A 57,671-nucleotide genomic window follows, 5' to 3' on the forward strand; every position below is an offset into this window, starting at 1 on the left:
CGAAGGCCTGTCCAAGAAAGAGATCATCCGCTGCCTGAAACGCTACCTGGCCCGCGAGATCTACCAGATCATCACCGCTGAACACCCTTATGGATGCCAAGCCTCAGCGGCTTGACATCCATAAGAGCATCCCCCCGGAGAAGGCATGGAGCTGGTCGACGGTGTTGACGGAGATGTCGATCCCGGCGGCGGCCAGCGCGGCGTAGTCGGTGTACGGGCCGTGCAGCCAGCTCAGCACCGGCGCGGTGATCCCCGCCTCGCGCAGGGCGAGGGCCTCGGCGGCGGTGGCCACGCCGAGCCAGGTGGCGCCGCCGGCGAGCGCGGCCATGGCCGCCGGCACCGCGCCGTGGCCGAACCCGTCCGCCTTCACCACGGCCATCACCGCCGCGGTCGTGGCGCCGGCGATCAGCTCGACGTTGCCGGTGACCGCGGCGAGGTCGACGACCGCCTCCGCCAGCTCCCTTGTCACGCTGGGTAGCCAACAGGAGGGGGTGTGAGCGTACCGAGAGCGAATTCACTAACGCCCTGCTAACACGGCGTGTGCATACTTGCGTGCGGTCGAGGAGGTGGCGCAGGTGCGGGTCCTGGTGGTCGAGGACGAGGAACTGATGGCCGAAGCGGTCGCCGAGGGGCTGCGACAGGAGGCGTTCGCCGTGGACGTGGCGTACGACGGGGCGGCGGCGCTGGAGAAGCTCGCGGTCAACGCGTACGACGTGCTGATCCTCGACCGGGACCTGCCCCGGGTGCACGGCGACGAGGTGTGCCGGCAGGTCGTGGCGCAGGGCATGGACGTGCGGGTGCTGATGCTGACGGTGTCGGTGACGGTCGCCGAGCGGGTCGCCGGGCTGAGCCTGGGCGCCGACGACTACCTGCCCAAGCCGTTCGCGTTCGCCGAGCTGGTGGCCCGGGTGCGCGCGCTGGGGCGCCGGGCCCGGCCCGCCGCGCCGCCGGTGCTGGAGCGTGCCGGCATCCGGCTCGACCCGAACCACCGGGAGACCTACCGCGACGGCCGCTACGTGAGCCTGTCCCGGCGGGAGTTCGCGGTGCTGGAGGAGCTGCTGCGGGCCGAGGGCGCGGTGGTGAGCGCCGAGACGCTGCTGGAGAAGGTCTGGGACGAGCACATGGACCCGTTCAGCACGATCGTCCGGGTCACCATCAGCGGCCTGCGCCGCAAGCTGGGCGAGCCGCAGCCGATCGAGACGGTCACCGCCGTCGGCTACCGGATCCGCTGATGTGGCTCTGGAGCGGCAACCTGCGGGTCCGGCTGACCGTGGTGTTCAGCCTGCTGTTCGCGCTGGCGGGCGGGGGTGTGCTGATGGGCACGCTGATCCTGGTCGACAACGCCATGGACTACAGCCTGAACATCCTGCTGGCCGACCGGTACACCAGCCTCAAACCGTACGACTACGAGGGCGCGTCGCAGCTGGCGAGTTCCGCGTACGCCTCCAAGCAGGCGATCCTGGACTCGATGCACGCCAACCTGCTGTTCAAGGGCGGGCTGACGCTGCTGGCGATGTGGGTGGCGGTGACCGCGGCGGGCTGGTTCGTCTCGGGCCGGCTGCTGCGGCCGCTGAGCATGATCACGGCGACGGCGCACCGGATCGCGGGCCGCACCCTGCACCGGCGCATCGACCTGGACGCGCCGCCGGGTGAGGTGAAGAGCCTGGCCGACTCGTTCGACAGCATGCTGGACCGGCTCGACGAGGCGTTCGCGGGCCAGGGGCGGTTCATCGCGAACGCCGCCCACGAGCTGAAGACGCCGATCGCGCTGAACCGCACGCTGGTCGAGGTCGCGATGGGCCGCCCGGACAGCCCGCCGGAGGTCCGGCAGCTGGGGGAGAACCTGCTCGCGGTCAACCTGCGCCACGAGCGGCTCATCGACGCGCTGCTGACGCTGGCGCGGGCCGAGGACGCGGTGACCGAGCGACGCCCGGTGGACGTGGCCGAACTGGCCGCCGTCGCGGTCGCCTCGACCGAGTCCCTGGCCGCCCGGCACGAGGTGCAGGTCGTCCGGGAGCTGTCCGCGGCGCCCGTGGTCGCCGACCCGATCCTGCTGGAGCAGCTGATCCGCAACCTGGTCGACAATGCGGTGCGCTACAACGAGCCGGGCGGCTGGGTGCGGGTGCAGACCGTGGCCAAGCCCCGCCACGCCGAGGTCGTGGTGAGCAACACCGGTGCGGTGATCTCGGCGTACGAGGTGCCGGCGCTGTTCGAGCCGTTCCGGCGGCTGACCGACCGGGTCGGCTCGTCGCGCGGCAGCGGGCTGGGCCTGTCCATCGTGCGGGCGGTGGCGCAGGCGCACGGCGGCGACGCGCTGGCCGTGCCCCGGCCGGGCGGCGGGCTGGTCGTCCGGGTGATCCTGCCGCGCACGCTGTCAGCGCACGCCGGCCGCGGTCCAGCGGCTGCGGCTGTCCCGACGGGCACCACCGGCGCCGACCCTCTGTGACAGACTTTTAGCTGAAAGTAGTCACAACGCCACCCGGGGGTCATCACGGCCGCGAGTGAGGGTGCACGCGGGACGCGCGTCGGCTTGGACCGGGCCCAGGCGACGGTGATCGTCGTGGGCGTGGCGTGGCTGTCGCTCTACGCCACGCTGCTCAGCTACAGCCGGGACATGCCGGAGCTCGCCCGGTTCGTGGGCGAGGTGCTCTACCTCGTGCCGATCATCGCCTGCGTGTGCCTGGGCGTGCGCGCCGCCACCCGCACCAGCGGGCGGGTGCGGGTCGCGTGGCGCCTGCTGGTGGTGTCCAACGCGCTGTGGCTGCTGGGCGAGGTGATCTGGGCCGTCTACTCGTACACCTCACCCGCCGGGCCGCCGGTGCCGTCGGCGGCCGACGCGGCCTATCTCGCCTCGTACGCCGTCGCGCTGCCGGCCATCGTGGTCGGCCTGGGCCTGGGCGTCGTGGGCAGGGGGCAGGGCCTGCTCGACGCGCTGCTGGTGGCGGCCGGGGCGGGCGCGATCGGCTGGCAGATGATCATCGCGCCGCTGGTGCCGCACGACTGGACCGCCGCCGCGCTGGTGACCTTCCTGTATCCGGTGTTCTCGGTGAGCGTTGTCAGCATCCTGGTCGCCGTGATGCTGAGCGGCTCGCAGTACGTGCCCCGCTCGATGATCATCGTGGGTGCGGCGTTCGGCCTGGCCGCGATCACCGACGGGACCTACGCCTACCTCACCGCGGTCCGCGAGTACGAGAGCTGGAGCTGGGTCAACCTCGGCTGGCAGATCGAGGCGGTGCTGCTGTGCCTGGCGGCCGTCACCGCGGCCCGGCGCCGGGAGGGCGACGAGGCGGGCGTGCCCGACCCGGACCTCACCTTCCTGCCCGCCGTGGTGGCGGTGCTGGCCGTGGGCGGGCTCGCCCTGGCCGACCTGCTCCTGGTCGGCCGGCTCAGCGAGGTCACCCTCGCCGTGATCATGCTGTTGCTGCTGGGACTGCTGGTGCGCCAGGTCGTCGCCACCCGCGACCGGACCCGGCTGACCCAGCGGCTGCGCACCGCCGCCATCACCGACCCGCTGACCGGGCTGCACAACCGGCGGTTCTTCGAGGAGATGCTCGACCTCGAGGCCGACCGGGCGGTGCGCCGGTCCGCCCCGCTGAGCCTGGTGCTGATCGACCTCGACCACTTCAAGGAGATCAACGACACGTACGGCCACTCGACCGGCGACGCCGTGCTGACCGAGGTCGCCCAGCGGCTGCGCCGCTCGTTCCGGGCCGGCGACCTGCTGTGCCGCTACGGCGGCGAGGAGTTCCTCTGCCTGCTGCCCGGCACCGGCGGCCGCGACGCGCTGGACCTGGCCGAGCGGGTCCGCCAGGGGCTGTGCGGCACCCCGGTGAGCGTGCTCGGCAGCGAGGACCGCATTTCGCTGACCGCGTCGCTGGGCGTGGCCACGGCCGAGCCCGGCAGCGGCCGGGCCGACATCGACCGGCTCATCAACGACGCGGACCAGGCCGTCTACCGGGCCAAGGCGCTCGGCCGCGACCGCGTCGTGGGCTCCGGCCGCTACGCCGCCCCCGAGCTCGACAACGCGCTGCCCCTGCCGCCGCCGCTGGTCTGGCTGGCGGACCGGGTCGACCGCGCGGTGGGTGAGCGCGAGCACAGCGCGGCGGTGGCCCGCTGGGCGCTGCGGACCGCGGCCCGGCTGGGGCTCGACGACGCGGCGCAGCGCCGGACCGCCGCCGCGGCGCGGGTGCACGACATCGGCCGGATCGCCACGGTCGCCCGGCCCGGCGGCCCCGGTCCGCACGACGGTGACCGCGGCCACCCGGAGGAGGGCGCGCGGCTGCTCGCCGAGCTGGCCGACCTGCCAGAGCTGGCCCCGCTGGTCGCGGCGCACCACGAGTGGTACGACGGGTCGGGCTTCCCGCGGGGCAGCGCGGGCGGCGACATCCCGATCGAGGCGCGGATCATCGCGGTGTGCGACGCGTGGGCGCGGCTGCGCAACGCCGCGCTGGCCGTCGGCGAGCCCGCGGTGGCCGGTTCGCGCGAGGAGCTGCTGGCGGGGCGGGGCAGCCGGTTCGACCCGGCGGTCGTCGACGCGTTCCTGGAGCTCGTCGCGGAGGGCGTGGTCGACGAGCCCGCGCCGCTGCCGCTGGGGCGGCCGGTGGTCAGCGGCCGCCGGACACCTTGAGCGTGGCGCCGGTGGTGTACGACGCCTCGTCCGACAGCAGCCAGACGATCGCGCCGGCGACCTCCTCGGGCTGCCCGGAGCGGCCGAGCGGCGCCGTCGGGCCGAGCCGGTCGGCGCGGCCGGGCTCGCCGCTGCCGGCGTGGAATCCGGTGTGGATGACGCCGGGCGAGACCGTGTTCACCCGGATCCCGGCCGGGCCCAGCTCCTTGGACAGGCCGACGGTGAGCGTCTCCACCGCGGCCTTCGACGCGGCGTAGTGGACGTACTCCCCGGGGCTGCCCAGCGTCGCGGCGACCGAGGAGACGTTGACGATCGCGCCGCCGGGGCCGAGGCGCCGGGCCGCCTCCTGCGCGCACAGGAACGCGCCGACCACGTTGACGTCGACCACGCGGCGCAGGTCCGCTTCGGACAGCTCGGTGAACGGGCCGATCGGGCTGCTCACCGCCGCGTTGTTGACCAGGCCGGTGGGCGTGCCGAGCTCGGCCTGCGTCCGGTCGAACAGCTCGCGGACCTGGGCGCCGTCGGACACGTCGACGCGCACCGTGATGGCGCGGCGGCCCGCGGCCCGCACCTCGGCGGCGACGCGCTCGGCGGCCTCGGCGTCGGAGCCGTAGCCAATGGCCACGTCATGGCCCGCCGCGGCGAGCTTTCGGCTGGTGGCGGCGCCGATGCCACGGCCGCCGCCGGTCACGATCACGATCCCCATGCCGCCATTAGACCAACGGTCGCGGTCCGTGGCACTGTCACCGCCGACACACCCGATGCGCGAATCTCCGCCGTGCTGCGAAGATGTCCCTCATTTCCGCATGGTGTCGGCGCCCGGCTGTCGGACGGCTCTGATAGAACATGCGTATCAAACATGTGTTCGGCGAGGGTGTATGCGGTGGCCGTGCTGCCGCTGCTGGAGAGTGGGAGCGCGGTTATGGCGGGACTGTCGACTCAGGAGTTGACGCAAATCCAGGAGACGCTCGCGTCCGGCAAGCGGCCCAAGGTCATGTTCACCGAGGCGGCGGGCCAGATCGCGGGCCAGCTGGGCCAGGTCGTGCAGCTCGACGACCCGGCCAGCCACGACGAGTGGATCCTGGTCAAGTTCGGCAGCGACGTGCTGCCGTTCGCGCCGGGTGACCTGTCGATCCCGCCCAAGGGCCACTCCGTCCGCAAGCCGGCGCCCGAGCCGGTCCCGGAGCCGGTCGCGCCGCCCGAGCCCGAGTTCATGATCATCCGTGAGAAGCCCGTACGTCAGGAGCGATCCGTGTCCGAAAACCCCGAGGTGCCCGCAGAGGTGTCCGCCGTGGCGCCCGCCCCCCGCAAGCCCGCGGCCAAGGGCCCGAAGGTCAAGCCGCCGGCCGGGCTCACCGTGACGCTGGCCTACACCGAGGGCGAGTGGACCGTCGGGGCGGTGCAGGGCACCAAGGCGCTGGCCAAGCCTTATGTCATCAAGGCGCAGGAGGCGCTGAAGATGGTGTCGATGCTGGACGTGCCCGGGGTGCAGGAGGCGGTGGAGCAGATCCTGTCCGCCGAGCGCGCCGAGGCCGAGGCCCACGCCGAGAAGCTGCGCGCCGAGCTGGCCGAGCTGGAGGCCAAGCTCGCCGAGCTGGGCGCCGCGGGCGCCTGAGCCGTCGCCCGGCGGCGGCGCACCGGCTCGGTGCGCCGCCGTCGGCGGGTCAGCCGGCCGCGCCCCGCTCGGCCGCCGGGGACGGCAGCTGCGCGGCCTCGTCCGGGATGTGTTGCGTGCCGATCCGCCTGCGGAAGACCCAGTAGGTCCAGCCCTGGTAGAGCAGCACCAGCGGGGTGAAGACCAGCGCCACCCAGGTCATGATCTTCAGGGTGTACGGCGTCGACGACGCGTTCGCCACCGTCAGGCTGTTGGTCGTCGGGTCGACGGTCGACGGCAGCACGAACGGGTAGAGGTCGGCGAACAGCGACGCCACGGCCAGCGCGATCGCCGCGGCGGTGCCCGTGAACGCCCAGCCCTCGCGACGGCCCTGCGGGTCGGTGCGCGACGGCAGCCGGTTCGCGATGAGCGCGCCGACCAGGCACAGCGCGGCGAGCACGGCCAGGATCAGCGCGGCGGTGGTGGCCCGCCGGGCCAGGGTCAGCCCGAGGAACAGCGCCGCGGCGACCACCGCGGCGATGCCCAGGCGTTCGGCGAGCCGGTTGGCCCGGTGCCGGATGTCGCCGGCCGTCTTGAGCGCGATGAAGACCGCCCCGTGGGTGAGGAACAGCGCCAGCGTGGTCAGGCCGCCGAGCAGGGCGTACGGGTTGAGCAGGGTGAAGAACCCGCCGATGTGGTCGTGGTCGGCGTTCAGTGGCACGCCGCGCACGATGTTGGCGAACGCGACCCCCCACAGCACCGCCGGGACGGCCGAGCCGAACACGATGCACCAGTCCCAGCGCCGCTTCCAGGTCGGGTCGGGCCGCTTGCCCCGATACTCGAACGCCACCCCGCGCAGGATCAGCGCCAGCAGGATCAGCAGCAGCGGCAGGTAGAAGCCGGAGAACAGGCTGGCGTACCACTCCGGGAACGCGGCGAACATCGCGCCGCCCGCCGTGATCAGCCAGACCTCGTTGCCGTCCCACACCGGGCCGATGGTGTTGATCATCACGCGGCGTTCCCGCTCGCCACGGCCGAGCACGGGCAGCAGCATGCCGACGCCGAAGTCGAAGCCCTCCAGCACGAAGTAGCCGATGAACAGCAGCGCGATCAGCAGGAACCACAGGGTCGACAGCTCCATGGCGGCGTCTCCTAGTACGCGAAGGCCAGCGGGCGGTCCTCGTCGGACTCGGCGGGCGGCGGCGGGGACACGTCGGGCAGCCCGGCGCGGGCGTAGTGCAGCAGCAGCCCGACCTCGACGACGGCGAGCGCGCCGTAGAGCAGGGTGTACACGGTCAGCGAGGTGATCACGTCGCCGGAGGAGACCGCCGGTGAGGCGGCCACGGCGGTCTTCAGCCGGCTGAACACGATCCAGGGCTGGCGGCCCATCTCGGTGAAGATCCACCCGAACGAGTTCGCGGCCAGCGGCAGCAGCGGCAGGGCGATCATGCCCCACATCAGGAACCGGGTGCCGCGCCGCTCGGGCGCGGGCGAGCGGCCCTTGCGGATCGACCACAGCGCCCACAGGGCCAGCAGCGCCGCCAGCACCCCGGCACCGATCATCAGCCGGAACGTCCAGTAGGTGATCGGGATGTTGGGCGTGTAGACGCCGGGGCCGAACCGCTCGACGTACTGGGCCTGCAGGTCGTTGATGCCCTCGACGCGGCCGTCGAGGGAGCCGGTGGCCAGGAACGACAGCACGCCGGGCACGTCCAGGGACCAGACGGGGCGGCTGCCGTCGAGGGTGCCGATGGTGAACAGGGAGAACGGCGCGGGCTGCTCGGTGCCGTAGAGCGCCTCGGCGGCGGCCATCTTCATCGGCTGCACCTCGGTCATGATCTTGCCTTGGATGTCGCCGGTCACCAGCAGGGCGCCCATCGAGACCAGCGTCGTCCAGGAGCCCAGCCTGACCGCGGCCCGGAACGCGTCGGTGTCCTTGCCCGGCCGCCGCACCAGGTGCCACATGGCCACGGCGGCGACCAGGGCGCCCGCGGTGAGGAAGGCGCCCGCGATCGTGTGCGGGATCGTGATCAGGGCGACCTTGTTGGTCAGCACCGCCATGAAGTCGGTGAGCTCGGCCCGGCCCTTCTCAGGGTTGAACCGATAGCCGACCGGGTGCTGCATCCAGGAGTTCGCGACCAGGATGAACGCGGCGCTCAGCACGGTGCCGACGGCCACGATCCAGATGCAGGCCAGGTGGATCCGCTTGGGCAGCCGGTCCCAGCCGAAGATCCACAGGCCCAGGAAGGTCGACTCCAGGAAGAACGCGAGCAGCGCCTCCATGGCCAGCGGCGCGCCGAAGACGTCGCCGACGAAGCGCGAGTACACGCTCCAGTTCATGCCGAACTGGAACTCCTGCACGATGCCGGTGACCACGCCCATCGCGAAGTTGATCAGAAGCAGCTTGCCGTAGAACTTGGTCAGCTTCAGCCACTTCTCGTGGCCGGTGCGCATCCAGGCGGTCTGGAACCCGGCGACGAGGAACGACAGCCCGATCGTGATCGGCACGAACAGGAAGTGGTAGACGGTCGTGATGCCGAACTGCCAGCGGGCCAGTTCCGTCGCGTCCATGCCGAGGCCTCCCCACGCGCGCGCATCGATACCCCTTTTGGCGACCATACGCAGGTCAGGGGGTGGCGGTAGGGGACTTCGGGCACCTCGTGGCAGGATCTTCGACCGTGAGCCCCTCGCCGTCCTGGACCCCGCCGCCGCTGCTGCGGTTCGCGCAGTTGCTCGCCGAAGGGGTGTCCCGGCTGCTGACGCGGCTGGAGGTCACCGGTGACCTGCCCGCCGAGCTGCGCCGCGGGCCGGTGATCCTCGCGGCCAACCATCTCAGCCCGTTCGACCCCGTCGCGGTGGCGGCGGCGTTCCGGCGGCTCGGGGTGCACCCGCGGATCATGGCCAACGCGGGGCTGTTCCGCACCCCGGTGATCGGGCCGCTGATGCGCGCCCAGGGCCACATCCAGGTCGACCGGGGCGAGCCGACCGCCGGCAACGCCGTGACCGACAGCGTCGCCGCGCTGGCCGAGGGCTCCCCGCTGATGATCTACCCGGAGGGGCGCATCGGCCTCGACCCGGCGATGTGGCCCGAGCGCGGGCGCACCGGCGTCGGCCGGCTCGTGCTGGCCACCGGTGCCCCGGTCGTCCCGATCGCGATCTGGGGCAGCCACGAGGTGCTCCCGTACGCCGCGCCGACCGGCATGTGGCCGGTGATCTGGCGCAACCTGCGCCGCAAGCCGAAGGTCCGGGTGCACGTCGGGGCGCCCGTCGACCTGTCCGGCGTCGACCGGGACCGCACCGGCGCCGCGCAGCGCATCGCCGACCGCATCATCGACGCCATCGACGCCGCACTTTCCCCGCAACCCCAGCGAGCGTGTCGACGGCCAGGCGCAGGCTACGGCGGATCCAGGGCGGCAGGTCCGGGTCGGCGTCGGCTTCGGCGAAGGTGAGGTGCAGGACCTCGGCGACCTCGTCCGGCGCGGCCGGGTGCGGCTCGGCACCGGCGGGCAGCTCGGCCGCGAAGACCACGTTGACGACCGGGTCGCCGTCGTCGCTGGTGAACAGGGTGCTCTCCACGTACGCCAGGGGGACGCCGGTCAGGTCGACGCCGATCTCCTCGGCGACCTCGCGGCGGCCGGTCTGCTCCAGGACGTCGGCCGCGGCCGGGCCGCCGCCGTGGTCGACCTTGCCGCCGACGCCGGACAGCAGCCCGGCGGCGTGCGCCTCCCGCTCGCTGCGCCGGATCAGCACCCAGCGGCCGTCGCGGTGCAGGAAGACCTCGACGTTGACCACGAACGCGGGTCGCCCGCCCGGGGTGAGGCATTCGATCACGCAGGGGACTCTACGGACGTTCCGGGCCGCCTGCTGTCCCCGGCTGACGCCGCGTGGGCGGTCCGGGTGTCAGCCCTGGTCCGGAGTGCCTGCGCCGGCGAACCGCCCGCGGCGGCGGCGCAGGAGCAGGCCGAGCCAGGAGGTGAGCACCAGCGCCCCGGCCAGCGCCTGGAGCTGCACGGTGTAGCGCTCGGGGTAGACCACGCCGGTCAGGTAGGTGTCGATGAAGCCGCGGCTCAGGCCCTGCTCGCCCGCTCCGCGGCGCGCCCAGTCCTCTACGTACGTGAGCGGGCACTCCAGGCCGAAGACGATCGTGGCGAAACCCCAGCCGGCGGCGGCCAGGTGCGGCCAGATCAGCCACGGCCGCCACCAGGCGAGGAAGCCGCCGGTGACCACGTACGCGAGGAAGGCGAAGTGCACCGCCATGGTGACTTCGGCGAGCGCCTGGAAGGCCATGCTCCATTATCTGCCGCTAGGATCGCCGTGGCGGCAGGGAGGAACTCGGTGCAAGCCCGAGACGGTCCCGCCACTGTGACCGGGGAGCCCGTCCCCACCCCATCGGCCACCGCAAGGGAAGGCCGGGGCCGGGCGTCGATCCGGGAGTCAGGAGACTCCGGCCGCCCGGAACGCGGCACGCCGTGTTCCGCATCGACTCTGCTACCGGGGCGCGGACCCCGACAGGAGGAATGCGGTCATGACGGCTGCTCACGGCCTGCTGCTGTCCACAGCGGACACCGAACTGCTCGCCGCCCGCGCCTGCGGCGCGGCCTGGCGCATCGCCAACCCCGCGCGGCTCGCCGTGAGCGACCTCCCCGAGCTGCTGCGGGACGTGGACTTCGTGGTGGTACGCCTGCTCGGCGGCCGCCGCACCTGGCCGGACGGGCTCGACGCGCTGCTCGCCGCGGGGGTGCCGGTGGTCGCGCTCGGCGGCGAGGCGGTGCCCGACGCGGCGTTGCAGGCGGAGTCGACGGTGCCCGCCGGGGTGGCCGGCGAGGCGCTGGCCTACCTGGTCGAGGGCGGCGCGGACAACCTGCGCGAGCTGCACCGTTTCCTGTCGGACACGCTGCTGATGACCGGTGAGGGCTTCGCGCCGCCGGTTCGCATGCCGGAGTACGGCGTGCGCCCCGGCCCGGACCCGGATCCGGCACGGCCGACCGTCGGGATCGTCTACTACCGGGCGCACGAGCTGGCCGGCAACACCGCGTTCGTGGACACGCTGGCCGGGGCGGTGCGCGACGCGGGCGCGAACGCGCTGGCGGTGTACTGCGGCTCGCTGCGCGGCGTGCCGGACGGGCTGCGCGACACGCTGCGCGGCTGCGACGCGCTGATCGTGACGGTGCTGGCCGCGGGCGGCACCACGCCCGCCGACGCGTCCGGCGGCGGCGACGACGAGGCGTGGTCGGTGGCGGCGCTGGCCGAGCTGGACGTGCCGGTGCTGCAGGCGCTGTGCCTGACCTCGTCGCAGGCCGCGTGGCAGGACTCCGACGCGGCGCTGAGCCCGATGGACGCGGCGATGCAGGTGGCGATCCCGGAGTTCGACGGCCGGCTGATCACGGTGCCGTTCTCGTTCAAGGAGCCCGGCCCGGACGGCATCGGCGTCTACGCCGCCGACCCCGAGCGGGCCCGCCGCGTCGCCGGGATCGCCTGCCGGTACGCCCGGCTGCGGCGCGTCCCGAACGGACGGAAGAAGCTCGCGATCGTGCTGTCCAGCTACCCGACGCGGCACTCGCGGGTCGGCAACGCGGTCGGCCTGGACACCCCGGCCAGCGCCGTGGTGCTGCTGCGGGCGCTGCGCGAAGCGGGCTACGACCTGGGCGAGGGCTTCCCCGAGGACGGCGACGCGCTGATCCACACGCTGATCGCGGCGGGCGGGCACGACGTGGAGTGGCTGACCGAGGAGCAGCTCGCCGCCGCCCCGGCGCGGGTGCCGCTGCGCGAGCACGTCCGGTGGCTGGACGCGCTCGACCCGCAGCTGCGCGCGGGCATCGTCGGGGCATGGGGCGAGCCGCCGGGCGAGCTGTACGTCGACGGCGACGAGATCGTGCTGGCCGCGCTGCGATTCGGCAACGTGCTGCTGATGATCCAGCCGCCGCGCGGCTTCGGGGAGAACCCGGTCGCCATCTACCACGACCCGGACCTGGCGCCGAGCCATCATTACCTGGCCGCGTACCGGTGGCTCGACGAGAGCTTCGGCGCCGACGCGGTGGTGCACCTGGGCAAGCACGGCACGCTGGAGTGGCTGCCCGGCAAGGGGCTGGGCCTGTCGCGCGGGTGCGCGCCGGACGCGGTGCTCGGCGACCTGCCGCTGGTGTACCCGTTCATCGTCAACGACCCGGGCGAGGGCACCCAGGCCAAGCGGCGCGGCCACGCGACGATCGTGGACCACCTGGTGCCGCCGATGGCCCGCGCCGAGACGTACGGCGAGCTGGCCAAGCTGGAGCAGCTGCTCGACGAGTACGCCACCGTGCAGGCCCTCGACCCGGCGAAGCTGCCCGCCGTGCGCGCCCAGATCTGGACCCTGATCCAGGCCGCGCAGCTGCACCACGACCTGCACCAGGCGGACATGCCCGGTGCGGACGACTTCGACGACTTCATCCTGCACGTCGACGGCTACCTGTGCGAGATCAAGGACTCGCAGATCCGCGACGGCCTGCACGTGCTCGGCGGCGCGCCGCAGGGTGAGGCGCGGGTCAACCTGGTGCTCGCGGTGCTGCGGGCCAGCCAGGTCTGGGGCGGGGTGCGCGGTGCGCTGCCGGGGCTGCGGGCGGCGCTGTGCCACCGGTACGGCCTGGACGAGCGGGCGCTGCTGGCCGCGCCCGGCGCGGCCGTCGCCGTGCCGCCGGATCTGACCGACGTGGTCGACGGCCCGGCCCGCACCGGCGCGGACGCGGTGGACCTGATCGAGGCCGTGGCCCGGCGGCTCGTCGTCGGCAACGAGACGCTGGGCTGGGAGCCGTCCAAGGTCCCGGCCGTGGTCGCCGAGGTGCTCGGCGGGCCCGACGCCGCGGTGGAGGCGGTGCTGGCGTTCGCGGCGACCGAGGTGGTGCCCCGGCTGGACGCCACGGTGGACGAGGTGACCGCGGTGCTGCGCGCGCTCGACGGGCGCTACATCCCGGCCGGGCCGTCCGGCTCGCCGACCCGCGGCCTGGTCAACGTGCTGCCGACGGGGCGCAACTTCTACTCGGTGGACCCGAAGGCGATCCCGTCGCGCAATGCCTGGGACGTCGGCGTGGCGCTGGCCGACTCGCTGCTGGCCCGGCACCGCGAGGAGACGGGCGAGTGGCCGCGTACGGTCGGGCTGACCGTGTGGGGCACCTCGGCGATGCGCACCCAGGGCGACGACATCGCCGAGGTGCTGGCGCTGCTGGGCTGCCGCCCGACCTGGGACGACGCCTCGCGGCGGGTCACCGGGTTCGAGGTGGTGCCACTGGCGGAGCTGGGGCGGCCGCGGGTGGACGTGACGGTGCGCATCTCCGGGTTCTTCCGCGACGCGTTCCCGCACGTGGTGACGCTGATCGACGACGCGGTGCGGGCGGTCGCGGCGCTGGCCGAGCCCGACGGGGACAACTTCCTGGCCGCGCATGCCCGCGCCGACGAGGCCGAGCACGGCGACCGCCGCCGGGCCACCACCCGCGTCTTCGGCTCCAAGCCGGGGGCGTACGGCGCGGGCCTGCTCCCGCTGATCGACGCCCGCAACTGGCGCGACGAGCAGGACCTGGCCGAGGTGTACGCGGTCTGGGGCGGCTACGCCTACGGCCGCGACCTCGACGGGCGGGCCGCCCGCGACGACCTGGCGCGCGTCTACCGCCGGATCAGCGTAGCGGCGAAGAACGTGGACACCCGCGAGCACGACATCGTCGACGCCGACGACTACTTCCAGTACCACGGCGGAATGATCGCCATGGTGCGCGCGCTGACCGGGGCGTCCCCGACGGCCGTGATCGGCGACTCGCACCTGCCCGACAGCGTGCAGACGCGCACCCTGGCCGAGGAGACCAAACGCGTGTTCCGGGCCCGGGTGGTCAACCCGCGCTGGATCGCCGCGATGATGCGCCACGGCTACAAGGGCGCGTTCGAGCTGGCCGCGACCGTCGACTACCTGTTCGGATACGACGCCACCGCCGGGGTCGTGGACGACTGGATGTACGAGAAGCTGGCCGCGGCGTACGTCTTCGACGAGCAGGTGCGCGAGTTCCTGGAACGGTCGAACCCGTGGGCGCTGCGCGGCATCAGCGAGCGCCTGCTGGAGGCCGCCGAGCGCGGCCTGTGGTCCGCCCCGGATCCGGCCACCCTGGACGCGCTGCGCGAGGCGTACCTCGCCGCCGAGGGCGACCTCGAAGGCTGATCGCCATGCGGTTTCAGGGAAAGTGCGCGCATCGCCTGCGGTATTCGTGCACTTTCCCCGAAACTGCGGGCAGTCGGTGCGGGCTCAGGCGCCGAGGGTCTTGAGGTAGGAGTACTCGCTGGCGAAGGGCTGGTAGCCGAGCCAGTCGTTCACCGCGATCATCGGTGCGTTGGTGTAGTCGTTGCAGGTGATCGCGGTGTGGATGCCGCGCTCGGCGGCCTTGCGCAGGGCCGCCGCCTTGGCGATCTTCGCCAGGCCGCGGCCACGGTACTCCCGCAGCGTGAACGTGCCCGTGGAGATGCCCTTGCCCAGCTCCCGGTTGGCTTCCAGGAAGGTGCCGCAGGCGGCGACGCCGTCCACCATGACCACGGTGCCCACGTCGAGCTGCTGGTCCGGGCTCTCCCAGTAGCGCGCCAGCCACAGGTCGTACGGGATGCCGTCGAAGGACATGTCACCCGGCTCGTCGATCGAGGCGGCCTGGTCCAGGTCGTAGACGGTCTTCGGCCCGGCCTCGGCCAGGCTGCACACGGTGACGCCGGCCGGCAGCGCGGGCATGGGCGGCAGCTGCGCCGTGTCGAGCCGCGCGTAGCGGTCGTGCGCGCCCTGGGTGTAGCCCTGAGCCTGCGCCCAGCGCACCGACGCCGCGTCGTCGCCCGCGAAGGCGCGCACCCGGCGGGCGCCGATGGCCCGCAGGTGCTCCTCCAGCCGCTGGTAGACGGCGGTGCCGGCCCCGCTGCCGCGGTGGTCCGGGTGCACCACCGTCTCGACGTAGGCGGCGCCCGGCTCGGATGTCGTGATGTTGAAACCTCCGGCGGAGAACCCCACCGGCTCCCCGTCACGCAGCGCCAGCAGGCGGAGCAGCCGGGCCTCGGGTCGGGCGGTGCGCCACCACAGCTCCTGCTGGGCCACGCTGGCGATGAACCAGGGGAAGGCGGCGTACCGGATGCGCGCCATGGCCGGCACGTCGTCGAAGGCGGCCTCACGGATCTCGATGTCGCTCACGCACCCTGTCTAACAGGCGCGGCAAGCGATTTACCGGTGGCGCCCGCGCCGTTGCGGGCGCCACCGGCGGCTTCTCGGGACGCCTAGAGGGTCAGCGTCCAGGTGTTGACGTAGCCGACGTCACCGGAGGCGGCGTCCTGCACGCGCAGCCGCCAGGTGCCGTTGGCCGCCTCGCCGGACAGGTTCACCGTGAACGTCTGGTCCACGTTGTCGGCGCTGCCGCCCGAGCGGTTGAGCAGCGTGTACGCGCTGCCGTCCGGCGCGAGCAGCGAGACCACCAGGTCGCCGCGGTACGTGTGCACGATGTGCACCTCGGCCGTGGACGTCGCCGACGCGTTGCGGTTGCAGCCGCTGATCGTGATGTTGCTGTAGACCGTGGCGTTGTCGCTGATCGTCACGTCGTTCGGGTTCGTGCCGGTGCAGCCGGGCGCTCCGTTCACGGTGAGCGTGTAGGTCGCGGTGCGGGTGGCGCCGGTGCCCGTGCCGGTCACCGTGACCGGGTACGTGCCCGCCGGGGTCGACGCGCTCGTGCTGATCGTCAGGGTGGACGAGCCGCCCGTGGTGACCGAGGCCGGGCTGAACGACGCGGTCGCGCCGGCGGGCAGGCCGCTCGCCGAGAAGGTCACGGTCTGCGCGCTGCCGGCGGTGAGGGCGGTGGCGATGGTCGAGGTCGCCGCGCTGCCCGGGTTCACCGAGCCGCTCGCCGGGGTGGCCGTGACGGAGAAGTCGTTGGCCGCCGCGCAGTACTGCGCCTGCTTGCCGATGGCCCGGAACGGGCAGTCGGCGTACTCGGCGAGGATCAGCACGGCCGTCTTGTTGCGCGAGGTCTGCGCCGCGATGACCTCGTCCGGCGGGTAGAAGCCGGGGCTGGACGAGCGCGGGTACATCTCGAACGTGTACGTCCACACCCGCTGGTCGCCCCAGAGCCAGTCGGTGATGTCGCCGTCGGTGACGTACAGGTCGCTGCCCTGCTCGGCGGTGTAGGAGTTGGTCGCGGCCATCTGAGCGCCGATGTTGGCGAACGTGTTGCGCTCGTCGAGGGTCATGCCGGGGTTGACGGTGTCGGCGGTGGTGTACCCGAACGGCCACAGGATCAGCTCGCCGTGGGTGTGGAAGTCGATGTTGGCCTTGATCTGCTGCACCCCGCCGACCCGCCGGGACAGCACGAAGTCGCGCAGCACCCGTGCCTCCGGCGTGGAGAACGCCGACGGCCCGCGGTAGGTCTCGCTGGACGGCGTGCCCGACGAGCCGCCGCAGCAGCCCCACTTGTAGCCGAAGTTGCGGTTGATGTCGGTGCCGATCGCCGACGAGCCCGAGTTGGGCTGGCGGTTCTTGCGCCAGGAGCGGTAGGAGCCGGTGGCGATGTCGTACTCGCCGCCGTCGGGGTTGAGGTCCGGGACGATCCAGATCTCGCGCGAGTCGACCACGGCGCGCACGCGGCTGTCCGTGGCGTAGCCGTCGGTGAACAGGTTGGCCAGGTAGAGGGCCATCTCGACGGTCAGGTGCTCGCGCGCGTGCAGGTGCGCGTTGATGAGGAACTCGGGCTCGTTCTCGTCGGTCGCCACGTTGTCGGAGATCTTCAGGGCGACGATGTCGCGGCCCTCGTACGACGTCCCGATGACGGACCGGCGGACCAGCGTCGGGTGGTCCGCGACGATCTGGTTGAGCTCGGCATTCATCTCGGCGTAGTTGTGGTAACCGGAGTCGGTCGACGGGAAGTCGAGCGTGGTGATCCCGTCCGGCGCGGCCTGCGCCGGCGCGGGCAGGGCCTCCAGGGTGAAGCCGAGGCGGCGGATCCGGGCCGCCTCGGTGCCGGTCGCGGTGATGTAGATCTTGCCGTGCTCGACGAGGTCGATCGCCGCTCCGGTGCGGGCGACGGCGTCGCGGTCGGCCCACGTCTTCGGGCCGACGACGCGGTACTGGGCGGATGCGGCGGCGCCGTCGTCGGCGGGCACGCCGCCGGCCGGTGCGGCCAGCGTCAGCGCGGCACCGGTGGCCAGCGCGGTGAGGATGAGCGCGAGTCTGCGCACGGGGAACCCTCCTGGGGTCGTGGGGGCGCGAGGTGGTGGCGAGCGGCCCGGCTCCGCGGGTGGCGGAGCCGGGCCAGGTCGTGCCGTCGGAGGGTGCTACAGGGTGAGCGTCCAGGAGTTGAGGTAGCCGGTGTCGATCGACGCCAGGTCGCGTACGCGCAGGCGCCAGGTGCCGTTCTTGACCTCGCCGGACAGGTTCACCGTGTAGATCGTGTCGATGTTGTCGGTGCTGCTGCCGGTGCGGTTGTGCAGGTTGTACACCGAACCGTCCGGCGCGACGAGGTCCACCACCAGGTCACCCTTGTAGGTGTGCACGATGTGGACCTCGACCTTCGAGGTCGACGACGCGTTGCCCGTGCAGCCGGAGACGGTGATGTTGCTGTACACCCCGGTGGTGTTGTTGTCGGGGATACTCACGTCGGTGCCGTTGGTGATCGCGGCGCAGCCGCCGACCGGGTTGACCGTCCAGGTGAACGACGCGGTGCCGGTCTTGCTCGCGCTGTCGGTCGCGGTGACGGTGACGGTGTAGGTGCCCGCGGTGGTCGGCGTGCCGGTGATCTGGCCGGTCGACGAGCTGATCGACGTGCCGGCCGGCAGGCCGGTCGCCGACCAGGAGTACGGCGCGGTGCCGCCGGACGCGCTGCTGTTCAGGGTGACCGCGGTGCCGACCACGGTGGACTGGTTGCCGGGGCCGGTGACCGAGACGCCGCCCGGTGCCCCGCCCAGGGATACGGCCGCGTTGTAGATGTCGTTGGCGAAGTAGCGCACCTCGGTGTAGACGCCCGGCTTCTGCGGCTGGGCGCAACCGATGCCCCAGCTCACGATGCCGACCTGGATCCACTCGTTGGACGCGTTCTTCTTGACCATCGGGCCGCCGGAGTCACCCTGGCAGGTGTCGACGCCGCCGGAACTCCAGATGCCCGCGCAGATCTCCTCGTTGAAGATCAGCCCGGCGTAGCTGCCGCCCGCGCTCTGGCACTGCGTGTCGGTGATGAACGGGACCTTCGCCTTGAGCAGGTAGCGCTGCTGCCCGCCGCCCTGCGTGGCCGCGCCCCAGCCCATCACGTCGAACTCGCCGCTGTGCAGCGAGGTGTCGGTGGCGATCTTCAGCAGCGGGGCCGTGGTGATCGGGCTGGACAGGCGGACCAGCGCCCAGTCCTTGCCGTCGCCGTTGTAGCCGGGCGCGCGGTAGACGTAGTTGGAGGTGCGGGTGGTCCGGCTCGGACTCTGCAGGTCGACCACGCCCCAGGTGGCGGTGATCGAGGTGTTGTTGCCGGTGGCGCCGACGCAGTGCGCCGCGGTGAGCACCAGGCTCGGGGTGTACATCGCGCCGCCGCAGCCCATGGACAGCCGCACCATCCACGGGAACTCGCCCTGCGCGGCCGGGGTGCCGCCCACGACGAGGTCCGGGCCGTCGATGACGTCGGGGTCGGTCGGCGCGGCCTGCGCCGGGCCGGTGGCCGCGGCCATGGCGATCAGGGCGCCGGCGAGCGCCGTCGCGCCCACACGCAGCGCCGCTCGGAGTGAGTGCCTCACAGGATCCTCCCAAGGTCCACCCGGCGCCGAGCGCTTCTGACGCCGGACCGCCGGAGAGTTTCCCTGGAAGCTAGCGGAAGGCAGTGATATATAGCAATATCGAAGTTGATTGTTACGACGTGATGTCGTGCCGGGCCGCGCGAGCCAGGGGGCGGGCCCGGCGCGGCCTCACGTGGGCAGGGCCGCCCGGTGAGCGATGACACAGCACACCGGACGGGCGACCCGCTTTGACGCGGAGCCGCTCTTCCGACACGATGACCGGTGAGCGGCAGTGGAGGAACCCGGTGCGAGTCCGGGGCGGTCCCGCCACTGTCACCGGGGAGCGACCCCTCCCGACGCTCGCGCCGCCACCGGCGCGCCGCGTCGTCCCCAGGTCACGGCCGCGAGGCTGGAAGGCCGAGGGGGAGCGCCGATCCGGGAGCCAGGACACTCCGGCCGCTCCCGGCGACGCCGACGGCGTCGGCGGATCACCGGTGTTCGCGGGCGAGGAAACCCGCGGAGAGGATTCGCGCATGGGCTCGTGCCTGAGCGGTCGTTGACCCCGCTGTACCCGTTCTCCGCCGTGGTCGGCCTGGCCGACCTGCGGCTGGCCCTGCTCCTCAACGCCGTCTCGCCCGCCGTCGGCGGGGTGCTGGTGCGCGGCGAGAAGGGCACCGCCAAGTCCACCGTGGTCCGTGCCCTCGCCGCCCTGCTGCCGACGCTCACGGCCGTCGCCGGATGCCGCTTCGCCTGCGACCCGGCCGCCCCGTACGCCGCGTGCCCGGACGGGCCGCACGAGGCCGGGCAGGACGCCGCCGTCCGGCGCGCCCGGCTGGTCGAGCTGCCCGTCGGGGCCACCGAGGACCGCCTGGTCGGCGCGCTCGACCTGGAACGCGTGCTCACCTCGGGGCAGGCGGCGTACTCGCCCGGCCTGCTGGCCGCCGCCCACCGGGGCGTGCTCTACGTCGACGAGGTGAACCTGCTCCACGACCACCTGGTCGACCTGCTGCTCGACGCCGCCGCGATGGGTGAGGCGTACGTCGAGCGCGACGGCGTCTCGGTGCGCCACGCCGCCCGGTTCCTGCTGGTGGGCACCATGAACCCGGAGGAGGGCGAGCTGCGCCCGCAGCTGCTCGACCGGTTCGGGCTGGCGGTGCAGGTGCGCGCCCCGCGCGAGCCGCGCGAGCGGGCCGAGGTGGTGCGGCGGCGGCTGGCGTACGAGGCCGACCCGGCCGGGTTCGCGGCGCGCTGGGCCGACGCCGACGCCTCGCTCGCCGATCGCATCGTGGCCGCCCGGGAAAGGCTGCCCGCGGTGGCGCTGCCCGACGCCGAGCTGATCCGCATCACCGGGGTGTGCGCCGCGTTCGAGGTGGACGGGCTGCGCGCCGACCTGGTGGTGGCCCGTGCCGCGCTGGCACTGGCCGCCTGGCACGGCCGGGTCGAGGTCACCGCGCAGGACGTCCGCGACGCGGCCCGGCTCGCGCTGCCGCACCGCCGCCGACGCGACCCCTTCGACAGCCCCGACCTGGACGAGAACGCGCTGGAAGAGGCGCTGCGCCACGCCGCGCCCCCGGACGGCGGGCCGCACGACGGCGAGAGCGGCCGGGACGGCGGCGCCGCCGGGCGGCGCGGCGGACCCGACGGCTCGGACGGCGGACGGGACCACGGCGCACACGACGCCGCGGGCCCCGGCGGCGACCCCGGACGCCCTGGTGACCAGGGCCCCCGCGGCGAGGAAGACCCTCAGGGCGAGGACGGCCCGCACGACGGCGGGCCCGACAACGGCCCCGACGACGACCGGCCCCGGCCGGGTGGGCCCGGCGGCGGCGCGCGGCCGGACCGGGAGCGTCCGGCGCCCCGGCCGCACGGTGACGCCCAGCGGCGCGACGCCGACGGCGACAGCCGCCTCGCCGGGGCGGGGCAGCAGCGGGCCGAGGCGGCGCGACCGCAGCGGGCCAGGCTGTTCGCGGTGCCGGGCACGGGGGAGGGCGCGGCAGGACGGCGCTCGCCCGCGTACACCCGCACCGGCCGCACCGTCGGCGCGCGGGTGCCCGCCGGCACGCTGACCGCGCTGCACCTGGCGGCGACCGTGCGGGCCGCGGCCCGGCGGCAGGACGCGCGCGGGCGCCGGCCCGGCGGGCCACTGCTGCTGGCCGCCGCCGACCTGCGCGAGCCGGTGCGGCGCGGGCGCGAGTCCAACCTGGTGCTGTTCTGCGTCGACGCCTCCGGCTCGATGGCCGCCCGCAAGCGGATGGGCGCGGTCAAGGGCGCGGTGCTGTCGCTGCTGCTCGACGCGTACCAGCGGCGCGACAAGGTCGGCCTGGTCACCTTCCGGGGCGACGCGGCACGGCTGGCGCTGCCGCCGACCTCCAGCGTCGAGGCGGGCGCGGCCCGGCTGCGCGAGCTGCCCACCGGCGGGCGTACGCCGCTCGCGGCGGGCCTGCGCCAGGCCGCGCACACGCTGCGGGTGGAGCGGCTGCGCGACCCGCGCCGCCGGGCGCTGCTGGTGGTGGTGACCGACGGCCGGGCCACCGCGGGGGCCGATCCCGTCGGCGAGGCCATGCGGGTCGCCGCCGGGCTGGCCGCGGGCGGCGTCGCCGCGGTGGTGGTCGACTGCGAGTCGGGACCGGTCCGGCTCGGGCTGGCCGCGCGCCTGGCCGCCCGGCTGAACGCCGAGCACGTGCCGCTCACCGAGGTCACCGCACAGGGGCTGGCCGGCGTCGCCCGCCGCGACCGCCGCACCGCCGCGTGACCCGAACCGATCGGAGGACGAGATGCCGCAGGGTAAACCCGAGTCGGTCCCCGACGACGGGCTGACCACCCGGCAGCGCCGGAAGGGACCGCTGCTCGCCGTGCACACCGGCGTCGGCAAGGGCAAGTCGACCGCCGCGTTCGGGATGGCGCTGCGCGCGTGGAACGTGGGCTGGCCGATCGCCGTTTTCCAGTTCGTGAAGAGTCCGAAGTGGCGGGTGGGTGAGGAGGCCGCGTTCCGGGCGCTGAGCCGTGCCCACGCGCAGGACGGCACGGGCGCGCCGGTGACCTGGCACAAGATGGGCGAGGGCTGGTCGTGGCTGGCCCGGCCGGGCGACGAGCGCGACCACGCCGCCGAGGCGGCCGAGGGCTGGGCGCAGGTCAAACGCGACCTCGCCGCGCAGCGGTACGGCTTCTACGTGCTCGACGAGTTCACCTACCCGATGCACTGGGGCTGGGTGCCCGTCGACGACGTGGTCGCGACGCTGCGCGAGCGCCCCGGCACCCAGCACGTCGTGATCACCGGCCGGTACGCCGCACCGGCGCTGCTCGACGCCGCCGACCTGGTCACCGAGATGGGCAAGGTGAAGCACCCGATGGACGCGGGGCGCAAGGGCCAGGCGGGGATCGAATGGTAGAGGTCGGTGGGGGTGTGTCGGTGAGGGTGCCGCGGATCGTGGTCGCGGCGGCGGCGTCGGGGCACGGCAAGACGACGGTGGCGACCGGGCTGCTGGCCGCGTTCACGGCGCGCGGCATGACCGCGGCCGGGTTCAAGGTCGGGCCGGACTACATCGACCCGACGTACCACTCGCTGGCCTGCGGGCGGCCCGGCCGCAACCTGGACCCGTCGCTGGTCGGCGAGGACCTGGTCGCGCCGCTGTTCGCCCATGGCGCGGCGGGCGCGCAGGTCGCCGTGGTCGAGGGCGTGATGGGCCTGTACGACGGCCGCTCCGGCCAGGGCGCGTTCGGCTCGACCGCGCACGTGGCCGAGCTGCTGGACGCGCCGGTCGTGTTCGTGGTGGACGCGACCGGCCAGGGCCGCTCGGTCGCCGCGCTGCTGCACGGGTTCCGCTCGTTCGGCACGGTGCGCCTGGGCGGGGTGGTGCTCAACCGGGTCGGCTCCGACCGGCACGAGGAGATCCTGCGCGAGGCCTGCGAGGAGGTCGGCGCGCCGGTGCTCGGCGTGCTGCGGCGCACCGACGCGGTCGCGGTGCCCTCGCGGCACCTGGGCCTGGTGCCCGCCGCCGAACGCAGCGGCGCCGCGGTCGACGCGGTACGCGCGATGGGCGCGCTGGTCGAGGACGGGGTGGACCTCGGCGAGGTGCTCGCGGTGGCGCACGGCGCGCCGCCGCTGACCGTGACGGCGTGGTCGGCCGCGGCCGCGGTGGGCGAGCCGGTGGCCGAGCGCCCCGTGATCGCGGTCGCGGGCGGGCCAGCGTTCACGTTCGGCTACGCCGAGCAGGCCGAGCTGCTGCGGGCCGCCGGGGCCGAGGTCGTGCACGTCGACCCGGTCCGCGACGAGGCGCTGCCGCCGCGCACCGCCGGGCTGGTGGTGGGCGGCGGTTTCCCCGAGGTGTACGGCGACGAGCTGGCCGCCAACAAGCCGCTGCGCGACGCCGTACGCGAGCTCGCGGCCGCCGGTGCGCCCGTCGCCGCCGAGTGCGCCGGGCTGCTGTGGCTGGCCCGGTCGCTGGACGGCCGCGAGATGTGCGGGGTGCTCGACGCCGAGTCGGCGATGACGGACCGGCTCACGCTGGGCTACCGCGACGCGGTCGCGGTGTCCGGCAGCGTGCTCGCCGAGCCGGGCACCCGGGTCACCGGGCACGAGTTCCACCGCACCGCCGTCGCCCCGGCCGCCGGGCCGCAGCCCGCCTGGGCGTGGCGCGGCACCGCCGCGGAGGGCTTCGTCCAGGGCGGGGTGCACGCGTCCTACCTGCACCTGCACTGGGCCGGGCACCCGGGCTTCGCCGCGCGGCTGGTGCGTGCCGCATGCGCCTGATCGGGGTGGGGACGGGTCCGGGCGACCCGGAGCTGGTGACGCTGCAGGCCGTACGCCTGCTGCGCGAGGCCGGGCGGGTCTTCGTGCCCGTCATGTCGCTCGACGAGCAGGGCCGTGCCGAGGCGACGGTGCGCGCGCACGCCGGGCACGACCGCATCGAGCGGCTGGTGTTCGCCCTCAACGAGCGCGACGACGCGCGGCGGCGCGAGCACCACTGGGACGGGGCCGGGCGGCGCGTCGCGGACTGGCTCGGCGAGACCGGCGGCACCGCCGTGTTCGCGACCATCGGCGACCCCAACGTGTACTCGACCTTCGGCTACCTCGCCGCCACCGTCCGGGCGCTGCTGCCCGAGGTCGAGATCACGACCGCGCCCGGGATCACCGCCATGCAGGCCCTGTCGGCCGCGGCCGGGGTGCCGCTCGCCGAGGGCGTCGAGCCGCTGGTCCTGGTGCCGTTGGCCCGGGGAGCGGCGGCGCTGTCCGGCGCGCTCGCGTACGCGGAGGACGGCACGGTGGTGGCGTACAAGGGCGGGCGGCACCTCGACGAGGTCGTCGCCGTGGTGAAGGAGGCCGGACGGCTCGGGGACGCGGTGCTCGGCACCCGCCTGGGCCTGCCCGGCGAGACCGTGACACCGCTGGCCGCGGCGGGTGAGGCGCCGTACCTGTCGGCGGTGCTGATCCCCGGCCGGCGCGAGGGAAGGGGCGGGAAGCTGTGAAGGTCGTCTTCATCGGAGCCGGGCCGGGCGCCGCCGACCTGCTCACCCTGCGCGGCGCGGCCGCCATCGCCACCGCCGACGTGGTGGTCTGGGCGGCCAGCCTGGTGCACCCGGACGTGCTCGGCCACGCGAAGCCGGGCGCGCGCATCGTCGACTCGGCCGCGCTGACCCTGGAGCAGACGCTCGACCTCTACCGCCAGGCCGCGGCCGACGACCTGGTGGTGGCCCGGATCCACTCCGGCGACCCGGCGCTGTGGGGCGCGCTGGGCGAGCAGCTCGACGCGTGCCGCGAGCTGGGCCTGCCCACCGAGGTCATCCCCGGGGTGTCCTCGTTCACCGCCGCCGCGGCGGCCGTGCAGCGGGAGCTGACCGTGCCCGAGGTGGCCCAGTCGGTGGTGCTGACCAGGCTGGAGGGCGGCAAGACGCCGATGCCGGCACGCGAGTCGGTGCGCGCCTTCGCCGCGCACGGCGCGACCATGGCGGTGTTCCTGTCCGCCGCCCGGTCCGGCCAGCTCGCGGACGAGCTGCTGGCCGGGGGGTACGCGCCGGACACGCCCGTCGTGGTGGCATACCGGGTGACGTGGCCGGAGGAGCTGATCGTGCGGTGCACGGTCGGCACGCTGGAAGCCGCGGTCAAGGAGCACCGGCTGTGGAAGCACACGCTGTTCCTGGTCGGGCCCGCGCTCGGCGAGGGCGGCGGCACCCGCAGCCACCTCTACCACCCGGGCCACTTCCACGGCTTCCGCCGGGCGGACCCGGCCGCCCGCGCCACCCTGCGAGCAACCCGTGGCTGAGCGGCCGGCCGCCGACCCACGCTCCGACTCGGCTCCCGATCCGAGTCCGGATCCGGCTGCCGCGCCGACGGCCGTCCGGCTCCGTGGGCGGCGCCGGTCCGGGCTGGTGGGCTCCGGACCGGACCTTCCGGAGCTGCGTGAACCCGACCTGCCGCGTACCGCCAAGGATCGGCCCAAAGCCCTGCGCACCGGGTGGACCACCGGGACGTGCGCGTCGGCGGCGGCGAAGGCGGCGACGGAGCTGCTGGTGGGCGGGGTGCCGCCGCGCTGGGTCGAGGTGGCGCTGCCGTCCGGGCGGCGGGTGACCTTCGCGGTCGCGGAGTCGTCGCTGGACGGTGACGCGGCGCGGGCCGTCGTGGTCAAGGATGCCGGGGACGACCCGGACGTGACGCACGGCGCCCGGCTGACCGCGACCGTGCGCTGGCGGGACGGGGCGGGGGTGTCGCTGCGCGGCGGCGAGGGCGTCGGCACGGTCACCCGGCCCGGCCTCGGCCTGGACGTGGGCGGCCCGGCGATCAACCCGGTGCCGCGACAGATGATCACGCAGGCGGTGGCCGAGGTCGCGGGCGGGCGCGCGGTGGACGTGGTGATCTCGGTGCCGGACGGCGAGCGGATGGCCCGCAAGACCACCAACCGCAGGCTGGGCATCCTCGGCGGGATCTCGATCCTCGGCACCACCGGCATCGTCCGGCCGTTCTCCACCGCATCCTGGCGAGCCAGCGTCATGCAGGCCGTGCAGGTGGCCGCGGCGCAGGGCGAGGACACGATCGTGCTGTGCACCGGCGGGCGCACCGAGGCGGGCGCGATGGCGCTGCTGCCGCACCTGCCTGAGGTGTGCTTCGTCGAGGTGGGCGACTTCACCGGGGCCGCGCTGCGCACCGCCGCCGGGCACGGCATGACCGGGGTGGTCTTCGTCGGCATGGCCGGCAAGCTGACCAAGCTCGCCGCCGGGGTGCTGATGACGCACTACACCCGCTCGGCCGTGGACACCGCGCTGCTCGGCCGGGTGACCGTCGCGGCCGGTGGCACGCCGGAGCTGGCGGAGCAGGTCGACGGCGCGAACACGGCGCGGCACGCGTACGAGCTGTGGGAGGCGGCCGGGCTGCTGCGCACCGCCGGGGACCTGCTCTGCGACCGGGTGCGCGACGTGCTGGTCCGGTTCGGGCGCGGTGCGCTGCGGGCCGACGTGGCGATGGTCGACTTCACCGGGCAGGCGGTCGTGGCGGCGACCAGGCCGGAGTGGGTGGCATGCGCCGGGTGACCGTGCTCGGCCACGACGGCGGGCCGCTCGGCCCGGCGGCGGGTGCGGCGCTGGCGACCGCGACCCTGGTCGCCGGGGGCGAGCGGCACCTGTCCGGGCTGGACGTCGCGGCGGAGACGCTGGTGATGGGCCCGGTCGCGCCGGTGGTCGCCCGCCTCGCCGCGCACGACGGCGAAGCGGTGGTGCTGGCCAGCGGCGACCCGGGCTTCTTCGGCATCGTCGCCGCGCTGCGCCGGGCCGGGGTCGAGCCGGTGGTGGTGCCCGCGGTGTCCAGCGTCGCGGCCGCGTTCGCCCGCGCCGGCCTGCCCTGGGACGACGCTCTGGTCGTCTCCGCCCACGGCCGCGGCCCCGCTGACGGCCGCGCGTCCGCGTCCGGCCGCGAGTCTTCGCACGGTGGCGAGTCTTCGCACGGCGGCGAGTCTTCGCACGGCCGCGACGGCGGCCAGGGTCGCGAGTGCGGTGGCGGCTCCGGGCTGAGCAGTGATCCGTTTTTGTGGACGCCTGCTGTCGCCAGGGCGACGTCCAGCGTCCACCGAAACGGATCATCGCGGGTGCCGGGCGGGTGGCGGCGGGTCGTCAACGCCTGCCGGGCCCATCCGAAGGTGGCGGTGTTGACCGCGCCCGGCACCGGGCCCGCGGAGCTGGGTGCGGCGCTGGCCGGGTGGGCGCGGACGCTGGTGGTCGCGGAGCGGCTCGGTACGCCGCAGGAGCGGCTGGTGACGGTCACGGCGGCGGAGGCGGCCGGTGCCCGGTGGGCGGACCCGAACGTGGTGCTGGTGCTGGATCCGGCCCGCCCCGACGCGCGGACCGGGCCGGGCTGGGTCGCCGGTCCAGGCCCCGGGCCGGGCGGTTGGGCGCTACCGGAGGCCGCGTACGCCCACCGCGACTCGATGATCACCAAGGCGGAGGTACGCGCGTACGCCCTGGCCAAACTCGGCCCGCGCCTCGGCGACCTGGTCTGGGACGTGGGTGCCGGATCGGGCTCGGTGGCCGTGGAGTGCGCCCGGTTCGGCGCGGCCGTGGTCGCCGTCGAGCGCGACCCGGCCGCCCTGCCCCTGATCGCGGCGAACGCGGCCGGCCTCGGCGTGCGGGTGGTCACCGGGGCGGCCCCGGACTGCCTGGCCGCGCTGCCCGATCCGGACGCGGTGTTCGTGGGCGGCGGGGGCACGCCCGTGCTCGCGGCCTGCGCGGCGCGGCGCCCGCTCCGGCTCGTCGTCGCGCTGGCGGCGGTCGAGCGTGCCGCAGCGGCCCTGACCCTGCTGCGCGCCGCCGGGTACGCCGCCGACGGCGTACAGCTGCAGGCTTCGCGGCTGGCCCCGCTGCCGGACGGCACGCACCGGCTCGCCGCGACCAATCCCGTCTTCGTCGTCTCCGGGGAGCTGTCATGACCATCGGGCTGATCTGGGCCACCGCCGCCGGGCGTGCCGCCGCCGACCGGCTGGCCGCCGCCTGGCCCGGAGAATGCACCGTCCACGAGGGACGGGTACGCGACCAGCTCGCCCGCGCCTGGGCGGAGTCCGGCGCGATCGTCGCGTTCGTCGCCACCGGTGCCACCGTCCGCCTCCTCGCCCCTCACCTCGTCGCCGGGGGCGGCAAGGACACGCAGCCGGGTGTGGTGTGTGTGGACGAGGCGGGGCGGTGGGCGGTCGTGCTGCTCGGCGGGCACGCGGGCGGGGCGAACGCGCTGGCGGAGCGGGTGTCGGCGGTGCTCGGCGCGCAGCCGGTGGTGACCACCGGCACCGACGCGGCCGGGCTCGCGGGCCTGGACACGCTCGGCTTCGCGGTGGGCAACCCCGAACGGGTCGCCCCGGTGTCCCGGGCACTGCTCGACGGCGAACCGGTCGACTGGCGCGCCGACCAGCTCTGGCCGCTGCCCGCGCTGCCCGCCAACGTCGGCGCGCACCCCGGCGCCGCACACGGGGTGCTGGTGACCGACCGGGCACCGACCCGCGGGGGTGCGGCGGCAGCGCCCCTGGTGCTGCATCCGCCGTCGCTGGTACTCGGGATCGGGGCGAGCCGGGGAGTCGCCGCGGAAGAGATCGCCGCGCTCGCCGACCGGGTCCTCGCGGAGGCGGGGCTGGCCGCGGCGTCGGTGTGCGCGATCGCCACCGCGGACGTGAAGGCCGACGAGGCGGGCCTGCTGGCGTACGCGGCGGGGCGGAACCTGCCGCTGGTCACCTTCCCGGCGGGAGAGCTGGCGGCGGTGGACGTGCCCCACCCGTCGGAGGTGGTCCGGGCGGCCGTGGGCACGCCGAGCGTGGCCGAGGCGGCGGCGCTGCTGGCGGCCCGGGCCCGTGGCCGTGCCGCGGAGCTGGTCGCGGGCAAGACGGCGTCGGCGATGGCGACCGTGGCGGTGGCGCGGCTGGTCCCGATGGGGCGGCTCGCCGTGATCGGGCTGGGGCCGGGCGCGGCGGACCTGCGTACGCCGCGGGCCACCGAGCAGTTGCGGGCCGCCTCGATCGTGGTCGGCCTCGACCAGTACGTGGCGCAGGTCCGGCACCTGCTGCGGCCCGGCACCCGGATCGTGGACTCGGGGCTGGGCGCGGAGGAGGAGCGGGCGCGCACCGCCGTCGAGCTGGCCCGCGCCGGGCACGCCGTGGCGCTGATCGGCTCCGGCGACGCGGGCGTGTACGCGATGGCCTCGCCCGCGCTGGAGTTCGCCGGAGACGACATCGCGGTGACCGCGGTGCCGGGGGTGACCGCCGCACTGGCCGCGTCGTCGCTGCTGGGCGCGCCCTTGGGGCACGACCACGTGTACCTGTCGCTGTCCGATCTGCACACCCCCTGGGCGGTGATCGAGCGACGGCTGGCCGCCGCGGCGCAGGCCGATCTCGTGGTGTGCCTCTACAACCCGCGCAGCGCCCGGCGCACCCGGCAGCTGCCCGCGGCGCTGGCGATCCTGGGCGCGCACCGGCCGCCGCGCACGCCGATCGGGCTGGTGCGCGACGCGTCCCGGCCGGGCGAGCGGGTCGCGCTGACCACGCTGGCCGAGTTCGACCCGGCCGCGGTGGACATGAACACGGTGGTGATCGTCGGGGCCAGCACGACCCGCACGGTCGCCGGGCGCATGGTCACCCCGCGGGGGTACGCGTGGATGCCGAGCTGACGCGCGCGGGGAGCCGGCCGGCGGGCGGCGGGCCCGGACCGGCCGTCTCCGTGCGGTTCGACGGCTGTCAGGGCTGCGGCGCCTGCCTACTGACCTGCCCCACGCACGCGATCCGCCCGGTCGGCGGCGACGGCCCGGCGACCCTGCACGCCCGCCCGGACCTGTGCACCGGCTGCGGGGAGTGCGTCGAGGTGTGCCCGGTGGACGCGGTGACCCTGACCGTGGGGGAGCGGTGATGGGCGGTTCAGCGCGGGTGGTGCATCCGATCGAGGCGGAGTCGTACCGGATCCTGCGGTCGGTGGTGGACACGACGGGGCTGGCGCCGTACAGCAGGGACGTGGTGGAGCGGATCGTGCACACCACGGCCGATCCGGGCTGGGTCGCCGACCTGGTGCCGGACGAGGCGGCGCTCGCCGCCGGGGCCGCCGCGCTGGCCGCGGGCGCGCCGCTGGTGGTCGACGTGACCATGGTCGGCGCGGGCATCACCCGCTACCCGTCGCGCTGCCTGGTCGGCTCGGCGCGGGCGGCGGAACTTTCCGCGGCCGAGGGGATCACCCGGTCCGCCGCGGCGGTGCGGCTGGCCGCCGCCGAGCATCCGGCGGGTGCGGTATGGGCCGTCGGCAACGCCCCGACCGCCCTGTTCGAGCTGCTGCGGCTGGCGGCGGCCGGGACGGTGGCTCCGGCGCTGGTGGTGGGCCTGCCGGTCGGGTACGTCGGTGCGGCCGAGGCGAAGGCGGCGCTGCGCGCGTCCGGGCTGCCCCAGCTGTCCAACGTCAGCGCCCGCGGCGGCTCGGCCGTCGCCGCCGCCGCCGTCAACGCCCTGCTCTACGGCGACCCGCTGACCGGCCACGACACCGCGCCTCCGTGAGGAGCCGCTGTCGCCGGGCGCCCGCCACAGGTGACTCCCGGCGACCCCGAGACGAGCTCCGTCAGGTGCGACCCCCAGGAGGAAGACCATGATCGCCACCCCGCCCGCGCTGCTCATCGCCGGGCACGGCACGTCCGACACCGACGGCGCGGAGGAGTTCCGCGCGTTCACCGACCGGGTGGGCAAGCGCCTGGCCCCGCGCGGGGTGAGCGTCGGCGGCGGTTTCATCGAGCTGTCCCCACCGCCGCTCGGCGAGGCGGTGGGCGAGCTGGTCGCGGCCGGGCACCGCCGGCTGGCCGCCGTGCCGCTGATGCTGGTCGCGGCCGGACACGCCAAGGGCGACATCCCGGCCGCGCTGGCCCGTGAGCAGCTGCGGCATCCCGGGCTCGCGGTGGCGTACGGCCGCCCGCTCGGCGCCCACCCGGCGGTGCTGGCCCTGCTGCGGGAGCGGCTGGCGCAGGCCGGTGCGGCCGAGGGCGACACGGTGCTGCTGGTGGGGCGCGGTTCCACCGATCCGGACGCCAACGCCGAGGTGGCCCGCGCCGCGCGGCTGCTGGCCGAGACGACGGCGGTGGCCGCGGTGGAGTACGCCTTCGTCTCGCTCGCCCGGCCCGGCGTGCCCGCGGGCCTGGACCGCTGTGCCGCGCTGGGCGCGCGCCGGATAGTGGTGCTGCCGTACTTCCTCTTCACCGGGGTGCTGCCGCGCCGGGTGGCCGACCAGGCCACGGCGTGGGCGGCCGGGCGCGCGGGCGTGCCGGTGCGCTGCGCCGCCGTGCTCGGCGACACCGACGCGCTCGCCGACCTGGTGATCGAGCGTTACGACGAGGCGCTGGCGGGCGACATCCGGATGAACTGCGACTCGTGCGTCTACCGGGTGAAGCTGCCCGGTTTCGAGGACCGGGTCGGTGCGGCCCAGACGCCGCACCACCACCCGGACGACCACGGCCACACCCACCACGGCCATGGCGACCAGCACGCCCACCACGACGGCGCGGACGGGCACCACCACGGCCGGCGCCGGTGATGGCGGCTTCGCCGCCCTCGGCCGGGCCAGGGGCGTGGGGGCGGCTGCCGCACCAGGTGGGCGGGGCAGCCGCGCCGGGAGCGGCGGTCCGGGCCCGGCCCGCGCGGGCAGGCGGGCCGGGCCCGGACGGTGATCAGCGCCCCACGCCGGAGGCCAGGGCCTCGCGCAGGTTGACGCGGGCGTCGGCGGGCAGCAGGTAGCCGGCGGCGACGTTGCGCACGTCGGCCAGCGCGACCCGCGCCAGGTATCCGCCGCGGGTCGGGTACAGCCGGTCCCGGGTCGGCTCGTCGAACGGCTGGTGGGAGCCGAACAGGAAGCAGAACGACTGGCCGGAGTTGTCGCCGGTGCTGAGCGCCGTCGGCACGGTCACCTGGGAGTAGCGGATGCCGCCGAGGGCCAGGCCGAGGCCGTCGCGCGCCTTGGTGCCGTCGGCGTTGAAGGCGAGCGGCTCGGCGACCGGCGGCGGGGTGCCGGTGCGGACCCAGCGCACCAGGTGGTCGTAGGCCGCCGCGGTGGCGTGGTGCACCGGCACCCGGCTGAACGGCGGCGCGGCGCAGTCGTACACCGGGGCCGCGCCGAGGTCGCGCACCGAGATCGGGTTGCGGTACTCCTGCCCCCGCCAGCCCGAGTGCGCCCCGCCGGCGACCTCCCAGCGGCGGAACCGGTCGGTGTCGGGGGAGGGGCGCACCGGCGTGCGGACGTCGGTCTCCGACAGCACCTGGAACACCGGCTCGTCGCCGACCCGGGTCGGGGCGTTGCCGACGATGAACGCGTACCCGTCGAACACCGGCTCGACCTTCGGCAGGATGTGCTGGTAGTAGACGGTCATCCGCCCCGCCGACTGGGACGCGCCGACGGCCAGCAGCGTGCGCACGTCGAGCCGGCCCAGGGGGGAGCCGGGCCCGCCGGTGCCCACCGCCTTCGCGGCCTGGGCGAAGATGTCGTACGACAGCTCGTCGGCGAGGTGGGCGCCGCCGCCGGTCACATCCAGCGCGCCGTAGCGCGTCGGGCTCCACGAGCGCAGCTGGTCGACGCCCACGCGCTGGGCGGAGACGCCGACCCAGGCGTACCCGGCCCGCATGATCGCCTCGCCGTTCCACAGCGCGTCGAGGTCGTAGCCGGCGGTGACGTTCTGCCACTCGACGAGCGCGGTGCCGTTGAACGCGTGCCGGCTGACCGGCCGCCGGACCACGATCCGGGTCCGGTACGGCACGTCGGTGGCGACGGGCCCACCCTGGCTGTCCCAGCCGTCGGCGATGCCGGACAGGAGGAACTCCTGCTCGACGTACCCGTGGCGGGCCAGGTCGTCGGGGGTGGAGAAGAACGGGTAGGTGTCCTCGAGCACCGGGGACAGCCGGTCGCCGGGCACGGCGCCCGGCAGCGGCCCCGACACCGTCGGTGTTGATATCGGCGTACGGTCGCCGCCCGCGCTCGCGACGCCGGCCGGCACCAGGGCGGCGGCCAGGGCGAGCGCGGCGGCGGCGCCCAGCCTGCGCGGATGCTTCATCATGCGGTCATGGTGACCGCGCGGCGCGTGGCGGCGCATCGGCGATATCACCGGCCCGTGCACCCTGGGCGGTGACCGGCGTTACCGGCGGAGTGAGAGGGTTTGACGGGCGTACGAGCACGCTGGCATGGTGGTTGCTACAAGTACACATCAGACGACGGTGCGCAGGAACCCGGTGAGAATCCGGGACGGTCCCGCCACTGTGACCGGGGAGCGCCCCGCACGAGCCACGGCCGCTGCAGCGGCTGGAAGGCGCGGCAAGCGCGACGCACCACATCCACCCGGGAGTCAGGACACTGACCCGTCGTTGTCCAGTTCGGGGCGGTGAACCCCGAGAAGGAGGTTGATCATGGGTGCGTTGTCCACCCCCGCGACGTCGTCGGACCGGACGGCCGCGGTCGCGATCCGGCTGCGGGACCAGGTCGTCGCCGGCCTGCTCGTCCTGCTGGCGCTGTTCATCCTGTACGCGGTGTTCCTGGACCAGGGTGCGCTGCTGTCCCCGGTGTACGGGGAGCTCTCGCGCAGCGCCAACTACCTGCACGAGCTGTCCCACGACGGGCGGCACCTGTTCGCCGCCAACTGCCACTGAGCGGGGGCGCACGTGACCCTGCTCTCCCTGATGGGGCGGGGCGGGCTGGCCGGCGCGTGCGCCGGTGCCGCCTCCGCCCTGGTGTCCCTGCTGCTCGCCGAGCCGGTCATCGACCGGGCCATCGAGCTCGAACATGCCGCGGCCGGTGCGGGCCACGGCGCGGAGCTGTTCACCCGCGACACCCAGCACGTCGGCCTGCTGGTCTCGGTGATCCTCGCCGGGATGGCGATCGGCCTGCTGTTCGGCCTGGTCTACGCGGTGCTGCACCGGCGCGACCCCGAGGCCGATCCGTGGGGCCGGGCGCTGCGCCTGGCCGGGGCCGGGTTCCTCGGCGTGAGCCTGCTGCCGTTCCTGCGCTTCCCGACCAACCCGCCGGGGGTGGGCAGCGAGGCGACCCAGCAGGCGCGCACGGTGACCTGGCTCGCCGCGATCGTCATCGGGCTGGCCACGGTGTCCGCGATGGGCCTGGTGGCCGGGCGGCTGGCACGGCGCGGCGCGGCCCTGCCGGTGCGCCACCTCGCCCCGGTGGGCGTGGCGCTGCTCGGCCTGGCTGTGCTGTTCCTGCTGCCCTCCTCGGGCGACGAGATCGGCACACCCGCGGACCTGCTGTGGAGCTTCCGCCTGCTGTCGCTGCTCGCGTCGGTCGTGCTCTGGGCCGGGCTGGGCGTCGGCTTCGGACTGGCCGGGCTGCGCGCCGAGGCCTCGGTGGGCGCCGTCGCGGCACGGGCGGGCGCGTGACGTCCCGCGCGGCGGGCCGGGCCGCGGGTCGCGCAGACCGCGCGTCGGCGGCGGGGCCGCGTGGCGCCGGGGACCGGCCGGCGGCGCGGGTGACCGGGTGAAGGCGCGGGTGACCGTGTGCCGTGACTGCTGCTGCGGCACGGCCAAGCATCCGGACACCGATCACGACGGGCAGCTGCGGCAGCTGGAGAAGGCGGGCGTCCGGGTGCGCATCGCGCAGTGCCTGGACGTCTGCGAGCACTCCAACGTGATGGTGGTGCACCCGCGCCCGTCCGGTCGCCGGGCGGGCGGGCAGCCGGTGTGGCTGGGCGGCGTCCTCGACGAGGCCGTCGTGGAGTACGTCGCCGCCTGGGCCGCCGCGGGCGGTCCGGGCGCCGCCGAGCTTCCGGTGGCGCTGATGCCCTACGTCATCGAGGCGCCGGGCCGGTCCTGAGACCGTCCCGGGCCGTGATCGCCGCGGCGTCCGCAGCAGGGGCGCCGCGGCGGTACATCACCAGCAGGATGACGGCCAGCAGCGGCATCAGGATGTCGGACGGCAGTGCCCAGGTGTTGGCGGGCGCGGTGTTGCCGTGGAACACCCACTGGTTGAAGTGGCCCCAGGCGTCGCCCCAGAAGGAGATCGCCAGTGCGGTCACCGCCGCGGTCAGCCAGGTGCCGCGCAGCCGCCGCCAGGCGCAACCGATGGCCAGCACGGCCACGGCGATGTCACCCCAGCCCACCTCCCACTGGAACATGGACTGGGTGTAGCCGATCTGCTCGGCGGTCTGGCCGGAGGTCGGTCCGATATGGCTCAGCCCGCCGATCAGGCCCCAGATGCCCGCGCCCACGACCATGATCCACAGCAGGGCCAGCTCCACCACGCGGTGCCTGGTGCGCCGATCCGGGTGCTTGTCCACGGCGACGTGGATCAACCAGCCGACGACGACGGTGAACCAGATGGCAACGAAGAACGGCATCGCACACCTCCCGGCAATCCCGACGCTACGCCGTGATCACCGGGTCTGTCCGCCGTCTGGACGATCCCGCGGTCAGGACACCCCGTAGAAGCGCTTGGCGCCCGGATGCAGGTCCAGAGGCGACACCAGCGCGGCGATGTCCCGGCTGATGTTGTCGCCCTCGGGGTGCACCGCGGCCAGCTCCGGCTGGAAGTCGAAGATCAGCTGGGTGAGGCGGTAGGCCAGGTCGTCCGGCATGTCCTCGGCGACCACGATCAGGTTCGGCACCGCGACCACGGTCACGTCGGCGCTCAGCCCGTACATGGCCTTCGGGATCTTCCCCGGCGCGTAGACGTCGGGGTGCAGCCGGCCCATGTCCTGGAACAGCTCCTCGGTCGGCAGCAGCGTGAACACGCCCGGCGACTGCGCGAACAGCGCCTGCACGCCGACGGTGGGCAGGCCCGCGGCGTAGAACATGGCGTCCAGGTCGCCGGCCCGCATCGACATCGCCATCTGCGACAGCGACGCGGAGACCTGCGTGATGTCGCGCTTGACGTCGATCCCGGCGGCGGCCAGCAGGCGCATCGCCACCAGCTCGGAGCCGGAGTTCTGCGGGCCGGTGGCGACCCGCCTGCCCTTCAGCTGCTTGATCGACTTGATGCCGGAGTCGGCGCGTACCACGAGGTGGGTGTAGCCGTTGAAGATGCGCGCCAGCGCCTTGAACTTCACCGGCTTGCCCGCGAACAGGCCCTTGCCCGCGGCGGCGTCGGCCGCCGTGTCGGCGAACGTGAACGCGACCTGCACGTCGTCGATGGCCAGCCGCTGCAGGTTGTCGCCCGCGCCGTTGGTCGGCGGGGCGAGCGCCTCGTACCCGGCCAGGTGGCGGTTGATGATGTCGGCGTAACCGCCACCCACCTGGTTGAACACCCCGTTGGTGGGGCCGGTGCCGATGGTCAGCGTGCCGCCGTGCCAGGCCGCCGCGGTCGTGGCCGCCGGGTCGCCCGTGCACGCGGCGAGCGCGGGCGCCAGCAGCGCGCAGAGCAGCAGGGCCAGCCGGCGGCGCGTCACCACTGCTCGCCCGCCCGCGCCTCCGGCTCCAGGGCGTACGCGACCCGGTGCGCCAGCAGCGCGGTCTCGTAGCCGATCTGGCCGAGGTCGCAGCCCGGGGCGGCCACCACGGCCAGGAACGCCCGGTCGCGTACCGCCATGATCATCAGGACGCCCTCGTCCATGTCGACGACCGTCTGGCGCACCTGGCCGCTGCTCAGGCAGCGCGCCGCACCGATGGTGAGGCTGGCCAGCCCGCTCGTGATGGCCGCCAACTGGTCGGAGAGATCCTGGCGCAGCCCGTCGGAGTGCGCGATGGTCAGGCCGTCCACGGAGACGGCCAGCACGTAGGTCACGTCGGCGATGCGTTGGGCGAACGAGGTCAGCAGCCAGTCCAGGCCGCCGATCTCGTCGGCGCCGGTGACCTGCGCGGGGTTCTGAGTCATCTCGTGCTTTCCTTCGTAGCTGGCGGGGCTGAGAGGCGTTGCTCGCGGGCGAGTTCGCGGTGAGCGGCCGCGATGCCACCGGCCAGACCGGACAGCCGGACCCGGACCGCTTCGGGGTCCAGCAGCCCGGAACCGTTCGGTCCGGTCGTGCGAGCGGGCTTGTCGTCGCCGGGCGGCGTGGGTTCGCCGGGACGGCGCTGCGGGAGGCCCGAGGGCAGGATCTCGCTGGTGTCGGAGCGGGGTGGTGCTTGCCGGAGCGCAGGGATCGCCTGGGTCGGCGTGTCGTCCGCCCCCACGGGGGTGGCGGCGGCGGACGCGGTGCGGGACGGGAAGTCGGCGGAGTGGATCAGGCCGGCCGGCGGCGCCTGCACGGCCGGGGGAGCGGGGATCGGGGCCGGCGCCGGCAGGATCGCGGCCTGGCGGGCGCCGGGCCGGCGGGTGCGCAGGGTCTCCCCGTCGGGCATCGGGCCGCCCGCGAGCGCCGCGGGGAACCGCGCGGCGGCGCTGTGCGGCGGGGCGAGCAGCACGGTCGGCAGCAGCACCAGCGCCACGGTACCGCCACCGGGGCTGCTGCGCAGCTGCACCCTGATCCCGCGGCGGGCCGCGATCCGGGCGACCACCAGCAGGCCCATGGTCCGGGCCAGGTCACTGGTCAGCATGGACGGTCGGGCCAGCCGCTCGTTGATCTCGTCGAGATGGGCGGGCGGCATGCCGATGCCGGCGTCGAAGATGCTGATGGTCAGGCCCTCCACGCCGCGGCGGGTGGACACCAGCACGCGGCTCTTGGGCGGCGAGAAGTCGGTGGCGTTCTCCAGCAGCTCGGCCAGCAGGTGCACCACGTCGCCGACGGCGTGCGCGACGACGCACAGGTCGGCGATCGAGTTCGTCTCCACCCGGGCGTACTGGTCGATCTCGGCGGCGGCCGCGTGCACCACGTCGAGCAGCAGCTCGGCGTGTACGAACCGGCGGCCCGGCTCACCACCGGCCAGGACCAGCAGGTTCTCCTCGTTGCGGCGCATGCGCGCGGCGAGGTGGTCCAGCGCGAACAGCTTCGCCAGCGCCTGCGGATCGGTCTCGCTCTGCTCGAACTCGTCGATCAGGTGCAGCTGCCGCTGCACCAGCGTCTGCCCGCGCCGGGACAGGTTGACGAACATCGCCGAGATGTCGTGGCGCAGCATCGCCTGGTCGGCGGCGAGCCGCAGCGCCTGCTGGTGCAGGGTCGCCAGGGCCGCGCCGACCTCGCCGATCTCGTCCTTCGGCCCGGCGAGGGCCTTGTCGGCCTGCTCGTTGGAGGCGCGCACCAGCCGGCGCACCGTCTCGACGTTCGGCGCGTCGGAGACCCCGGCGATGGCGTCGGGCAGCTCGTTGGCCGCGATGTCCATCGCGGACCGGCTCAGCCGGCGCAGCCCGCGGCTGGTGCGTACGGCAAGCACGCCCGCGACGGCGAGCGACAGCAGGATCACGCCGGCGGTGCCGGCGCCGGTGGCCAGCGCGTCGCGCCCGGCGGCGGTCTGCTGCCGGACGGCCTCGTCCTCCAGCGAGGAGATGACCTCCAGCTCGAACAGGTAGAGCCGCCGCAGCGCGTTGGACTGGGCGATGTACCAGGAGTCGGGGTCGACGCGCAGCGCGTCCGGGGTGGTGTCGGCGGCCAGCGCGGCGGCCAGCAGTCCTTTCGCGCGGTCGACGTCGGCGCCGCGCACCACCTCGCCGTAGCGGGCACGCGTCTGCGCGCCGGCCACCCGCTCGAACTGCAGTAGCCGCTCCTGCTCGGCGCCGTGCCGCTCGGCCAGCTCGGCCAGCTCACCGGGCTCGAAGCGGCCCCGGCTGAACACTGCGCGCAGCAGGCCGCGCTGCTTGGAGGCGTGGTGCTCGACGGCGTTGAGCGCCGCGACCGCCTCGGCGTACGCGCTCAGCGTGTCCTCGTGCGGCGTCTCGCCCAGCGACTCGGCGACCAGGAACATGGTGTGGGTGAGGTCGTCGTAGACGGCCTCCGGCGACGTCGTGGCGGTCTTCGCGCCGACCAGCGGGAACTGCGACCGGTCGCGCAGGTGCGGCAGCTCGACCAGGGCGAACTCGGCCTCGTTCAGGATCGGCCGCACCTCGGGCGCGGACTCGGCCGCCGCCAGCGCCGCGGCCCGGAAGCGGGCCACCGCTTCGTCGGTCCGCCGCCGCTGCGCGACGAGCAGCGCCTCACCGGCCTTGCCGCCGCGCAGGCGCAACGCCACGGTCTCGGCGATCTCCTGCTCAAGCTGGTGGTTGAGCTTCACCGTGGCGGTCAGCGTGGTGGCGATCGAGCCCGAGGTGCGGGCCTGCTCCGCCTTCTCCATCGCGACCGAGGTCTGCACGCCGCCCAGCCCGGCCAGCCCGAGCGTCGCCACGCCGATCGGCAGCAGCAGCCGGTATCCGATGGAACGGCGGACACCGCGCCGAGCCGGGGACACCGGGACGTCGGTGTCCCGGACATACCCTGCTGACCACGGCGGTGCGCCGCCGCCGGTGACTGCCATGCGTCGTGCCTCCGACTGTCGGTTGGACTCCCATGAGCGTTATGGGCAACAACCTTCACCGCAACCCCCAAAAGTCCACCGGATGGACACATCGGTGTCATAGGACGACACGTTCAGCCCTTCCGACCGCGGTCGCATGTGTCGCGGTTGTTTCCACCGCCCGCCTCGCGACATGGATCCATGCTCACGGACGGATGTCTCTGTGGCGCGCTTCACCTGCGAACTCTCCGGATGAAACTACGCTCTGTGCAATATGTCGGATTTGCCTACGGGGTGCACCATGCTCGTCCGCCGCATCGCCTCCATCGCCGCCGCGCTCGCCGTCGCGGGCACCGCGGCCTGCGCTGACAACACCACGCCGCCCGCCGGGAGCCAGGCGTCGGCGCCCGCCGCGACGGTCGCGGCCTCACCCGCCCCACGGACCGCGGTGAAGGTCGGCAACGTCGGCGGCCGCCGCGTCCTGGTCGATCACGAGGGCCGCACGCTGTACATGTCCACCGCCGACACCAAGGGCAAGAGCAGCTGCCTGGGCCAGTGCGCGACGACCTGGCCGCCGCTGACCGGCGACGCGGTCAACGGCGAGGGCGTCGACGGCTTCCTGCTCGCCACCTACTCCCGGCCCGACGGCCGGCTGCAGACCACGTACGTGAACCAGCCGCTCTACCGGTTTCACGGTGACAAGGTCGGCGACGCCAACGGCCAGGGCATGAACGGCACCTGGTTCATGCTGGACGCGGACGGTGAGCCGCTGCGCTGGTGGTGAGCCCGAGCGGGCTCCGCGTGGCGCGGTGAGTTCTCCGGCAACCGGGCGTGGCCGGGCGTGTAACTGCGCCCGGATCGCCGCGATGCCGGTAGTCTTGCCCGAATTCGCCGGGATGTCTGCGATGTAGGGATGAGATGAAGAACAGAGGTTTCGTCATCGCGGCCGTCGCCACGGCGCTCGTGCTGGGCGGCGTCGGCTACGCGTCCTTCCGCCAGGCGTACGGCGACGGGGCGAGCGCCTGGCCGCCCGCCAAGCCGGTACGCACCCTCGGCGCGCCGCTGCCCGGCGCGCCGGTGGTCACCGAGCCGCGCGCCGACGGGCACCTGGTCAGCGGCGCCGACGTGCACATGGAGAGCGCCGCGCTGGCGCTGTCCAGGAAGAACGGCAAGAAGGCCGCGCACGTCTGCACCGAGTGGGAGATCTGGTCCGTCACGCCCGCCGAGCGGGTCTGGCACACCGAGTGCCTCGACGGCCCGCAGCTCGTCCACGCGCACCTCGGCGACGGCACGTTCGAGAACTCCTTCACCGGCCGCCGCGACCTGGTCGCCGACACCGAGTACGACCTGCGGGTCCGCTACCGCGACGAGGACAAGGCCGAGGCCGACCGCTGGACGCCGTGGGGGATGCGCGCGTTCCGCACCCGCCCGCAGCGTGCCCCGCTCGCCAACGCCGGCACCTGGCACGTCCGCCAGGACGGCTTCCGGGTGGAGGAGGTGGCCGGCGGCTTCCAGCTGCCCGTGCACCTGGCGATGGTGCCGGGCCACACCGGCGACCCGGACCGGCCGATGTTCTACGTCACCGAGCTCTACGGGCAGATCAAGGTGGTCAAGGGCGACCTGTCCGTCGGCACGTACGCGAAGGACCTGCTGAACTTCGACCCGCGCGGCACCTTCCCGGGCACCGGGGAGAAGGGCGTCACCGGGATCGTGGTCGAGCCGAAGTCCGGCGACGTCATCGCGTCGATCCTGTACGACAAGGGCGGTGTGCACTACCCGAAGGTGGTGCGCTTCTCCAGCCGCGACGGCGGCCTGACCGCGGCCAAGCAGACGACCGTGCTGGACATGCCGGACGAGCCGCAGTCGGCCGCGCACCAGATCTCCCAGCTCACCATCGGCCCGGACGGCAAGCTCTACGTGCACATGGGCGACGGGATGGTCGTCACCACGGCCAAGGACCTGGACAGCTTCCGCGGCAAGATCCTGCGGGTGAACCTGGACGGCACCGCGCCGGACGACAACCCGTTCCACGACGCCGCCGACGGCATCACCGCCAAGGACTACGTGTACGCCTCCGGGTTCCGCAACCCGTTCGGCGGTGCCTGGCGCGCCGACGGCAGCTACTACCAGGTCGAGAACGGCACCGCGATCGACCGGCTGTCCCGGGTGGACAAGGGCGTCGACTACGGCTGGGACGGCACCCGCGACAGCATGCTCAAGCCGAAGCTCTACATCTGGGAGCCGTCGACCGCGCCGACCTCGATCGCGTTCATCGACCCGGACGTGCACCACGGCTCCGGGTTCCCCAAGAGCAAGCACGGGCACATGTTCGTCGCGGAGAGCGGCCCGACGTTCGCCACCGGGCCGCAGGACAACGGCAAGCGGATCGTCGAGTTCACCTTCGACGGCGGCAAGGTCGGCAAGCCGAGGAAGCTGCTGGAGTACAACGGCACCGGCAAGGCCAGCGTGGTCGGCCTCGCGGCGGGCCCCGACGGCCTCTACTTCACCGCCCTCTACCCCGACGCCGACACCACCGCCCCCGACGCCCCCGGCGCCAAGATCTACCGGGTCCGCTACACCGGCGACTCCTGACCAGTAGCAAGGAAGGGCACCTTCTTAACGGAATCCGTTGTAGAAGGTGCCCTTCCTAACTATCTATCGGTCACTGCGCGACGATGAACTCCACCCGGCGGTTGACCGCCCGGTTCGCCTCGGACGTGTTCGGCACCGCGGGGCGGGTCTCGCCGAAGCCCGCGGCCGTCAGCCGGTCGGCGGCGATGCCCTGCGACACCAGGAAGTCCACCACGGCCTTGGCCCGCGCCCGGCTCAGCGCCAGGTTGGACGCGGCCGTGCCCTTGTCGTCGGTGTGCCCCTCGACGCGCACCTTGACCGCCGGCGCGGCGGCCAGCACCTGCGCCGCCCGGGTCAGCGCCGCGCGCCCGGCCGGGGTCAGGCTGGTCTTGTCGTTGACGAAGGTCACCGCCTTCAGGTCGCCCAGGGCCTGCTCCACCTCGGTCACCTTCACGCTGATCGCCACGTCGGTGACGCCCATCGCCTTGGCGGCCGCGTCGGCCTCCTGCGCGGTCGCCGCGGTGTCCACGGTGCCGGTGACCTCCACCTTGTCGCCGCGCAGCTGCACGGTCAGGTCGGTGGAGTGCTTGGCGACCGCGGTCAGCAGCAGGCCGAGACCGTCCAGGCCCTTGTCGGTGACAGCCGGGTCGACGGTGAGCCGGTCGTCGACCATGCCCGCCCCGGCGGCGTCGGTCGCGGCCTTGACCAGCCTGGCCTTGGCCGTCTCGTCGGGCACCCGGCCGCTGAGCGTGATCCGCCCGCCGCCGGCCAGGGTCGCGGTGACCTCGGGCGGGGACGTCGGCGCGGTGGCCGACGGCGACGCCGCGGCGGTCGGTGCGGGCTCCGCGACGGTGGGGACCTCAGCCTCGGCGACGCGTACGCCCTCCAGCGCGCGCACGATCGCCAGCGCCTTGTCGGCGTCCGCCGCCGAGGTGACCCGGAGGGTGCCGTCGCGCCCGACGAAGCTGACCCGCACCGAGGACAGCCCGGCGGCCTGCAGGGCCTGCTCGGAGCGCCGGGTGAGGTCGTCCTGCACGCGCTCGCGCACGGGCAGGTGCTGGGCGGTGATGATCCCGGCCAGGCCGAGCGCCGCGACGGCCAGCCCGACCAGCGGGCTGAACCTGCGATCGTTGTTCGCCATGCTCATTCCCGTCCCGTGTCGCGCCCGGCCACCAGGCGGCGCTGCAGGTCGGCCAGACCCTCCTCGTCACCCTCGGCGAGCAGCTTCGCCTGGCGTGCCCAGGTGAGCAGCGCGGGTGCGAAGCTGAGGCCCTGGGCTTCGATGGCCCGGCGCAGCCGGTCGTTGTCGGCCTCGGCGAGCGCGGCGTACGTGCCGAGCCCCGCCGCGGTCAGCGCCGCCTCCATACGCGGGCCGATGCCCTCGATGCGCTGCAGGTTGTCACCCGCGGCGACCAGCACGACCTCCTCGGGCGTCAGCCCGTCCTTCTCGGCCGCGAACCCGGCCGACTGGGCCGCCTCGGCGGCCTCCACGATGGCCTCCATGCTGTCGTCCGGCTCGGCCGCGGCGGCGACCGGCTCGGCCGCGACCGGCTCGGCGACGACCGGCTCGGCCGCGACCGGCTCGGCGACGACCGGCTCGGCGACGACCGGCTCCGGCTCGGGGGACGCCTGCTCGACCGGCTTGGCGATCGGCGCGACCAGCGACACGGGGTGCTGCTGCACCTCGATCTGGTCGTCGGCGGGCGCCGCCTCGGCCTTCTTGGCGGCCTTGCGCGCCGGCTTGGCCTTGGGCGCGGTCTCGGCGGGCGCCACCGGCTCGGCCACGGCCGCGGTCTCGGCCGGCGCCGGGACGGTGGTGGGCTGCTCGGCGGCAGCGGGAGTGTCGGTGGTGGACTTGCCGCGCCTGCTCCAGATCAGCCAGCCCACCAGCAGGCCGAGCAGGAACGAGATCAAGATCATGAGGAGCGACTGGCCGATGAACCAGGCCACGAAGACCTCCAAAGAGAACGCGCGGGGGACGCGCTGTCGGAAAACTCGAGGCAGCTTCGCACACGCCCGCGGCGACCGGCTCAGCGCATCGGCCGGAAGTGCCACCGCTCCGGGTCACAAATACACCGTGTCCGCATAGGATGCCGCTGTGCCGACGACCGTGACACACGTACGCGACCTCGCCGACGCGGTGGGCAGCTTCCTGGGACACAGCGAGTGGCACGAGATCACCCAGCGCCAGGTCGACCTGTTCGCCGAGGCCACCTGGGACGACCAGTGGATCCACACCGACCCGGAGCGCGCCGCGGCGGGGCCCTACGGCGGCACCATCGCGCACGGCTTCCTGACCATGTCGCTGACGCCGACCCTGCTGGCCGAGATCTGGCGCGTCGAGGGCATCGACATGACGGTGAACCAGGGGCTGGACAACCTGCGGCTGCGGGCGCCGGTGCCGGTGGGCGCGCTGGTGCGGATGGGCGCCGAGCTGCTGTCGACCCGGCCCCGGCCGAAGGGCTTCGCCGAGGTGGTGGTGAAGCTGGTCTTCGAGCTGGAGCACGCCGGCCGGCGGCAGCGCGCGGCCACCGCCGACCTGACGATCCTGCTGCGGGAGGCGGCGGCCGTCCCGCGAGTGACCGGCGGCTAGGACGGGTCCCCGCTCCAGCGGGCGTCCTCGTCCTCCCACTGCTCGTTGCGCTCCTTCACCCGGGCCAGTGCCTGCTCGGCGTCGGCGGGGGAGGGGTACGGGCCGAGGAGGAACTTCGCCGGGCACCGGTCGTCGCCGTGCTCGACCCGGTTGTGCTTGATGCACCAGAAGTACTGCGGCGGATCTCCGACGTTCGTCATGCCATCACTGTGCCCGTCCGCGTGCCCGCCATGCCACCGATTCCGGGCGCAAACGCGGCGCGGGGCACCTGCGGCCGCAGGCGCCCCGCGGTGTCGCGGATGCTCAGAGGATCGACACGTGTACGTGGTTGGTATGGTCGCCGGCCGGGCTGTCGCCGCAGCTGGAGCCGGTCGAGCCGTACCGTTTCCAGGCGCCGTTGACCCAGATCTGGCAGAACCAGATCACGTACATGATGCCCAGGCGGCTGGCGTTCTTGACGTAGAACGCGGCCAGGTTGTTGCCGTAGGTGCGGTCGCCGCCGGTGGCCGACGAGTTCTTGAACCCGTCCGTCGCCGAGGCGTGGTCGCAGGCGCGGCCCTTGGGATGCTCCCCGTCGCCGCCGGAGCGGTGGCAGGACACGTAGCGCTTGAAGCCGTTGGCCTTGGCCTGGTTCATCGCGTGCAGCGTGCGCGGGGTGATGCAGCCGCTGGTGGTCGGGTCGTTGACCGAGCAGGTCTCCTTCGGCCAGGAGCCGTCGGAGTTGCGCGGCGCGGGCTTGGCCAGCGGCGAGTTCGGGTTGATGTAGCCGCTGGAGTCGCGGCCGTCCGCGACGGCCAGCGCCTTCGAGGCGGCCTTCTTGCGCTTGTCGATCTCCTTGAGCGCGTCCTGCTGCAGCTTGACCTGCACGCCGATGGCCGCCTTCTTGGCGGTGACCTCCTGCTTGCGGGTGCGGTAGTCGCGCAGCTTGCTCTGGTCGCGCTGGGTCATCCGGTCCATGGCGCTGGCCTTGCTCAGCAGCGAGCCCGGCTTGGTGCCGTCGATCATCAGCCCGATCATGCCCAGCTTGCCGGTCTTGTACGCCTCGGCCGCGTACGCGGCGACGTTCCCGCGCAGCTCGCCGAGCTCCGCCTCGGCCGTGGCCAGCTCGGCGGCCAGCGCCTTCTGGTTGAGCTCGGACGCCTCCAGGGCGGCCTGGGCCTCCAGGTAGCCCTTGGCGGCGGCGTCCAGGTTCTCGCGCAGCTGCTTGAGCGTCTTCGAACTGCCCTCGTTCGGCTCGGCCAGGGCGGGCGTGGCGGGGGCCAGGCCGGTCAGGGCCAGCAGTGCCGCGGCCAGCACGATCGCCAGCCGGGCCGCGTGCCTTCGTCGGGGCCGGGTGGGGGTCACGGAGGTGCTTCCTTCCGTCGTTCGCCGCGCGGACGGGCCTGCGCCGTCGGTGCTGCGGGGGATGCAGCGGGTCCGGCGGCCGGTCCGTCGTCGGGGATTGCGCGACGGTGGCTCGGCAGATCTTTATGTGAGACAGCCTCGGTGCCATGGGGCAGGCGGACAGACTACCCGGTCCCGCAAGCGGCCCTCAAAACGATCGACGATCGTGCGCCGCTTTGCCCGAAACGTTGGTTTTCGCGTTGCCACGTCAGGGAACCGGCGCCGTAATAGTGTTATCCGGAGGGGATTGTGTCGTCTCGCGCCGTTTCAGTGCTCTTCACGGCCTGGATGGTGCTGCTTGGCGTGCTTTTCTACGCCATCAGGCCGTGGCAGGTGGCGACCTGGACCGTGCTCGGGCTCAGCGGCGCCGCCGCCATCGTGTACGGCGTACACCGCAACCGGCCGCGCGAGCGGCTGCCCTGGCTGCTGATGTCCGGTGCGCTGGTGCTGTTCGTGATCGGCGACCTCTTCTCGGCGCTGCTGAACAGCGACTACCTGGCCCCGTACGAGGTGCCCCTGGTCGTCGACCTGTGCTACCTCGCCATGTTCGCGCTGATGAGCGCCGGCTTGCTGGGCCTGGCCCGCTCCGGGTCGGCGGTGCGGGACCGGGCCGGGGTGCTGGACGCGATCACCCTGCTGCTGGCGCTCGGCCTGCTGGCGTGGATGTTCCTCATCGAGCCGCGCTTCCGCACGCCCGGGCTGTCGCCGCTGGAGCAGGTCGCCGCGGTCGCGTACCCGCTGGCTGATCTGCTGCTGCTGGCGATGGTGGTGCGGATCGTGATCGTGGCGCGGTGGAGCGCGCCGGTGGCGCTGCTGGCGGTGGGCAGCGCCGGCATGTTCACCAGCGACAACCTGCACCTGTTCGCCCGGCTCGACGGGTTCTGGCACATCGGTGGCCCGCTCGACGCGGGCTGGATGCTGCTCTACTGGGGCTGGGGCCTGGCGGCGCTGCTGCCGTCGATGGTCTGGCTCACCGAGCCCCGCCCCGGGCCGGGGATGGAGCTGAGCGGCCGCCGGGTCGTGGTGCTGGGCCTGTCCTCGTTCATCCCCCCGCTCGTCCTGCTCTTCCAGGCGCTGCGCGGGCCGGTGCGCAGCCCCGAGGGCATCGCGCTGCTCTGCCTGGCCATGTTCGTGCTGGTCCTGGTCCGGCTCATCGACGCCATGCGGGTGCACCGGCAGGCGCTCACGCGCGAGCGGATGCTGCGCGAGGCGGGGGTGGACCTGGTCGCCGCGACCGGCGTGGAGCAGGTGACCGAGGTGGTGCGGCAGACCGCCACCGGCCTGATGCCGCCGCACTGCGCGCACCGGGTGATCCTCAGCCTCGACGAGGGCGCGGGCGAGGCGCCCCCGCCCGCCGAGACCATGGCGACCCGCCCCCGGGCCGCCGTGCTGTGCCACACCGGCGACCTGCCCGCCGAGCACTCCGGCGCGCTCGCGGGCTTCGACGTGGCGCTGAGCTGCCCGCTCGCGCCGGCCAACGGGACCTCCGGCGGGCACAGCATCGGCACGCTGGTGGTCGCCGCGCAGGAGAACGTGCTGCGTACGCTGCAGGGCGCGATGGAGGTGCTGGCGCTGCAGGCCGCGCTGGCGCTGTCGCGGATCATGCTCAACGACGAGGTCAACCGGCGCGACAGCGAGGCGTACTTCCGGGCGCTGGTGCACAACACCGCCGACGTGATCATGATCATCGGGAACGGCGACGAGATCCGCTACTGCAGCCCGTCGGCCGCGGCGATGTTCGGCCGGGAGCGCCTGGAGGGCAACCACCTGCTCGACCTGGTCGTGCCCGAGGAGCGCGAGCGCAGCGCCGGCTACCTGCTGCGGGCGCGCCAGGAGCGGCGCGGCGAGACCACCGACTGGACCGTCTGGGGCTTCGGCGACCGCCGGCTGCAGGTCGAGGTCTCCAGCCGCGACCTGCGCGAGGACCCGACCGTCGGCGGCCTGGTGATCACCCTGCGCGACGTCACCCAGCGCCGCCGGCTGGAGCGGGAGCTGACCCACCGGGCGTTCCACGACTCGCTCACCGGGCTGGCCAACCGCGCCCTGTTCATCGACCGGGTCACCCTCGCCGTGGACCGGGCCCGGCGCAACGGCTCCATCACCGGCGTGCTCTTCATCGACCTCGACGACTTCAAGGACGTCAACGACACGCTGGGCCACCCGGTCGGGGACGAGCTGCTCACCGCCGTCGCGGAGCGGCTCAAGGGGGTGCTGCGGCCGCACGACACCGCCGCCCGCCTGGGCGGTGACGAGTTCGCGGCGCTGATCGAGGACGCCGCGGGCACCGGGGCCATCGAGCAGGTGGCGGAGCGGGTGGTGCGGGCGCTGTCGGCGCCCGTACCCGTGGGTGAGCAGGTCGTGCCCGCCGGCGCGAGCGTCGGGGTGGCCACCACCCGGCACGCCGGTGACGGCGACGAGCTGCTGCGCCACGCCGACCTCGCGCTCTACTCGGCCAAGGGCGAGGGCAAGGGGCAGTGGCGGCGCTACCAGCCGGCGCTGCACGAGGCCCTGGTCGAGCGGCTGCAGCTGAAGGCCGACCTGGACCGGGCCATCGCCGAGCAGGAGTTCAGCCTGCGCTACCAGCCGGTGGTCGGGCTGACCGGCCGCCGCACGGTCGGCCTGGAGGCCCTGGTGCGCTGGGAGCACCCGCACCGGGGCACCCTCGGGCCGGGCGAGTTCATCGGGCTGGCCGAGGAGTCGGGGCTCATCGTGCCGATCGGCACGCAGGTGGTGCGCCAGGCGCTGGCGATGGCAGCGCGCTGGCCCACCCACGCCGGGCTCGGGCCGTACGTCAGCATCAACATCTCGGCCCGGCAGTTCCGCACGCCCGGCGTGGTGGCCGACCTGCTGCGCGAGCTCGACGAGGCAGGGCTGCCCGCCAACCGGCTGATGCTGGAGATCGTCGAGTCGCTGCTGCTGCACGAGGAGGAGGACGTCTGGGCAGACCTCGCCCAGCTGCGCGAGGCCGGCGTACGCGTCGCGATCGACGACTTCGGCACCGGCTACTCGTCGCTGAGCTACCTGCGCCAGATGGCGCTGGACGTGGTGAAGCTCGACAAGTCCTTCGTCGGCGAGATCGCGGTCTCGGAGCAGCAGCGGGCACTCGTCGAGGGCATCGTCCGGCTGGCGAACACCCTCGGGCTGGAGGTCATCGCCGAGGGCATCGAGACGCAGGAGCAGCGCGAGATCCTCGCCGAGATCGGCTGCCCGTACGGGCAGGGCTACCTGTTCAGCAAGCCGCTGCCACCCATGGAGGCACTGCGCTGGCTGGTCGACGACCTCGACGACCCCGGCGCGCACTAGCCTCGGCGTATGCGGGTCGTGTCGCTGGTGCCGTCGCTGACCGAGGCCGTCGCGGCCACCGTGCCGGAGGTGCTGGTCGGCGCGACCGACTGGTGCACCCACCCGGCGGACCTCGCGGTAGCCCGGGTGGGCGGCAGCAAGTACCCCGACCTTGACGCCGTGCTGGCGCTGCGCCCCGACCTGGTGCTGGTCAACGTCGAGGAGAACCGCGAGTCCGACGCCGCGGCGCTGCGGGCCGCGGGCGTCGCGCTCCATGTGACCTACCCGCGCACCGTCGACGAGGCCCTCGACGAGCTGGGCCGCCTGCTGGCCGCGCTCGGCGCGCCCGGCGAGCCCGAGTGGCTCACCCAGGCCCGTGCCGCGTGGTCGGCGCTGCCCGCCGTGGCGCCCCGGCGGGCGGTGATCCCGGTCTGGCGGCGGCCCTGGGTCGTGCTCGGCGGGGACACCTTCGCCGGTGACGTGCTGCGCCGGCTCGGCATCGGCAACGCCTACGCGGCCGCGGCGGAGCGCTATCCCCGCCCGGCGCTGGACGAGATCCTGGGCCAGGGCGCCGAGCTGATCGTGCTGCCGGACGAGCCCTATGCCTTCACCGGCGACGACGGGCCCGAGGCGTTCGGCGGCACCCCGTGCGCGCTGGTCTCCGGCCGCCACCTCACCTGGTACGGCCCCTCCCTGGCCGAGGCCCCGGCGCTGCTGTCCGCCCAGCTCGCCCAGCCCCACTGACCCGCCCGCCCGCGCGGGGCGGGATCTTGTCGGCAAGATCGCTGTTCCGTGCCAAGAGCTGCGGTTCCACGTCACGTTTCGACACCGAACAGCGATCTTGCCACCGCCGTCAGGACCAGGCGGTCAGCTCGGCGTCGTTGGGGGCGTGGACCAGGCGGGAGTCGGGGGCGTCGAAGCGCATGACCGGGCGGGTGCCGTCCCAGCGGGGCCAGCCGGGGTCGCCGGTGGTGGCGAAGTCGACCCAGGCCCGGTGCATCGTGTCCGCCAGCTCCTGCGGCGGGTTCGGCCCGGCCAGCGGCAGCCCTTCCGGCGAGGACAGGTTGTCGAACACGAAGCCGATCTCCAGCGCGTGGCAGGCGCCGAGCCGCTCCACGGGCGACGGCCAGGCGAACTCGTACAGCCAGGTCGCGCCGGGCAGGCGGAAGTCGGCCAGCCGGTTGAGCGGCAGCCGCAGCAGGCGGTCGGTCGCGATGATGCCGAGCAGCTCGCCCGGCGTGGCCTCGGGCCGGGCGGCCCGGTAGGTCCGCGCGGTGCGCGCCTTGACCCGGAACTTGGCCAGGGCGAGCCGCAGCGTGAGCCGGTTGATCCGGTCGACGATGCCGCTCGGCACGAACCACAGCCGGTACTCCTCGGCGTTGTAGCCCAGGATCAGCTCGACGTGGGAGCCCGCGCCCTCGCACAGCGCGACCATCGGGTCGCGGGGCAGCACGTCGCCGTCGACGGCCAGGGTGAACCCGGTCCCGTTGCCGATCGGCGCCCCGCCCCGGGTGATCGCCACCTGCGCGGCCAGCAGCCGATCCGGCGGGACCGCGGCGAAGGCCGCCGCCGTCGCCGGGACCTTCAGCCGCTTGGCGATCATCCGGGTCGACCGGCCCGCGGCCTCGGGCTGCTGCGCGGTCGGCGCACCGCTCTGCAGCACCGCCCGCCGGCACAGGCCCTGCGCGTACGGGCTGGTCAGCAGCGCGCCGATGGAGATGGACCCGGCCGACTCGCCGAACAGCGTGACGTTGCCCGGGTCACCGCCGAACGCGGCGATGTTGTCGCGCACCCAGCCCAGCGCCGCGATCTGGTCGCGCAGGCCCAGGTTGCCCGGGGCGTCGGGGAACACGCCGAAGCCCTCGATGCCGAGCCGGTAGTTGATCGACACCAGCACCACGCCGTCCCGGGCGAAGTTGCGCCCGTCGTACGCGGGCAGGCAGTTCGAGCCGTTGCGCAGCGAGCCGCCGTGGATCCACACCAGCACCGGCCGGCCCGTCGCACCCGCGGGCGCCCACACGTTCAGGTTCAGGCACTCCTCGCCCGGGATGGACGGGTCGCTGAGCAACCGGTCCAGCGGCGGCGGGAACGGCGCCTTCGGCGCGGTCGGCCCGTACGCCAGCGCGTCGCGCACCCCCCGCCACGGTGTGACCGGCGCGGGCGCCCGGAACCGGTGCTCGCCGAACGGCGCCGCCGCGTACGGGATGCCCAGGAACACCGCGACACCGTCGTCGACCCGCCCGCGCACCCGCCCGTCCCGGGTCGCGACCACCACCTCGACAGCAGTCTCCGTCATGCCTGGATTCTCCCGCCCGAAACGAAAGGAAGGGCACCTTCTTAACGCTTTGCGTATAAGAAGGTGCCCTTCCCCACCCGGGGTCGGGTGCGGTCAGAGCGCCGCGGCGGCGGCGCGGCCGGCCTGGCGGCCGGAGAAGATGCAGCCGCCCAGGAAGGTGCCCTCCAGCGAGCGGTAGCCGTGCACGCCGCCGCCGCCGAAGCCGGACACCTCGCCCGCCGCGTACAGGCCGGCCAGCGGGCTGCCGTCGGCGCGCAGCACCCGCCCGGCCAGGTCCGTCTCCAGCCCGCCCAGTGTCTTGCGGGTGAGGATGTTGAGCCGGACCGCGATCAGTGGCCCCGCCTTCGGGTCGAGCAGCCGGTGCGGCGGCGCGACGCGCACGAGCCTGTCCCCGCGGTAGTTGCGCGCCCCGCGGATCGCGGTGATCTGCAGGTCCTTGGTGAACGGGTGGTCGATCTCGCGGTCGCGGGCCTCGACCTGCCGCCGCACGTCGGCGAGGTCGAGCAGGCCCTCGCCGGTCAGCTTGTTCATGCCCGCGACCAGCTCGTCGAGGGTGTCGGCGACGACGAAGTCCTCGCCGTGCCGCTTGAACGCCTCGACCGGGCCGGGCGCGCCGGGCAGCGCCCGCTTGAGCACCTGGCGCACGGACTTGCCGGTCAGGTCGGGGTTCTGCTCGGAGCCCGACAGCGCGAACTCCTTCTCGATGATCTTCTGGGTGAGCACGAACCACGTGTACTCGTGCCCGGTGCGCATGATGTGTTCGAGCGTGCCCAGGGTGTCGAAGCCGGGGAACAGCGGCACCGGCAGCCGCTTGCCGGTCGCGTCCAGCCACAGCGACGACGGTCCGGGCAGGATCCGGATGCCGTGCTCGGCCCAGATCGGGTCCCAGTTGGCGATGCCCTCGGTGTAGTGCCACATCCGGTCGCGGTTGATCAGGTTGCCGCCCGCGGCCTCGGTGATGCCGATCATGCGGCCGTCGACGTGCGCGGGCACGCCGGACAGCAGCCGCTGCGGCGCGCTGCCCAGCCGCTCCGGCCAGTTCTGCCGGACCAGGTCGTGGTTGCCGCCGATGCCGCCCGAGGTCACGATCACCGCCTGCGCGCGCAGCGCGAACTCGCCGACCTCGGTGCGCGAGCTCGCCTCGCCGCGCGCGGCGGTGCTCGGCTCCAGCACCGCGCCGCGTACCCCGTCGATGGCGCCGGCGGTCTGGGTCAGCTCATCCACGCGGTGCCGGAAGGCCAGCGTGACCAGGCCCTTGGCCTGCGCGGCGCGGACCCGGCGGACGAACGGAGCGAGCACGCCCGGTCCGGTGCCCCAGGTGATGTGGAAGCGCGGCACCGAGTTGCCGTGCCCGTCGGCGAGGTAGCCGCCGCGCTCGGCCCAGCCCACCACCGGGAAGAAGCGCACGCCCTGCGCGTGCAGCCAGGACCGCTTCTCACCGGCGGCGAAGTCCACGTAGGCCTCGGCCCAGCGCCGGGGCCAGGCGTCGCACTCGCGGTCGAACCCGGCGCTGCCCAGCCAGTCCTGCATCGCCAGCTCGCGGGAGTCCCGGATGCCCATCCGGCGCTGCTCGGGGGAGTCGACCAGGAACAGGCCGCCGAACGACCAGAACGCCTGCCCGCCGAGCGAGGCCTCCGGCTCCTGGTCCATCAGGATCACGCGCTTGCCGGCGTCGGCCAGCTCCGCGGTGGCCACCAGCCCCGCCAGCCCTGCTCCGACCACGATGACGTCTGCGTCCACGCTGCCCTCTCCAACGCCGGGGATGTGACCGGCAGCATATCCAATGCGAAACTTCTTCAGTTAGTGGTCGCCACCCGTACCGCATGATGACCTCCAACCCCGCGACGTCCCGCTGCGTGTGGGTGGCGGAGGTAGGACATGAACAAGTTCGACGGGTTCCACGAGTTCGTCGTGGCCCGCGGGGGAGCCCTGTCGCGCACGGCTTACCTGCTCACCGGCGAGCACCACGCCGCCGAGGATCTGGTGCAGTCGGCCCTGGCCAAGGCCGCGGTCCGCTGGCGGCAGATCGTCGCCAACGGGCATCCGGAGGCGTACATCAAGCGCACGATGATCAACGAGCACATCTCGTGGTGGCGGCGCCGCCCGGCGCGTCCCATGGCCGAGCTGCCCGAGCTGCCCGGCCCGGACGAGCCGCGCCAGGTCGTGGACCGGGTCGTGTTGGGCCGGGCCCTGGACACGCTCACCGCGAAGCAGCGCGCCGTGGTGGTGCTGCGCTACTACGAGGACCTGTCCGAGGCGGACACCGCCGCCGCGATGGGCTGCTCGGTCGGCACGGTCAAGAGCCAGACCCACCTCGCCCTCGGCAAGCTGCGGTCCGCGCTGCCCATGTTCGCCGAGCAGGCCGGGGTGTACGCCGACGCGGAAGCCGCCCTGACCCGCGCGCGCACGTCGCGGTCGCGCCGGATCGCGGTCGGCGCCGCGGTGCTGGTGCTGCCGGTGGTGCTGGTCGCGGCCCTGTTCGCGGTGCGCGGCGGTGACGCGGTCCCGCCGCCGCTGACCGGCACGCCCTCGCCCAGCCCGTCGGCGTCGGTGCCGTACCCGCCGGTGCCCACGCAGGTGCCCGGCTCCGCCGCCGTCGCCGAGCTGCCCGCCGACCGCGGCGTCGGCCGGGCCTCCCTACTGCGCCACGACAACACCACCGAACCCGGCAAGGCCCGGCTCGACGTGCTCGTCGACGGCTCGTGGTACCGCCTGACCGTGCCCGACGCCTGGATCTTCCCACCCGGCAGCCACGCCTCCGCGGCGGTGCGGGCGGCGTACCCCGCCGCGCTCTCACCGAACGGCCGCTGGCTGACGTGGATCGGACCGGGCGACGACGGTCGGATCACCGCCTTCGCCCGCGACCTGACCGGCACCACCACGTGGACCATGCCCGGAGCGCAGGTCGTGCGCTGGTCGCCCGCAGGCGAGTGGCTGATCGGGTACGACACCTGGAACAGCCGCCACCTGCGGATGTCGGTCGTGGACGGCACGCTCGTCGCGGTGATGCGGCGGGACAAGAAGACAGCCGTCGCGGGGGTGCTCGACTCGGGCGAGCTGCTGCGCGTCCGGACCGGCGGCGGAGACGACGCGGTCCTGCTGGAGGTGGTCGAACCGCGCACGGACGCCGTCCGGCCGCTCACCGTCGACCTCGCCGGGTGGCGCCGGGCCGGGGAGCAGGCGGAGAAGAGCCTCCTGGCCTACTCGTTCATCCATCCTGGCGCCGACGGCGTCGCGGCGATCGAGCTGCGGGACGAGACCGGCCAGCACACCCGGGCGTACCTTGAGTTCTCGCTCGCCGACGGGCGCGTGCTGCGCCGCCACGACCTGCCCGCGTCCGCCGCGCCGATCGGCTCGACCTTCGTGCTCTGCCTGCGCGGCCCGCAGCTGGTCTGGCGGGGCGCCGACGCGTTCCACGTGCGGCAGGAGCCGGGCGGGGCCGACACGGCCGTCGCCCTCCCGCCGGGCCGGTACCGCCTGCCCGGCTGCGGGACCCTCCTCTGAGCGCCGCTGCTCCGGCCCGGCAGGTGCGGGCCGGAGCAGCGCACGAGCGCGTACCGGAAGATGACTGCCAACCCTTCGGCGTCCCGCTGCGTAGTGGGGTGCGGAGGTAGGACATGAACAAGTTCGACGGGTTCCACGAGTTCGTCGTGGCCCGCGGGGGAGCCCTGTCGCGGACCGCGTTCCTGCTCACGGGTGAGCATCACGCCGCCGAGGACCTGGTGCAGTCCGCGCTGGCCAAAGCCGCGGTCCGGTGGCGGCAGATCATGGAGTACGGCCAGCCGGAGGCGTACATCCGGCGCACGATGATCAACGAGCACATCTCGTGGTGGCGGCGCCGCCCGGCGCGTCCCATGGCCGAGCTGCCCGAGCTGCCCGGCCCGGACGAGCCGCGCCAGGTCGTGGACCGGGTCGTGTTGGGCCGGGCCCTGGACACGCTCACCGCGAAGCAGCGCGCCGTGGTGGTGCTGCGCTACTACGAGGACCTGACGGAGGCCGAGACGGCCGCCGCGATGGGCTGCTCGATCGGCACGGTCAAGAGCCAGACCCACACCGCCCTCGGCAAGCTGCGGTCCGCGCTGCCCATGTTCGCCGAGCAGGCCGGGGCGTACGCCGACGCGGAAGCCGCCCTGACCCGCGCCCGCACGTCCCGGTCGCGCCGGATCGCGGTCGGCGCGGCGCTGGCCGTGCTGCCGCTGGGCCTGGTCGCCGCGCTGTTCGCCCTGCGCGGCGGCGACTCCGCGCCGCCCCCGCTGACACCCACACCCAGCCCATCGGCATCGGCGTTGCCGCTGTTGCCGCCGCTGCCGACCCGGCTGCCCGAGGCGGCGGATCCGGTGGCCGCACTGCCCCGCGACCGCGGCATCGGCATCGCCACCCTGCTGCGGGTCGACGGCCAGACGACGCCGATCACCGTGGACGTGCTCGCCGGCGGCGAGTGGTTCCGCACGACGGTCCCGCAGAGCCCGACGACCCGGAGCCTCTTCCCGGCCGAGCTGTCGCCCGACGGCCGCTGGCTGGTCCGGATCACCGGTGCGGGCGCGGTCGTCCGCGATCTGACCGGCACGGCCGAGTGGACGGTGCCGGGCGTCCGGCTGCCGCGCTGGTCGCCCTCGGGCGCCCGGCTGGCCGGATACCGCCTCGACGGCCGGGTCGCCGTGCAGTCGACAGCGGACGGGACGCGCTTCGTATCGCAGCCGCGGCGCGAAGGCTGGAGCTGGGCGGGCGTGCTCGACAGTGGCGAGCTGGTGCAGGCGTCGGCGACCGGCCGGGCCGGCGACACCGCGCTGGAGGTGGAGCTGCTCGACCTGGCCGCCGGCACGGCGCGACGGTTCACCGCCGACCTGGGCGTGCTGATGAAGCCGGACGAGCGACTGCCGGCGACCCGGGGGCCCGTCGCCCGGGTGTTCCCCGCCGCGGGCGGTGAGCTGATCGTCGAGGTGCAGCAGGCGAGTCGCGCCGGCCGGATCAGCGGGTACGTGACGCTCTCGGCGGTGGACGGCCGGCCGCTGCGCCGGTACGACCTGCCGCCCGAGGCGTACGCCGGCGGCAGTCCTGCCGGCCGGGCCTGCCTGCGGGGCACGGAGCTGCTGTGGGCTCCCGGTCGGCAGGTCCAGGTGGTGCCCCAGGACGGTAGCGGGGCGGGGTGGACCCTCGATCGCGGCGCGGTCGGCCTGCTGCACATTCCCGGCTGCCCGGAGTACTCCTGAGCGGATGCCTGGCCACACTGCTTCTTGACCGCCGGGCGACCATGCCCGTGCTCGTGGGAACGTCCCGCCACGAGCACGGGCACGGGGTCGCGCGGGCGACAATGGCGGGATGGGTGCCGCGCTGCCGATCATCGACCTGTCCGCCGACCGGGCCGCCGTGGCCGCGGAGATCCAGGCGGCGTGCCGCGACAGCGGCTTCTTCTACCTGACCGGCCACGGCGTGCCCACCGAGCTGCTCGAACGGCTCGACGCCGCGGCGCGGGAGTTCTTCGCGCTGCCCGAGGACGTCAAGCTGGAGATCGCGATGGCCCGGGGCGGGCGCGCCTGGCGCGGGTTCTTCCCGGTCGGCGGCGAGCTGACCTCGGGCCGCCCGGATCTCAAGGAGGGCCTGTACTTCGGCCTCGACCTGCCCGACGACGATCCCCGGGTGCGGGCGGGCCTGCCGCTGCACGGCGCCGACCTGTACCCCCGCCAGGTCCCCGCGCTGGCCGAGCTGGTCCCGGCGTATGTCGCGGCGCTGACCGGGGTGGCGCAGGAGGTGATGCGCGCCGTGGCGGTGAGCCTGGACCTGCCCGCGGACTACTTCGCGAGCGGGTACACCGCCGACCCGACGGTGCTGTTCCGGATCTTCCACTACCCGCCGTCGCCGTCCGGGGACGACGGCTGGGGCGTCGGCGAGCACACCGACTACGGCCTGCTCACCCTGCTGGCGCAGGACGACAACGGCGGCCTGCAGGTGCGTACGCCCAGCGGCTGGGTCGACGCGCCGCCGGTGCCCGGCACGTTCGTCTGCAACATCGGCGACATGCTGGACCGGCTCACCGGCGGGTGGTACCGGTCGACCCCGCACCGGGTGCGCAACGTCAGCGGCAACGAGCGGCTGTCGTTCCCGTTCTTCTTCGACCCGGACTTCTCGGCCACCGTGCCGCCGCTGCCCGGCCGGGCGCGCACCGGCACCGACGGCCACCCGCGCTGGGACGGCCAGGACCTGCGCGCCTTCACGGGGACGTACGGCGACTACCTGCTGGGCAAGGTCGGCAAGGTCTTCCCGCAGCTGCGCGGCGAGGTGCTGTGACCGTCTCTTCGCCCAGCGGGGCGCACGCTGTTCACCTGGGCGACAGCGGC

47 protein-coding genes, 1 pseudogene and 3 riboswitches are annotated in these 57,671 nt (G+C 74.1%); of the genes and pseudogenes, 28 read left to right on the forward strand and 20 right to left on the reverse strand.

The genetic code is table 11. The features are described from left to right. Positions 1–103: 103 nt before the first annotated feature. Entirely contained in the window at positions 104–469 is a 366-nt protein-coding gene (locus AB0J67_RS07115) for an alanine racemase (RefSeq protein ID WP_363477308.1), read from the reverse strand. Positions 470–575: 106 nt separating this feature from the next. On the opposite strand from AB0J67_RS07115, the gene AB0J67_RS07120 reads away from it, so the two are divergent. From AB0J67_RS07120 to AB0J67_RS07130, 3 genes are all read left to right on the forward strand, one after another. Beyond that, positions 576–1,232, forward strand: a complete 657-nt coding sequence (locus tag AB0J67_RS07120) for a response regulator transcription factor (protein WP_363477488.1) — start codon at positions 576–578, stop codon at positions 1,230–1,232. After that, the gene (locus AB0J67_RS07125) at positions 1,232–2,446 is read left to right on the forward strand and encodes an ATP-binding protein (protein WP_363477310.1); all 1,215 of its coding nucleotides are present in this window, start codon (positions 1,232–1,234) and stop codon (positions 2,444–2,446) included. The genes AB0J67_RS07120 and AB0J67_RS07125 overlap by 1 nt, the downstream gene beginning before the upstream one ends. An 84-nt stretch (positions 2,447–2,530) precedes the next feature. Next, entirely contained in the window at positions 2,531–4,627 is a 2,097-nt protein-coding gene (locus AB0J67_RS07130; RefSeq protein WP_363477315.1) for a diguanylate cyclase, read from the forward strand. Here the strand turns inward: AB0J67_RS07130 and AB0J67_RS07135 are convergent. After that, positions 4,605–5,333, reverse strand: coding sequence for a glucose 1-dehydrogenase (locus AB0J67_RS07135; protein ID WP_363477318.1), 729 nt, complete (start codon positions 5,331–5,333; stop codon positions 4,605–4,607). The genes AB0J67_RS07130 and AB0J67_RS07135 overlap by 23 nt on opposite strands. A gap of 216 nt (positions 5,334–5,549) precedes the next feature. Between AB0J67_RS07135 and AB0J67_RS07140 the strand changes: the two genes are divergently transcribed. After that, complete coding sequence (locus AB0J67_RS07140; RefSeq protein ID WP_363477321.1) at positions 5,550–6,242, forward strand: hypothetical protein; 693 nt, start codon at positions 5,550–5,552, stop codon at positions 6,240–6,242. A 49-nt stretch (positions 6,243–6,291) separates the two neighbouring features. Here the strand turns inward: AB0J67_RS07140 and cydB are convergent, their stop codons facing one another. Both cydB and AB0J67_RS07150 read right to left on the reverse strand, forming a co-directional pair. Beyond that, positions 6,292–7,362, reverse strand: coding sequence for a cytochrome d ubiquinol oxidase subunit II (cydB, locus tag AB0J67_RS07145; RefSeq protein ID WP_363477324.1), 1,071 nt, complete (start codon positions 7,360–7,362; stop codon positions 6,292–6,294). Between the two features lie 11 nt (positions 7,363–7,373). Further along, the gene (locus tag AB0J67_RS07150) at positions 7,374–8,792 is read right to left on the reverse strand and encodes a cytochrome ubiquinol oxidase subunit I (RefSeq protein WP_363477328.1); all 1,419 of its coding nucleotides are present in this window, start codon (positions 8,790–8,792) and stop codon (positions 7,374–7,376) included. A 107-nt stretch (positions 8,793–8,899) separates the two neighbouring features. On the opposite strand from AB0J67_RS07150, the gene AB0J67_RS07155 reads away from it, so the two are divergent. Further along, positions 8,900–9,670: a lysophospholipid acyltransferase family protein gene (locus AB0J67_RS07155; protein WP_363477331.1), complete on the forward strand. Its 771-nt coding sequence runs from the start codon at positions 8,900–8,902 to the stop codon at positions 9,668–9,670. A gap of 1 nt (position 9,671) precedes the next feature. Here AB0J67_RS07155 and AB0J67_RS07160 read toward each other — a convergent pair. After that, positions 9,672–10,052: pseudogene (locus AB0J67_RS07160) on the reverse strand (NUDIX domain-containing protein); the annotation flags it as partial. Positions 10,053–10,121: 69 nt separating this feature from the next. Next, the gene (locus tag AB0J67_RS07165; RefSeq protein ID WP_363477334.1) at positions 10,122–10,508 is read right to left on the reverse strand and encodes a DUF2784 domain-containing protein; all 387 of its coding nucleotides are present in this window, start codon (positions 10,506–10,508) and stop codon (positions 10,122–10,124) included. 38 nt (positions 10,509–10,546) lie between these two features. Next, positions 10,547–10,666, forward strand: a riboswitch (cobalamin riboswitch). Between the two features lie 80 nt (positions 10,667–10,746). On the opposite strand from AB0J67_RS07165, the gene cobN reads away from it, so the two are divergent. After that, positions 10,747–14,397 carry a cobaltochelatase subunit CobN gene (gene cobN, locus AB0J67_RS07170; protein WP_363477337.1) on the forward strand — a complete coding sequence of 1,217 codons (3,651 nt, stop codon included), beginning with the start codon at positions 10,747–10,749 and terminating at the stop codon, positions 14,395–14,397. Positions 14,398–14,481: 84 nt separating this feature from the next. On the opposite strand, the gene AB0J67_RS07175 is transcribed toward cobN, so the two are convergent. From AB0J67_RS07175 to AB0J67_RS07185, 3 genes are all read right to left on the reverse strand, one after another. Then, positions 14,482–15,399, reverse strand: coding sequence for a GNAT family N-acetyltransferase (locus tag AB0J67_RS07175; RefSeq protein ID WP_363477340.1), 918 nt, complete (start codon positions 15,397–15,399; stop codon positions 14,482–14,484). 83 nt (positions 15,400–15,482) lie between these two features. Continuing rightward, positions 15,483–17,381, reverse strand: coding sequence for a M14 family zinc carboxypeptidase (locus AB0J67_RS07180; RefSeq protein WP_363477491.1), 1,899 nt, complete (start codon positions 17,379–17,381; stop codon positions 15,483–15,485). A gap of 144 nt (positions 17,382–17,525) precedes the next feature. Next, positions 17,526–18,965, reverse strand: a complete 1,440-nt coding sequence (locus AB0J67_RS07185) for a trypsin-like serine protease (RefSeq protein WP_363477343.1) — start codon at positions 18,963–18,965, stop codon at positions 17,526–17,528. 274 nt (positions 18,966–19,239) lie between these two features. After that, positions 19,240–19,397: riboswitch (cobalamin riboswitch) on the forward strand. Positions 19,398–19,485: 88 nt separating this feature from the next. Here AB0J67_RS07185 and AB0J67_RS07190 point away from each other — a divergent pair. From AB0J67_RS07190 to AB0J67_RS07240, 11 genes are all read left to right on the forward strand, one after another. Further along, a complete protein-coding gene (locus AB0J67_RS07190; protein ID WP_363477346.1) occupies positions 19,486–21,696 on the forward strand; it encodes a VWA domain-containing protein in 2,211 nt (736 codons plus the stop codon). A gap of 22 nt (positions 21,697–21,718) precedes the next feature. Then, the gene (gene cobO, locus AB0J67_RS07195; protein ID WP_363477349.1) at positions 21,719–22,333 is read left to right on the forward strand and encodes a cob(I)yrinic acid a,c-diamide adenosyltransferase; all 615 of its coding nucleotides are present in this window, start codon (positions 21,719–21,721) and stop codon (positions 22,331–22,333) included. Further along, the gene (locus tag AB0J67_RS07200; protein ID WP_363477352.1) at positions 22,327–23,694 is read left to right on the forward strand and encodes a cobyrinate a,c-diamide synthase; all 1,368 of its coding nucleotides are present in this window, start codon (positions 22,327–22,329) and stop codon (positions 23,692–23,694) included. Before cobO ends, AB0J67_RS07200 begins: the two co-directional genes overlap by 7 nt. Then, a complete protein-coding gene (gene cobI / locus AB0J67_RS07205; protein WP_363477355.1) occupies positions 23,685–24,410 on the forward strand; it encodes a precorrin-2 C(20)-methyltransferase in 726 nt (241 codons plus the stop codon). The genes AB0J67_RS07200 and cobI overlap by 10 nt, the downstream gene beginning before the upstream one ends. Next, complete coding sequence (gene cobM, locus AB0J67_RS07210; RefSeq protein WP_363477358.1) at positions 24,407–25,204, forward strand: precorrin-4 C(11)-methyltransferase; 798 nt, start codon at positions 24,407–24,409, stop codon at positions 25,202–25,204. The genes cobI and cobM overlap by 4 nt, the downstream gene beginning before the upstream one ends. Positions 25,205–25,310: 106 nt before the next feature. After that, complete coding sequence (locus AB0J67_RS07215; RefSeq protein WP_363477361.1) at positions 25,311–26,465, forward strand: cobalt-precorrin-5B (C(1))-methyltransferase; 1,155 nt, start codon at positions 25,311–25,313, stop codon at positions 26,463–26,465. After that, positions 26,453–27,853, forward strand: a complete 1,401-nt coding sequence (cbiE, locus tag AB0J67_RS07220; RefSeq protein WP_363477364.1) for a precorrin-6y C5,15-methyltransferase (decarboxylating) subunit CbiE — start codon at positions 26,453–26,455, stop codon at positions 27,851–27,853. The genes AB0J67_RS07215 and cbiE overlap by 13 nt, the downstream gene beginning before the upstream one ends. Beyond that, positions 27,850–29,571: a precorrin-3B C(17)-methyltransferase gene (gene cobJ / locus AB0J67_RS07225; protein WP_363477366.1), complete on the forward strand. Its 1,722-nt coding sequence runs from the start codon at positions 27,850–27,852 to the stop codon at positions 29,569–29,571. The genes cbiE and cobJ overlap by 4 nt, the downstream gene beginning before the upstream one ends. Before the next feature lie 50 nt (positions 29,572–29,621). After that, positions 29,622–29,807 carry a 4Fe-4S binding protein gene (locus AB0J67_RS07230; RefSeq protein WP_363477494.1) on the forward strand — a complete coding sequence of 62 codons (186 nt, stop codon included), beginning with the start codon at positions 29,622–29,624 and terminating at the stop codon, positions 29,805–29,807. Continuing rightward, positions 29,807–30,439 (forward strand): precorrin-8X methylmutase, encoded by a 633-nt coding sequence (locus AB0J67_RS07235; protein ID WP_363477369.1) that lies wholly within the window; start codon positions 29,807–29,809, stop codon positions 30,437–30,439. The genes AB0J67_RS07230 and AB0J67_RS07235 overlap by 1 nt, the downstream gene beginning before the upstream one ends. An 88-nt stretch (positions 30,440–30,527) precedes the next feature. Further along, a complete protein-coding gene (locus AB0J67_RS07240) occupies positions 30,528–31,463 on the forward strand; it encodes a sirohydrochlorin chelatase (protein ID WP_363477372.1) in 936 nt (311 codons plus the stop codon). A 133-nt stretch (positions 31,464–31,596) separates the two neighbouring features. Here AB0J67_RS07240 and AB0J67_RS07245 read toward each other — a convergent pair whose 3' ends face one another. Beyond that, positions 31,597–32,973, reverse strand: a complete 1,377-nt coding sequence (locus AB0J67_RS07245; RefSeq protein ID WP_363477375.1) for an alpha/beta hydrolase domain-containing protein — start codon at positions 32,971–32,973, stop codon at positions 31,597–31,599. 121 nt (positions 32,974–33,094) lie between these two features. Then, a riboswitch (cobalamin riboswitch) is annotated at positions 33,095–33,290 on the forward strand. 29 nt (positions 33,291–33,319) lie between these two features. Between AB0J67_RS07245 and AB0J67_RS07250 the strand changes: the two genes are divergently transcribed. From AB0J67_RS07250 to AB0J67_RS07260, 3 genes are all read left to right on the forward strand, one after another. Then, entirely contained in the window at positions 33,320–33,559 is a 240-nt protein-coding gene (locus AB0J67_RS07250) for a hypothetical protein (RefSeq protein WP_363477378.1), read from the forward strand. A 12-nt stretch (positions 33,560–33,571) separates the two neighbouring features. Continuing rightward, positions 33,572–34,297 carry a CbtA family protein gene (locus tag AB0J67_RS07255; RefSeq protein WP_363477381.1) on the forward strand — a complete coding sequence of 242 codons (726 nt, stop codon included), beginning with the start codon at positions 33,572–33,574 and terminating at the stop codon, positions 34,295–34,297. 97 nt (positions 34,298–34,394) lie between these two features. Then, positions 34,395–34,730 carry a (2Fe-2S) ferredoxin domain-containing protein gene (locus AB0J67_RS07260; protein ID WP_363477383.1) on the forward strand — a complete coding sequence of 112 codons (336 nt, stop codon included), beginning with the start codon at positions 34,395–34,397 and terminating at the stop codon, positions 34,728–34,730. Here the strand turns inward: AB0J67_RS07260 and AB0J67_RS07265 are convergent. The 4 genes from AB0J67_RS07265 to AB0J67_RS07280 form a co-directional block, all read right to left on the reverse strand. Beyond that, on the reverse strand, positions 34,705–35,253 hold the full coding sequence (locus tag AB0J67_RS07265; protein ID WP_363477385.1) for a DUF6790 family protein: 549 nt from the start codon (positions 35,251–35,253) through the stop codon (positions 34,705–34,707). The genes AB0J67_RS07260 and AB0J67_RS07265 overlap by 26 nt on opposite strands. A gap of 72 nt (positions 35,254–35,325) precedes the next feature. After that, entirely contained in the window at positions 35,326–36,300 is a 975-nt protein-coding gene (locus tag AB0J67_RS07270; protein WP_363477388.1) for a TAXI family TRAP transporter solute-binding subunit, read from the reverse strand. Continuing rightward, positions 36,297–36,725 carry a roadblock/LC7 domain-containing protein gene (locus AB0J67_RS07275; RefSeq protein ID WP_363477390.1) on the reverse strand — a complete coding sequence of 143 codons (429 nt, stop codon included), beginning with the start codon at positions 36,723–36,725 and terminating at the stop codon, positions 36,297–36,299. Before AB0J67_RS07275 ends, AB0J67_RS07270 begins: the two co-directional genes overlap by 4 nt. Then, entirely contained in the window at positions 36,722–39,232 is a 2,511-nt protein-coding gene (locus AB0J67_RS07280) for a nitrate- and nitrite sensing domain-containing protein (RefSeq protein WP_363477393.1), read from the reverse strand. Before AB0J67_RS07280 ends, AB0J67_RS07275 begins: the two co-directional genes overlap by 4 nt. A gap of 280 nt (positions 39,233–39,512) precedes the next feature. Here AB0J67_RS07280 and AB0J67_RS07285 point away from each other — a divergent pair, with 280 nt between their 5' ends. Continuing rightward, positions 39,513–39,995: a hypothetical protein gene (locus tag AB0J67_RS07285; protein ID WP_363477396.1), complete on the forward strand. Its 483-nt coding sequence runs from the start codon at positions 39,513–39,515 to the stop codon at positions 39,993–39,995. A 134-nt stretch (positions 39,996–40,129) separates the two neighbouring features. Next, complete coding sequence (locus AB0J67_RS07290; protein WP_363477399.1) at positions 40,130–41,803, forward strand: PQQ-dependent sugar dehydrogenase; 1,674 nt, start codon at positions 40,130–40,132, stop codon at positions 41,801–41,803. 70 nt (positions 41,804–41,873) lie between these two features. Here AB0J67_RS07290 and AB0J67_RS07295 read toward each other — a convergent pair whose 3' ends face one another. Further along, the gene (locus AB0J67_RS07295; RefSeq protein ID WP_363477402.1) at positions 41,874–42,923 is read right to left on the reverse strand and encodes an OmpA family protein; all 1,050 of its coding nucleotides are present in this window, start codon (positions 42,921–42,923) and stop codon (positions 41,874–41,876) included. Between the two features lie 2 nt (positions 42,924–42,925). Beyond that, a complete protein-coding gene (locus AB0J67_RS07300) occupies positions 42,926–43,732 on the reverse strand; it encodes a helix-hairpin-helix domain-containing protein (protein ID WP_363477405.1) in 807 nt (268 codons plus the stop codon). Positions 43,733–43,880: 148 nt separating this feature from the next. On the opposite strand from AB0J67_RS07300, the gene AB0J67_RS07305 reads away from it, so the two are divergent. Then, a complete protein-coding gene (locus AB0J67_RS07305) occupies positions 43,881–44,375 on the forward strand; it encodes a MaoC family dehydratase (protein WP_363477408.1) in 495 nt (164 codons plus the stop codon). Here the strand turns inward: AB0J67_RS07305 and AB0J67_RS07310 are convergent. Together AB0J67_RS07310 and AB0J67_RS07315 are read right to left on the reverse strand one after the other, a co-directional pair. Next, positions 44,372–44,575, reverse strand: a complete 204-nt coding sequence (locus AB0J67_RS07310; RefSeq protein ID WP_363477411.1) for a hypothetical protein — start codon at positions 44,573–44,575, stop codon at positions 44,372–44,374. The genes AB0J67_RS07305 and AB0J67_RS07310 overlap by 4 nt on opposite strands. A 103-nt stretch (positions 44,576–44,678) precedes the next feature. Beyond that, a complete protein-coding gene (locus AB0J67_RS07315) occupies positions 44,679–45,719 on the reverse strand; it encodes a hypothetical protein (RefSeq protein ID WP_363477414.1) in 1,041 nt (346 codons plus the stop codon). A gap of 342 nt (positions 45,720–46,061) precedes the next feature. Here AB0J67_RS07315 and AB0J67_RS07320 point away from each other — a divergent pair, with 342 nt between their 5' ends. Then, positions 46,062–49,061 (forward strand): EAL domain-containing protein, encoded by a 3,000-nt coding sequence (locus AB0J67_RS07320; RefSeq protein WP_363477417.1) that lies wholly within the window; start codon positions 46,062–46,064, stop codon positions 49,059–49,061. Between the two features lie 9 nt (positions 49,062–49,070). After that, a complete protein-coding gene (locus tag AB0J67_RS07325) occupies positions 49,071–49,784 on the forward strand; it encodes a helical backbone metal receptor (RefSeq protein WP_363477420.1) in 714 nt (237 codons plus the stop codon). Positions 49,785–49,893: 109 nt separating this feature from the next. On the opposite strand, the gene AB0J67_RS07330 is transcribed toward AB0J67_RS07325, so the two are convergent. Both AB0J67_RS07330 and AB0J67_RS07335 read right to left on the reverse strand, forming a co-directional pair. Further along, positions 49,894–51,336: a carboxylesterase family protein gene (locus AB0J67_RS07330; protein WP_363477423.1), complete on the reverse strand. Its 1,443-nt coding sequence runs from the start codon at positions 51,334–51,336 to the stop codon at positions 49,894–49,896. Positions 51,337–51,429: 93 nt separating this feature from the next. After that, on the reverse strand, positions 51,430–53,076 hold the full coding sequence (locus AB0J67_RS07335) for an FAD-binding dehydrogenase (RefSeq protein ID WP_363477425.1): 1,647 nt from the start codon (positions 53,074–53,076) through the stop codon (positions 51,430–51,432). 138 nt (positions 53,077–53,214) lie between these two features. Here AB0J67_RS07335 and AB0J67_RS07340 point away from each other — a divergent pair, with 138 nt between their 5' ends. From AB0J67_RS07340 to AB0J67_RS07350, 3 genes are all read left to right on the forward strand, one after another. Beyond that, positions 53,215–54,840, forward strand: coding sequence for a SigE family RNA polymerase sigma factor (locus AB0J67_RS07340; protein WP_363477428.1), 1,626 nt, complete (start codon positions 53,215–53,217; stop codon positions 54,838–54,840). Between the two features lie 113 nt (positions 54,841–54,953). After that, entirely contained in the window at positions 54,954–56,546 is a 1,593-nt protein-coding gene (locus AB0J67_RS07345) for a SigE family RNA polymerase sigma factor (protein WP_363477431.1), read from the forward strand. A gap of 109 nt (positions 56,547–56,655) precedes the next feature. After that, positions 56,656–57,621 (forward strand): 2-oxoglutarate and iron-dependent oxygenase domain-containing protein, encoded by a 966-nt coding sequence (locus tag AB0J67_RS07350; RefSeq protein WP_363477434.1) that lies wholly within the window; start codon positions 56,656–56,658, stop codon positions 57,619–57,621. Positions 57,622–57,671 lie beyond the last annotated feature (50 nt).

It is taken from the genome of Catellatospora sp. NPDC049609 (assembly GCF_040675365.1).
Taxonomy (GTDB): domain Bacteria; phylum Actinomycetota; class Actinomycetes; order Mycobacteriales; family Micromonosporaceae; genus Catellatospora.

Excerpts from the sequence above, each read along its gene's own strand:
- AB0J67_RS07125 (WP_363477310.1), top strand. The coding sequence starts at position 1,232 with ATGTGGCTCTGGAGCGGCAACCTGCGGGTCCGGCTGACCGTGGTGTTC.
- AB0J67_RS07135 (WP_363477318.1), bottom strand. The coding sequence starts at position 5,333 with ATGGGGATCGTGATCGTGACCGGCGGCGGCCGTGGCATCGGCGCCGCC.
- AB0J67_RS07140 (WP_363477321.1), top strand. The coding sequence starts at position 5,550 with ATGGCGGGACTGTCGACTCAGGAGTTGACGCAAATCCAGGAGACGCTC.
- cydB (WP_363477324.1), bottom strand. The coding sequence starts at position 7,362 with ATGGAGCTGTCGACCCTGTGGTTCCTGCTGATCGCGCTGCTGTTCATC.
- AB0J67_RS07150 (WP_363477328.1), bottom strand. The coding sequence starts at position 8,792 with ATGGACGCGACGGAACTGGCCCGCTGGCAGTTCGGCATCACGACCGTC.
- AB0J67_RS07165 (WP_363477334.1), bottom strand. The coding sequence starts at position 10,508 with ATGGCCTTCCAGGCGCTCGCCGAAGTCACCATGGCGGTGCACTTCGCC.
- cobN (WP_363477337.1), top strand. The coding sequence starts at position 10,747 with ATGACGGCTGCTCACGGCCTGCTGCTGTCCACAGCGGACACCGAACTG.
- cobO (WP_363477349.1), top strand. The coding sequence starts at position 21,719 with ATGCCGCAGGGTAAACCCGAGTCGGTCCCCGACGACGGGCTGACCACC.
- AB0J67_RS07200 (WP_363477352.1), top strand. The coding sequence starts at position 22,327 with ATGGTAGAGGTCGGTGGGGGTGTGTCGGTGAGGGTGCCGCGGATCGTG.
- cobI (WP_363477355.1), top strand. The coding sequence starts at position 23,685 with ATGCGCCTGATCGGGGTGGGGACGGGTCCGGGCGACCCGGAGCTGGTG.
- cbiE (WP_363477364.1), top strand. The coding sequence starts at position 26,453 with ATGCGCCGGGTGACCGTGCTCGGCCACGACGGCGGGCCGCTCGGCCCG.
- cobJ (WP_363477366.1), top strand. The coding sequence starts at position 27,850 with ATGACCATCGGGCTGATCTGGGCCACCGCCGCCGGGCGTGCCGCCGCC.
- AB0J67_RS07235 (WP_363477369.1), top strand. The coding sequence starts at position 29,807 with ATGGGCGGTTCAGCGCGGGTGGTGCATCCGATCGAGGCGGAGTCGTAC.
- AB0J67_RS07240 (WP_363477372.1), top strand. The coding sequence starts at position 30,528 with ATGATCGCCACCCCGCCCGCGCTGCTCATCGCCGGGCACGGCACGTCC.
- AB0J67_RS07245 (WP_363477375.1), bottom strand. The coding sequence starts at position 32,973 with ATGATGAAGCATCCGCGCAGGCTGGGCGCCGCCGCCGCGCTCGCCCTG.
- AB0J67_RS07250 (WP_363477378.1), top strand. The coding sequence starts at position 33,320 with ATGGGTGCGTTGTCCACCCCCGCGACGTCGTCGGACCGGACGGCCGCG.
- AB0J67_RS07265 (WP_363477385.1), bottom strand. The coding sequence starts at position 35,253 with ATGCCGTTCTTCGTTGCCATCTGGTTCACCGTCGTCGTCGGCTGGTTG.
- AB0J67_RS07275 (WP_363477390.1), bottom strand. The coding sequence starts at position 36,725 with ATGACTCAGAACCCCGCGCAGGTCACCGGCGCCGACGAGATCGGCGGC.
- AB0J67_RS07280 (WP_363477393.1), bottom strand. The coding sequence starts at position 39,232 with ATGGCAGTCACCGGCGGCGGCGCACCGCCGTGGTCAGCAGGGTATGTC.
- AB0J67_RS07285 (WP_363477396.1), top strand. The coding sequence starts at position 39,513 with ATGCTCGTCCGCCGCATCGCCTCCATCGCCGCCGCGCTCGCCGTCGCG.
- AB0J67_RS07290 (WP_363477399.1), top strand. The coding sequence starts at position 40,130 with ATGAAGAACAGAGGTTTCGTCATCGCGGCCGTCGCCACGGCGCTCGTG.
- AB0J67_RS07295 (WP_363477402.1), bottom strand. The coding sequence starts at position 42,923 with ATGGCGAACAACGATCGCAGGTTCAGCCCGCTGGTCGGGCTGGCCGTC.
- AB0J67_RS07310 (WP_363477411.1), bottom strand. The coding sequence starts at position 44,575 with ATGACGAACGTCGGAGATCCGCCGCAGTACTTCTGGTGCATCAAGCAC.
- AB0J67_RS07325 (WP_363477420.1), top strand. The coding sequence starts at position 49,071 with ATGCGGGTCGTGTCGCTGGTGCCGTCGCTGACCGAGGCCGTCGCGGCC.
- AB0J67_RS07330 (WP_363477423.1), bottom strand. The coding sequence starts at position 51,336 with ATGACGGAGACTGCTGTCGAGGTGGTGGTCGCGACCCGGGACGGGCGG.
- AB0J67_RS07340 (WP_363477428.1), top strand. The coding sequence starts at position 53,215 with ATGAACAAGTTCGACGGGTTCCACGAGTTCGTCGTGGCCCGCGGGGGA.
- AB0J67_RS07345 (WP_363477431.1), top strand. The coding sequence starts at position 54,954 with ATGAACAAGTTCGACGGGTTCCACGAGTTCGTCGTGGCCCGCGGGGGA.
- AB0J67_RS07350 (WP_363477434.1), top strand. The coding sequence starts at position 56,656 with ATGGGTGCCGCGCTGCCGATCATCGACCTGTCCGCCGACCGGGCCGCC.